We start from the raw sequence: 44,594 nt of genomic DNA, 5'->3' as shown, positions 1-44,594 counted from the left end.
CCGAAGGACCGCCGCCCGGCCGGGTCCGGCTCGTTTCCGCGCCCGTGCGGGCGCGCGGGAACGGCCTGCCCGTACCGAGGAGTTTCGCCTGAGGAGCAGTAGGCGAGGATGGTGGTCATGCAGTCAGCGAGGACCCGGCTGAGCGGGCTGAAGAAGCCGGCCCGCCGGGACGTTCTGTTCACCGCGTTCGTCGGCGTCGTCGTCGCGTGCCTGGCGCGGTTCGGCGCCGTCGAGGAATCCGCGCACCGGCCCGGCGCCTTCGGCTGGCTGCTGCTGTTCGTGATGGTGGCGGTGCTGGCCTGGCGCCGCCACTACCCGATGGGCGTCTTCCTGCTGTGCGTCCTGCCCGAGGCCCCGTACCACATCCTCGACAACGTCCACAGCGCGCCGACGCCCACGATGATGGTCGCCGTCTACTCCCTGGCCGTCGCCGGCCCCCGGGTGCGGACGCTGCTGGTCACCTGCGGTCTCGTCGTCCTCGCCGTCACCATGCTGACGCTGCGCAACGCCGACCAGGGCGCCGAACTGCTGCGCACCTCCGGCTGGGTCATGTCGGTGGCGCTGCTCGGCGAGGCGGTGCGGGTGCACCGCAACTACGTCGGCGCCATCGTCGAGCGCGCCGAACGGGCCGAGCGGACCCGGGAGGAGACCGCCGCCCGCCGGGTCGCCGAGGAACGGCTGCGCATCGCCCAGGACCTGCACGACCTGCTGGCTCACAGCATCACCCTCATCGGCGTGCAGACGTCGGTGGCCGCGCACCTGCTGGTCGCCGACCCGGGCCGGCTGGACCGCACGGCGCTGGCCGACGCCCTCGACGGCATCGCCGGCACCTGCCGCGACTCCCGCGCCGAACTGCGCACCACGCTGCAGGTGCTGCGCGGCGGCGACTGCGTGGACGGCACGGACGGCACCCGGCCGCCGCCGGGCCTGGCGGGTCTCGACGACCTGGCGGCGGCGGCGCGCTCCGGCGGCGCCGAGGTGCACCTGGACGTCGCCGACGCGGTCCGCGACGTGCCGCGGGGGGTGGGGGCGGCGGCGTACCGGATCGTGCAGCAGTCGCTGACCAACGCCGTGCAGCACGCCGGTTCCGCGGTGCACGTGCGGGTCGCCGTCACGTACGACGAGGCGGCGGGCGCGCTGCGCATCGCCGTCGTCGACGACGGGCCCGCCCACCCGGCGAAGGCCGCTGCCGCCGCCGTGGCCGCGGGCGGCAGCGCGCGCCCCGGCTACGGCATCGTCGGCATGCGCGAGCGGGCCCGCAGCGTCGGCGGCACCCTGGAGGCGGCCGGCCGCACGGACGCCGCGGGCTTCGCGGTCACCGCCGTGCTGCCGTGCGCCGAGGCGGGCCCCGAGGCCGTCGAGACCGTCGAAGCGGACCCCGCCGGCTCCGCCGCTCCCGCTGGCCCGGCCGGCCCGGCCGCCGACCGCACCGGGGCCCGTACCGCCTTCACCGACAGGAGCCGCACCGCATGACCGCGCAGCCCATCCGTGTCCTGCTCGCCGACGACCAGACCCTGGTGCGCAAGGCGTTCGCCATGCTCGTGGACTCCGCCGCCGACATGGAGGTCGTCGGCGAGGCGGGCAACGGCCGCGAGGCCGTGGCGCTGACGCGCAGCGAGCGCGTCGACCTGGTGGTGATGGACCTGCGGATGCCCGAACTCGACGGCATCGAGGCCACCCGGCTCATCGCCGCCGACGAGGACCTGGCGGGCGTACGGGTCCTGGTGCTCACCACCTACGACACCGACGAGCACATCATGTCCGCGCTGCGCGCCGGCGCCTCCGGCTTCCTCGTCAAGGACACCCAGCCGGCGGCGCTGCTGGAGGCCATCCGCACCGTCGCCGCCGGTGACGCGCTGCTCTCGCCCGGCCCCACGGCCCGCCTCATCGAGCGCCTGGTGCGGCTGCCGGAGGCGCCGCAGCCGGCCGCGACGCACAACGGCGGGGCGGCGCTGGGCGCGCTGTCGGAGCGCGAACGGCAGGTGCTGATGCTGGTGGCGCGCGGGCTGAACAACACCGAGATCGCCGAGTCGCTGGCGCTGTCGCCGCTGACGGCCAAGACCCATGTGAGCCGGATCATGGGCAAGGTGGGCGCGCGCGACCGGGCCCAGTTGGTGGTCATCGGCTACGAATCGGGGCTCATCACTCCCGGATCTTCCTCATCTTCCGGATGAACCTCCTGTATCGCACGTAGGATGTCCCTCCTTGTGCGTACGATACCGCCATGCCCCAGGAGCTGAAGCACCCCCGGCCGCGTTCGGACCGAAGGAAGCGCATGGGCGGCCAGATCCAGCGCGAGATCATGCAGCTCATCCTCGACCGGGGGCTGCGCCCCGGCGCGGTGCTGCCCACCGAGGCCGAGCTGATGGACGACCTGGGGGTGAGCCGCAACTCGGTGCGCGAGGCGCTCAAGGCGCTGCAGGCCCTCGACATCGTCGAGATCCGCCACGGCTACGGCACCTACGTCGGCGAGGCGTCGCTCACGCCCCTCGCCGACGGCCTCACGTTCCGCACCCTGGTACAGCTCGGCGGCGACGACGCGCACGCCCTCACCGAGATCCTCCAGGTCCGCGAAATACTCGAAGAGGGCCTGATCAGCCGGGTGGTGGAGAGCATCCCCGAGGCCGATCTCGACGCGCTGGACACCATCGTCGCGCGCATGGAGGCCCGCGCCGGGCAGGGCGAGGTCTTCCCCGAGGAGGACCGCGAGTTCCACGAGGTCCTCTACCACTCGACGGGAAACACCCTGGTCCCGCAGCTCCTCGGCGCGTTCTGGAACGTCTTCCACCGCGTCGCCGGCGCCCGCGGCTGGGCCGACGACCCCTCGCCGCTGGGCACCGCCCGCCGCCACAAGGAGATCGTCGCCGCGCTGCGCGCCCGCGACCGCGAGCACGTACGGGCCGCGATGACCACCCACTTCCGCGGCATCGAGGCGCGCGCCGGGAAGGCGATGCGCGGCGTCGGGTGAGCGGCGCAGGCATGAGCAGAAGGTGAACTGCGGGTAGCTGCGGACGGACCCTTGACCGTACGGGGGGCTGCCTTTACGTTACGGCGACAGACATCCCACGTCCTACGTAGGACATGGGGTATCCACCGCTGTCCGCGTCACCCCGACGTGCCCGACGTATCCCGACGAAAGCGAGACGCACCATGCAGCCACGCCTCGCACCAGCCGCAGGCCGCCCCCGCCGAAGAAACCCCCTGCGGGCCACCGCCCTGGCGGCGTGCGCCGCGGTCCTCGGCGCCGGCCTGACCGCACTCGCCCCCCACGCCGGCGCACAAAACACCCCGGCGGCACCGGAGTTCAGCCAGGAAGTCCTCTTCCAGGGCGGCACCGGCGGCTACTTCTGCTACCGCATCCCCGCCGTCGTCGAAGCCGCCGACGGCACCCTCCTGGCCTTCGCCGAAGGCCGCGTCGACAGCTGCGCCGACAAAGGCGACATCGACATCGTGCTGCGCCGCTCCACCGACGACGGCGCCACCTGGAGCGCCCCGCAGGTCGTCCTGTCCGGCGACGGCGACACCCGCGGCAACCCCGCCCCCGTCGTCGACCGCGAAACCGGCCGCATCTCCCTGCTCAGCACCCACAACCCCGGCGCAGACGACACCGTCCGCACCCCCTACCTCCAGCACTCCACCGACAACGGCCGCACCTGGAGCGCCGCCCGCAACATGGCCGCCGAACTCTCCAAGCCCGCATGGGACCGCTGGTACGCCACCGGACCCGGCCACGGCCTCCAGCTCACCACCGGCGAACACGCCGGCCGCCTCCTCGTCGGCGGCAACCACCAGGGCCTCGACGGCCGCCAGGGCGCCCACCTCCTCTACAGCGACGACGGCGGCCTGACCTGGCAGCTCGGCGCCGACGACACCCGCGGCACCCAGCCGCCCGACGTCAAACCCCAGGAACTCAGCCTCTTCGAACGCCGGGACGGCTCCGTCTACGCCGCCGCCCGCGACGAACGCGGCACCGACCCCGGCAACCGCGCCGCCGCCCTCAGCAGCGACGGCGGCACCACCTTCGACGCGCCCTTCGCCACCACCCCCGACCTGGTCAGCCCCGTCGTCCAGGGCTCGACCCTGCGCCACGGCGACCAAGTCCTCGCCTCCCTGCCCGCGCACCCCGCCGACCGCAAGGTCATGTCCGTACGCGCCTCCCGCGACGACGGCGCCACCTGGGAACCCTGGCAGCAGGGCCGCGTCATCCACTGGGGCCCCAGCGCCTACTCCGACATGGTCGAACTCGCCGCAGACCGCGTCGGCCTCCTCTACGAAGCCGGCACCGCCGGCCCGTACGAGACGATCCGCTGGGCCCGCTTCAACGACGCCTTCCTCGACCAGCCGGGCGACAGCCCGCCGCAGCCCCCCGCCCCCGCCCCCGGAGCGACCACCCCCGACGTCTCCGGCAGCGACAACACCGCCTACGTCCGCGGCAGCTCCCACCTGCGCCCCGGACAGTTCGGCCAGTCCCTCTACCTCGACAACGCCGCCCCCCACATCGACGCCCGCGTCGAAGTCCCCTGGAACGACTCCCTCGACGTCGGCGACGGCGACTTCACCTGGACCGGCTGGTTCAAGTACGGCCGCACCAACGGCGCCCACGCGATCATGTGGGCCTACGGCGTCGGCGGCAACGCCCCCTCCATCTGGCTGCGCGCCGAACCCGAACAGAACCGCATCATCGCCCGCATGCAGATGGAACAGGCCGCCGTCAGCGTCCAGACCACCGGCGCGTACAACGACAACGCCTTCCACTTCGTGACCCTGCAGCGCGCCGGCGGCAAACTCACCCTCAGCGTCGACGGCACCTCCTTCGCCGCCGACGCCCCGCCCGGCTCACCCACCGCCGGCAGCGAGTTCGGCATCGGCGGCATCGACATCGGCCAGCGCCTCGACGGCGCCAACCGCTTCCACGGCTACCTCGACGACATGCGCGTCTACGACCGCGCCCTCAACCGCGGCGAGCTGACCGCCATCCGCAACGACAACGCCACCCTCCCCAAGGGCCAGCGGCTCCGCCTCCCCCTCGACACCGTCGACCCGCAGTAGCACCCCGCGGCCAGGCCGGCCCCGGGCAGCCACCGCCCGGGGCCGGCCCCCGCCCCGCCCCGCGCCGGGCGCGAAACCCGCCGCGTAGGCAAGAATGGGCCCATGACCCTGTTCCGCGACGACGGCATCGTGCTGCGCACCCAGAAACTGGGCGAAGCGGACCGGATCATCTCCCTCCTCACCCGCGGCCACGGCCGCGTCCGCGCCGTCGCCCGCGGCGTCCGGCGCACCAAGTCGAAGTTCGGCGCCCGCCTCGAACCCTTCAGCCACGTCGACGTCCAGTTCTTCGCCCGTGGCAGCGACCTCGTCGGCCGCGGCCTGCCCATGTGCACCCAGACCGAGACCATCGCCCCCTACGGCGCCCCCCTAGCCGCCGACTACGCCCGCTACACCGCCGGCACCGCCATGCTGGAGACCGCGGAACGCTTCACCGACCAGGAAGGCGAACCCGCCACCCAGCAGTACCTGCTCCTCGTCGGCGCCCTGCGCACCCTCGCCGGCGGCGCCCACGCCCCCCAGCTCGTCCTCGACGCCTACCTGCTGCGCTCCCTCGCCGTCAACGGCTACGCCCCCAGCTTCGGCGACTGCGCCCGCTGCGGCCTCGACGGACCCCACCGGTTCTTCTCCGCCAACGCAGGGGGAGTGCTGTGCGGCGATTGCCGCGTGCCCGGTAGCGTCGTACCGTCACCCGAGGTACTCGCGCTGCTCGGCGCACTCCTGACCGGCGACTGGCACCACGCCGACCGCTGTGGGCCACATCACGTCAAAGAAGGCAGCGGCCTCGTCGCGGCCTATCTGCACTGGCACCTGGAGCGGGGCCTGCGCTCGCTGCGCCACGTCGAAAGGTAGCCGGGAGGACCGGCCCGCCATGAGACGGGCCCCGGGCGGGCAGAAGCCGGGCAGCAGACGAAAACGGACGGGAACGACACGGCTCCACGCCGAGGAACGGGAGAGCACGGCACATGGCACGACGAGGGATCCGCGGCACCTCCCTGACGCGGCACCGCCGCTCCTACCAGCCCCCCGAGCCGCACCCCTCCGGCGCCCGCGCGCCGAAGCTGCCCGGCGAGCTGGTCCCCGGGCACGTCGCGATCGTCATGGACGGCAACGGCCGCTGGGCCAAGGAACGCGGCCTGCCCCGCACCGAAGGCCACAAAGTCGGCGAAGCCGTCGTCCTCGACGTCGTCAAAGGCTGCATCGAACTCGGAGTGAAGAACCTCTCCGTCTACGCCTTCTCCACCGAGAACTGGAAACGCTCACCCGACGAGGTGCGCTTCCTCATGAACTTCAACCGCGACGTCATCCACCGCCGCCGCAGCGAACTCGACGCCATGGGCGTACGCATCCGCTGGGCCGGCCGCATGCCCAAACTGTGGAAGAGCGTCGTCCAGGAACTCCAGGTCGCCGAGGAACAGACCAGCGACAACGACGCCATGACCCTCTACATGTGCGTCAACTACGGCGGCCGCGCCGAGATCGCCGACGCCGCCGCCGGCATCGCCCGCGACGTCGCCGCCGGCCGCCTCGACCCCAAGAAGGTCAGCGAACGCACCTTCGCGAAATACCTCTACCACCCCGACATGCCGGACGTGGACCTGTTCATCCGGCCCTCCGGCGAGCGGCGCACCTCCAACTACCTCATCTGGCAGAGCGTCTACGCCGAAATGGTCTTCCAGGACATCCTGTGGCCCGACTTCGACCGCCGCGACCTGTGGCGCGCCTGCGTCGAATACGCCTCCCGCGACCGCCGCTTCGGCGGCGCCATCCCCAACGACCCCGACCACGAGGCACACACCCGCTGACCGCACCGCGGGCAGGCCCCGGCAGCCCGCCGGGCCGCCCGCACAAGCCCGCACAAGCCCGCACAAGCCCGCACAAGCAAAGCCCGCAGAAGAGGGGCCCCACACCTCCCCGGTGGTGCGCCCGCGCGGCGGGCCGCGGCGCGCACGGCGCGCCCGTCCCCGCACCGCCGCGGTCAGCCCCGCGTCTGCGCCGCGCACTCCGCGCACGTACCGAAGACCTCCACCGTGTGCGCCACGTCCACGAACCCGTGCTCCGAGGCGATCGACTCCGCCCAGCGCTCCACCGCCGGACCGTCGACCTCCACCGCCTTGCCGCACACCCGGCACACCAGATGGTGATGGTGCTCACCGGTGCTGCACCGGCGGTACACCGCCTCACCCTCCGTCGTCCGCAGCACGTCGACATCGCCCGCGTCCGCCAGCGACTGCAGCGTCCGGTACACCGTCGTCAGCCCCACCGACTCGCCGCGATGCCGCAGCATGTCGTGCAGCTCCTGGGCGCTGCGGAACTCGTCGACCTCCGCCAGCGCCGCGGCCACCGCCGCCCGCTGACGCGTCGACCGGCCGCGTACCGGGGGACCTGCGGTCGTCACCCTTGCCTCCTGCTGCTCGCTCGAAGCCCTGTCCGCCCCACGAGCCGCCATTGTGCCAGCAGCACCCCGGGAATCGGACACAGCCGCAACAGCCGTCCTCACCGCGCCCCACCGCCGACCCGCCCACCGGCCCCCTCGAAGACCGGCTCCCCGGCCCCGGCCGCCCCCTTGCCGCCCCCGCGCGACCGCAGCCGCGCCAGCGGCACCGCCAACGCCGTGACCAGCAAGAACAACCCCAGCGCAAACAGGACGATCGTCGCCCCCGGCGGCACGTCCACGTAATACGAGAACACCGTCCCCGACAGCGTCGTCACCACCCCCATCGCCACCGCCAGCGCCAGCGTCGCCGCGAACGCACGCGTCGCCTGCTGCGCCGCCGCCACCGGAATCACCATCAGCGCACTGACCAGCAGCAGCCCCACGACCCGCATCGCCACCGTCACCGTCACCGCCGCCGTCACCGCCAGCAGCAGGTTCAGCGACCGCACCGGCAGCCCCGTGACCTTCGCGAACTCCTCGTCCTGGCAGATCGCGAAGAACTGCCGCCGCAGCCCCAGCGTCACCAGCAGCACGAACACCGACAGCCACAGGATCGCCGTCACATCGGAGTCCGAGACCGTCGTCACCGAGCCGAACAGATACGTGGTCAGGTTCGCCGTCGACCCGTTCGGCGCCAGATTGATCAGCAGCACACCGCCGGCCATGCCCCCGTAGAAGAGCATCGCCAGCGCCAGATCACCGCGCGTGTGCCCGTACGAGCGGATCAGCTCCATCGCCACCGCGCCCGCCGCCGCCACCAGCACCGCCGTCCACACCGGGCTCGTGTTCAGCAGGAACCCCAGCGCCACACCCGTCAGCGCCACATGCCCGATGCCGTCACCCATGATCGCCTGCCGGCGCTGCACCAGATAGATGCCCACCGCCGGCGCCGCGATCCCCACCAGCAACGCCGCCAGCAGCGCCCGCTGCATGAACGGCGGCTGAAGAAACTCCAGCATCATGTCAGCAGCCCCGTCCGGTCCGCCGCGGCCGGCTCACCCGCACCGCCCGGATGCGGATGGCACGCCAGATCGTGCACCCGCGCCGCCGCGTCCGCCTCCCCGCGCCCGTACTCCCGCGCCACCACACCGTCACCGAGCACCACCGTACGGTCGATCAGCGGCTGCAGCGGCCCCAGCTCGTGCAGCACCAGCAACACCGACGCACCACCTTCCACCTGCCCGGCCAGCGCCTCCGCCAGAATCCGCTGGCTCGGCAGATCCACCCCGCCCAGCGGCTCGTCCATGATCAGCAACTCCGGCTCCGACGCCAGCGCCCGCGCGATCAGCACCCGCTGGTGCTGCCCGCCGGACAAACGATTCACCGACTCCCCGGCCCGGTCCGCAAGACCCACCACCCCAAGCGCCCGGTCCACCGCGGCCCGGTCCGCCCGCCCCAGCGGCCGCAGCCGCGACCGCGACAGCCGCCCCGACGACACCACCTCCCGCACCGACGCCGGCACCCCCGACGCCGCCGTCGAACGCTGCGGCACATACCCGATCCGCCGCCACTCACGAAACCGCCCCAGAGGCGTCCCGAACAACTCCAGCTCACCCGACGTCAGCGGCACCCGGCCCACCACGGCCCGCACCGTCGTCGACTTCCCCGAACCGTTCGCCCCCAGCAGCGCCACGACCTCACCGCGGCCCACCGTCAGATCCACACCGCCCAGGACCGCACGCCCGCCCAGCGACGCCCGCCCACCGCGCAGACTCACCACCGGCTCCACCACGCCCGCTCCCTCCGCCACGACCCCGCTCACTTCGCCCCCAGCGCCCGCTCAAGCGCCCCGAGGTTCGCCTCCATGATCTCGACGTAGTCGTCACCCTTCGACTTGTCCGTCACGCCCTCGATCGGGTCGAGCACATCCGTCTGCAGACCCAGGTCACCCGCGAGAGTGCGCGCCGTCTTGTCGCTGACCAGCGTCTCGAAGAACACCGTCGTCACCCCGTCGTCCTCCGCGATGTCCTGCAACTGCTGCATCCGCGCCGCGCTCGGCTCCGACTCCGGGCTCAGCCCCTTGATCGACTCCTGCACCAGGCCGTAGCGGTCGGCGAGATAGCCGAAGGCGGCGTGCGTCGTGATGAACGTGTCCGTACGCCGGTTCTCCAGCCCCGCGGCGAACTCCCCGTCCAGCTTCCGCAGCCGGTCCGCCAGCTCCGCCGCGTTCTTCTCGTACGCCTTCGCGTGGTCCGGGTCCGCCTCCGCCATCGCCTCGCCGACACCCTCGGCGACCTCCGCGTACCGCACCGGGTCCAGCCAGATATGCGGATCCGCGCCGTCCTCGCCGCCGTGGTCGTGCCCCTCGTGGCCCCCGTCGGCCTCGTCCTCCGCGTGGCCCTCGTCCTCCGCGTGCCCCCCGTCGCCGTCCTCCCCGCCGCCGTGCTTCTCCAGCGACGTGAACTCCGACGCCTCCACCACATGCTCCGCGCCCGACTGCGCGATGGCCTCGTCCACCGCCGGCTGCATGTCCTTCAGATAGACGATCAGCCCCGCGTCCGCCAGATCCCCCGTCTGCCGCGGGCTCAGCTCCAGATCGTGCGGCTCCGTCCCCGGCTTCGTCAGCGTCGAGACCTCCGCGTTCTCGCCGCCTATCTCCTCGGCCAGGAACTGCATCGGATAGAACGACGCGGTCACCCGCAGCCTGCCGTCCTCCGTCGTGGTGCCCGAAGCCCCGTCGCCGCAGGCGGACAGGACCAGCACGGCGGCCGCGGACAGCGCCGCGGCCGCGGCGGGGGTGAGACCGGATATGGACCGGCGGGAAGCTCTCATGACACTCATTTTCATCAAAGATGGAAACGATTGTCAAAAATATGTACGGGCGGTACCCTCCGGGCCACCCGGCGACCGCCCCGCGGCCACCCCCGGCCGACCCCGGGGGCGACCGGCCCGCCCCCGCAGCCCGCCCCCGATTTGAAACCAAGGGCACCGCCGCCGGTAACCTGGAGCACCGCTTCGTCGTCGTAATGAAGAGAGCACCGTGGCCGCCGACAAGATCGACACCATCGTCAGCCTGAGCAAGCGCCGTGGCTTCGTCTACCCGTGCAGCGAGATCTACGGCGGCCAGCGCGCCGCCTGGGACTACGGCCCCCTCGGCGTAGAGCTCAAGGAGAACATCAAGCGCCAGTGGTGGCGCTCCATGGTCACCTCCCGCGACGACGTCGTCGGCCTCGACTCCTCCGTCATCCTCGCCCGCGAGGTCTGGGAAGCATCCGGTCACGTCGCCACCTTCACCGACCCCCTCACCGAATGCACCTCCTGCCACAAGCGCTTCCGCGCCGACCACCTCGAAGAGGCCTACGAAGCCAAGCACGGCCACCCCCCCACCGGCGGCCTCGCCGACATCAACTGCCCCCACTGCGGCAACAAGGGCGGCTTCACCGAACCCAAGCAGTTCTCCGGCCTCCTCTCCACCCACCTCGGCCCCACCCAGGACGCCGGCTCCGAGACCTTCCTGCGCCCCGAAACCGCCCAGGGCATCTTCACCAACTTCATGCAGGTCCAGACCTCCTCCCGGAAGAAGCCCCCCTTCGGCATCGCCCAGACGGGGAAGTCCTTCCGCAACGAGATCACCCCCGGCAACTTCATCTTCCGCACCCGCGAGTTCGAGCAGATGGAGATGGAGTTCTTCGTCAAGCCCGGCGAAGACGAGACCTGGCACGAGTACTGGCTCCAGCAGCGCTGGAACTGGTACACCGCCCTCGGCATGCAGGAAGCCAACCTCCGCTGGTTCGAGCACCCCAAGGACAAGCTCTCCCACTACTCGAAGCGCACCGTCGACATCGAGTACCGCTTCAACTTCGCCGGCAGCCAGTGGGGCGAACTCGAAGGCATCGCCAACCGCACCGACTTCGACCTCAAGGCCCACTCCGCCGCCTCCGGCCAGGACCTCTCCTTCTTCGACCAGGAAGCCGGCGAACGCTGGACCCCCTTCGTCATCGAACCCGCCGCCGGCGTCGGCCGCACCATGCTCGCCTTCATGCTCGACGCCTACGTCGAAGACGAAGCCCCCAACGCCAAGGGCAAGATGGAAAAGCGCACCGTCATGCGCCTCGACCCCCGCCTCGCCCCCGTCAAGGCCGCCGTCCTGCCCCTCTCCCGCAACCCCGAACTCTCCCCCAAGGCCAAGGGCCTCGCCGCCGACCTCCGCGGCCTTTGGAACATCGAGTTCGACGACGCCGGCGCCATCGGCCGCCGCTACCGCCGCCAGGACGAAATCGGCACCCCCTACTGCATCACCGTCGACTTCGACACCCTCGACGACAACGCCGTCACCGTCCGCGAACGCGACACCATGAAGCAGGAGCGCGTCTCCCTCGACCAGGTCGGCACCTACCTCGGCGGCCGCCTCCTCGGCTGCTGACCCACCCGCCACACCACGACGGCGCCCCCCGGCCGGGGGGCGCCGTCGCCGTACGCGGACACCGGGACCGTACGGCAGCCGCATGCCCGGACCGTACGGACGCCGTGCGTGCAGACCGTACGGAAAACGCGCGGCAAGCTGCGGCACGCGCACCCCTTGCTGCACACTGAGCCCCACCGCCAGGCCAGAAGGAGCCACGCACAGCACGAACCAGCAGCAGGAGGCGCGCCATGCACGCGAGGGCCACCAGCCGGGTCACCGCCATCGACCCCGACGGCCGTGAACACACCGTCCACGTCACCGGCGCCGGCGCCCGGCGCACCCTGCGCTGCGAAAGCTGCGACTGGACCAGAGCCGCCCAGTTCCTGCCCTGGCTCAAAGCCGAAGAACACCTCGCGGAAGCCCACCAGGCCGCCGCCGGAACCGGACCCGCCGACACCGGCACGGCACCCGCCTCAGGGACGTAGCCCCCGCACCACCACATCCACCACCAACGCGAACTCCGCCGCCACCCCCGGCTCCTCCCAGTCCGGCGCGAACGCCGGATCATGGAACCGGCGCGTCGCATCGAACACCGCCCGCGCCACCCCCTCCACCGACCGCCGCGCCGCCTGCGCCACCGCCGCCTCCTCCGCATCCCCCGCCGCCGCGGCAGGCGGCACCGACAACACCCCCTGACGCACCCCGTCCTCCACGATCAGCGTCAACTGCCCCGTCAGCTCCGCGATATGCCGCGCCACCACCCCGGCCACCGTCGCCGCACCGGCCGCATCCCCCGCCACGCCCGCCGCCGCCCCGCCGGCCGCCGCGGCCGTACGGGCCGAAGAACCGCCGTCGCCGATCAGCGCCATGTACGCCGCGAACATCTCCGGATCGTCATGCGCCTTGTGCCGCTTCGCGTCGAACAACTCCGCCAGCCACCGCCGCAACCGCACATCCGCAGGACCCTCCGCCGCCGCCACCTTCTCCAGCGCCGCCGACGTCCGGTCCAGCCACCGCGCCGCCACCGCCGCATGCAGCGCCGCCTTGCTCGGAAAATGCCGGTACACCGAGCCGTGGCTGACACCCAGCGCCCGCGCCACGTCCACCACCGTGGCCTTCGCCGGGCCGTAGCGGCGCAGCACGTCCTCCGTGGCTTCGAGGATGTGCTCGGGGGTCAGGGTCTCGGTCGGCATCGGCGCTCTCCGGCTCTCGGGCTCCACCGACTGGCGTCGGCTCTGCTACCAGCTTCGCAGCCGCCGCCGACAAGGACACACCGGCCGCCCGCCCCCGGCCCGCCCGCGCGGACGGCCGCACCGCGGACGGGCGGACCGGGGCCCTTCGCCGTCCCCGGCTACGCGCCGGACTTCCCACCGGACGTCCCGCTCGCCCGCTCGCTGTCCAGCATCGCCATCTGCTCCGGCGCGTACCGCTCGCCCGCCGCCGCACCCGCCGGCACCGCCGCCTCGATCGCGGCCAGATCCGCCGCGTCCAGCACCACGTCCAGGGCGCCGAGGGACTCCGCGAGCCGGTCACGGCGCCGGGCGCCGACGAGCGGCACGATGTCCTCGCCGCGGCCGAGCACCCAGGCGACGGCGATCTGCGCGACCGTCACCCCCTTGCCGTCCGCGACCTGCCGCAGCGCGTCGACGAGCGCCAGGTTCCGGTCGACGTTCTCCGCCGCGAACCGCGGCGAGTGCGCCCGGAAGTCCTGCGCGCCCAGCTCCCGCACCCGCTCGCGGGTCATGTGCCCGCTGATCAGACCGCGGGAGAGCACGCCGTACGCGGTGACGGAGACACCCAGCTCGCGGCAGGCGGGCAGGATCTCGTCCTCGATGCCGCGGGAGATCAGCGAGTACTCGATCTGCAGATCGGCGACCGGCGCGGTGGCGGCGGCCCGCCGCAGGGTCTCCGCGCCGACCTCGGAGAGGCCGATGTGCCGCACGTGGCCGGCGTCGATCAGCTCCTGCACGGCGCCGACGGTCTCCTCGACGGGCACGTCGGGATCGAGGCGGGCCAGCCGGTAGACGTCGATGTGGTCGGTGCCGAGGCGCTGCAGCGAGTACGCGGCGAAGTTCTTCACGGCGGCGGGCCGGCCGTCATAGCCGAGGAAGCCGCCGGAGGGGTCGCGCAGGGCGCCGAACTTGACGCTGACGACGGCCTGGTCGCGGCTGCCGGGGCGGGCGGCGAGGGCGTCGCGGATCAGCAGCTCGTTGTGGCCCATGCCGTAGAAGTCGCCGGTGTCGAGGAGGTTCACGCCGGCGTCGAGGGCGGCGTGGACGGTGGCGATGGACTCCTTGCGGTCCACGGGCCCGTAGAGCGCGGACATGCCCATGCAGCCGAGGCCGAGGGCGGAGACACGGGGGCCGGTCGTGCCGAGGGGGCGAGTCGGGATCGAAGTCATGGTGACAAGTATGGAATGACAACTGACAGATGTCAAAATCTGTCAGCGCTACTTTCTCACGTAACCCGGAACACCGCCGTCCCCGCCGCCGTTGACCCCACAGTCCGAGACCAAGGAGTAGCCCATGCGTCGAGTTCGCCCCGCGTCGTTCGGCGCCGAGCCGGCGGGTGCCCGGCTGGCGCGGATTCTCAGTTCGCCGAACTACGACCCGGAGGCCGGCGCGTTCCGCAACCCCGTCCCCGCCGGTATCGGCCCGCAGCCCGGCGGCGGCTCCCGCGGCGAGATGGTCCGCGCCCTGCTCCGCCGCGACGGCCGCAAGCCCGCGGGCCCCGTGCCCGTACAGCGCCCCGACCTGTCCGCCCCGCCCGCCGACGGGCTGCGCCTGACCTGGCTCGGCCACGCCACCGTCCTCGCCGAGATCGACGGCCGCCGGGTCCTCTTCGACCCGGTCTTCGGCGAGCGCTGCTCGCCGTTCTCCTTCGCCGGCCCGCGCCGCTTCCACCGCGTACCGCTGCCGATCGGCGAACTCGGCCCGCTCGACGCGGTCGTCATCTCCCACGACCACTACGACCACCTCGACATGTCGACCGTCCGCGAACTCCGCAAGGCGGTCGCCCCCGACGTGCTCTTCGCCGTCCCCCTCGGCGTCGGCGCCCACCTGGAGCGCTGGGGCGTCCCGCAGGACCGCATCGCCGAGCTGGACTGGAACGAGTCCACCGAGGCCGCGGGCCTGACCCTCACCGCGACGCCCGCCCGCCACTTCTGCGGCCGGGGCATCCGCAACAAGCAGCGCACGCTGTGGGCGTCCTGGTCCGTGCGCGGCCCCGAGCACCGGGTGTTCCACAGCGGCGACACCGGCTACTTCCCCGGCTTCGCCGACATCGGCGCGGAACACGGCCCGTTCGACGCGGCGATGGTGCAGATCGGCGCGTACAGCGAGTACTGGCCGGACATCCACATGACTCCGGAGGAGGGCGTACGGGCCCATCTCGACCTGCGCGGCGGGGTCCTGCTGCCGATCCACTGGGGCACGTTCAACCTCGCCCCGCACCGCTGGGAGGAGCCCGCGGAGCGCACCGCCGCCGCCGCGGCGGCAGCGGACGTGCGCGCGGCGATCCCCCGCCCCGGCGAGCCCTTCGAGCCGTCGGCGCAGACGCTGCCGACGACGCCGTGGTGGCAGGAGATCGCCGCCCCCGAGCGCACCCCCCAACCGGGCGGCGGCCTTCAGGCCCCGGCGAAGCCGAGCCCGGCGACGGAGCAGTAGTTCGCGGCGGCGAGCCGAGGATCCGGGCCGGAAGGGCGAGCCGCCCATGCGTCTGCTCGGGCGTGAACCGCTGCCGCCGTGGGTGCAGTTCATGCGCAGCGGGGATGAGGTTACCCATCACATGCCCGTCGAGGTCTTGTGCGGTGGGGAGTTGCAGGAGCTCGGCGGGGTTGCCGCTGTCTGTGGTACAGGCCCCTTAGGGACGGAAGGTGCGGCGGTAGGTGTCGGGTGGGACGCCGACGCTGCGGTGGAAGTGGCGGCGCAGGGTGGTGGCGGTGCCCATGCCCGTGGCGGCGGCGATGGTGTCCACGGTCGCGTCGGTGGTCTCCAGCAGTTCCTGGGCGTGGCGAATGCGCTGAGCGTGGAGCCATTGGAGCGGCGTGGTGCCGGTGAGGTGCTTGAAGTGGCGGCCGAGGTGGCGCGAGCTCATGCGGGCCTGCCGGGCCAGGTGCTCCACAGTCAGCGGCTGGTCCAGCCGCTCCAGCGCCCAGGGCAAGAGCTCACCCAGGGGATGGCTGCCCGTGGCGGGGAGGGGCGTGGCGATGAACTGGGCCTGACCGCCGTCCCGGTGGGGTGGGACGACCAGGCGCCGGGCGATCTTGTTGGCGTTGGCCGAGCCGTGGTCGAGGCGGACCAAGTGGAGGCACAGGTCCATGGCGGCGGCCTTGCCCGCGGAGGTGAGGACGTCTCCGTTGTCGACGTAGAGGACGTCCGGATCGACGGCGGCTGACGGGTGACGCCGGGCCAGTTCCTGCGTGTGCGCCCAGTGCGTAGTGGCGCGTCTGCCGTCGAGCAGCCCTGCCGCGCCCAGGACGAAGGCCCCCGTGCACAGTGAGGCCACGCGGGCACCGGCCGCGTGGGCCGCACGCACCGCCTCGACCAGCTCGGCGGGCGGGTCGAGGTCGGTGTCGGCCCAGCCGGGGACGATCACCGTGTCCGCGTGGGCGAGGTGGTCGAGTCCGTGGTCGGGTTCCAGGCGGAAACGGCCGATGTGCACGGGACCGCTCCCGCAGAGAGAGAAGTCGTACCAGGGGTCCACGACATGGGTCAGGTCGGATCCGAAGATCTCTGCGGCCACGGACAGTTCGTAGTGGAGCATGCCGTCGGTGACGGCCAGCGCGAGAACAGGCACGTCCGAAATTGTACGCGACATGTCGTTTCCGACACTCGTGCGGGGTGTCGGCGGCGGCACAGGATGTGGAGGTCAGGCCGCGGCGGATCGACTCCGCAGCGGGCGTCCGGGGACACGGGAGCGGTTTCATGGGGTCAGGTCAGCTGGTTACGGTGTTCGGCGCCTACGGTCACACCGGGCGGTTCGTGGTCGCGGAGCTGGCCGCGCGTGGGTTCGTTCCGGTGCTGTCCGGGCGCAACGCGCAGACCTTGCAGGAGCTGGCCGATGAGAACGGGCTGGAGGCCCGGGAGGCGTCGGTCGACGATCCGGCCTCGCTGGACCGGGCCCTGGCGGGAACGGCCGCGGTCATCAACTGCGCCGGCCCCTTCGCCTCGACCGCCGGCCCGGTGATCGAAGCCGCGCTCCGCGCGAAGATCCCCTACCTGGACGTGGCCGCCGAGCTTGAGGCCAACCTCGACACCTTCGCCCACTATCGCGAGCGGGCCAGGGACGCGGAAGCGGTGATCGTTCCGGCCATGGCCTTCTTCGGCGGCCTCGGCGACCTGCTGGCCACCGCTGCGATGGGGGACTGGACCCAAGCAGACGAGGCACACATCGCCTACGCGCTCAGCGACTGGCACCCCACCGCGGGTACCCGACTCTCGGGTGCGGTCTCCCGCGAGCGGCGCGGCGGCCACCGCCTGCGCTACAGGGGCGGACAGTGGGAGCACCGCACCGACGCCGCGCCCACCCTGGAGTGGACCTTCCCGGAACCGATGGGCTCCCGACCGGTGATCGGGGAGTTCACGATGGCGGACGTCGTCACGGTCACCCAGCACCTCTCCATCCCCGATGTGACCACCTACATGACCGCCGAGGCGGCCCGAGACGTCGCCGCCCCGCATACGCCGGCCCCCACCGCCGCCGACGAGCGCGGGCGCTCGAACCAGACCTTCCTCGTCGACGTCGTCGTCCGCTCCGGCGGAGCCGAACGCCGGGCCACGGCCGGTGGCCAGGACATCTACGCCGTCACCGCGCCCCTCGTCACCGAGGCCCTCGCGCGCGTTCTGACCGGCCGCACCAAGGCCATCGGCGTCGTCTCCGCCGGTGAAGTCTTCGACGCCCCCGACTTCCTGCACGCGCTCGACCCGCACCTCACCATCGACCTCCACCCGCGGAAGCAGCACGCGTGAACCGAGCCATCCGCCCAGCCGTCGGCCGCGTGCCCTCAGCGAGCCGTGGCGACGTGGGTGTCCACGTCCGCCGCGTGAGTGGACGGATGCGCCGGATTCGGTGCCGAAGGGCGGGAGTCCCTGACGGGTTGGTGCACCAGGAGAAGTGGCGCCTTGCGCTCGGCCTGCTCGACACGCTCGGCGAGTGGCAGTTGAAGGCGCCGGTCGTGGTCGCCGATGCCGGCTGCGGCGTCAGCACCCCGTTCCGGCTCGGTCTCGAACAGCGGGGGCCTGTCCTGTGTCCTGGCTCTGACCGGGAAGGAAGTCGCTCACCCGGAGCAGGTCCGGCCCCACCGGCCCTCTTACGGCGGGCCCGGGCCGCCGACGCTGCCCCGGTACCGCACCCCACCGCAAGCCGTCCCGGTCCTCGCCGCGCAGGCCGGTGCCGGCCGGTTCACCGAGGTGACCTGGCGGCAGAGCAGCGAAGGCGCGATGACCTCACGGTTCGCGGTCCTGACCGTGCGGCCGGCCGGTAAATCAGCCCCTGGCCGCGGCCCGGGAAGCAGGCGGCGGCCGCAACCGGTGGGACGGTGTCCTACCCGCCCGGACCCTCCTGGTCGAACGGCCGGACGGACAGGACACTGCGACCGGCTGCTGGATAGACGACAGAACCCAAACGAAGCACTACTAGGCGCTGTCGGGTGCGATCACGCCCATGCACAAGCGGACGTTCAGCTCAGGTGACCCTTCCACGGTGAAGTAGTGGTCCCTCCTGTTGCGGGGGAATCGCTCGCAGTCCTCCGATGTGCTCGGGCCCTCGATACGGCCGATGACCGCCAGGCCGGAGGGCCGGCACTGCTCCACGGTCCACGCCGCGCCGCCGGGTCCGCTGCCGACGCAGTCGCCCCGGTCCGCGTTGTAGGCGGCGCCGTCGCTGTGGCGGTACACCAGACAGACCGTCACGTCGGGGTCGGGGACGGCATAGCGCCACTCGACCTGCTTGACGTACTGGCACACGCTCAGGTCGGTGGTGTCGTCGAAAGCGCGCACGACCTCGAACACGTCGCCCCCGCCGCACTCGGCCGACTCGAAGTCCGTGTTCTTCATGGTCCCGTTGTTGCGAAAGCAGTCGCCTCGGGACACGTCGACGAAGGCGTGATCGGGTCGACCCGAGTCACCGGACGGGCTGGCCCCGGGTGTGGCTCCGGCGCCGCCGGCGGAACCTCGGCCGGTCAGCGCGGTCGCGATCCATACGGCGCCGGATATCGCGACTGCCGCGAGGGTGAGGACGGCCAGCCGCGCATGCCATGAACGTGAGGGTGGTGCACCCGGCTCCGGTTCCGGTTCCGGACTGTTCGCCGCTCCCGTGGTGAAGATTGTGGTCGGGTCGAGGTCGTGTGGTCCGGGGAGGACGGTGGTGGGGTCGATGTCGGTGTAGCGGCTTACTTGGGCGTGCTGCTGCCGGGTGAGGGCGTGGACGGCTTCGGGCCAGACTTGCGGAACGGGGGGCGGTGTCCCGATGGTGCTCAGGAGGTGTGCCGCGTCGGGCCGTTCGGCGGGATCGCGGGCCAGGCAGGGTTCGATGACCTCGCGTATCGCGGAAGGGACCTGGTCCAGGTCCGCGGTGGCCATCATGACGTTGTAGCGAGTCTGTTCACTCGTGGCGCCCTGGAACGGATGACGGCCGGTGGCCGCCGTTGCGAGGAGGGTCCCCAGAGAGAACACGTCGCTCGCGGGCGTGAGGTCGGCCATGCCCATGGCCTGCTCGGGCGACATGAACCCCGGGTTCCCGATCACCACACCGGTACGAGTCACCGTCACGAGTTGCGTCTGATCCACCGAATCGGCCGCCGCAGCGGCCGATCTGGCGATACCGAAGTCGATCACCACGGGCCCGTCATCAGCCAGCAGAACATTGGCAGTCGACAGATCGCGGTGAATGAACCGAGCAGCATGGATGTCGCGAAGGGCCGCGGCCAATCCCGCCGCAAGATGCAGCACACTCTCTTCCGGCAACGCCGTCGCCGCATTCAGAGCGCGATGAAGAGTCGGCCCATGATGGAACTCGTAAGCCAACCACGGAATCCCGGCGTCCGCATCGGCGTCGACCACCCGCGCGGTGCGGGGACCATGGACTCTTTGCGCAGCCACGGCCTCACGCCGCAAACGCTGCCGGAAACTGTCGTCATAAGCGGCGAAAGCGTCACGAACCAGCTTGACCGCGACCAAACCACCCGCCGGATCGGACGCCAGCAGCACCCGGCCCATGCCCCCCTCGCCCAACACCGCACGAGTCCGATACGGCCCGACCACACGCGGATCAGACGACGCCAGGTCCCACACAAACAGCCTCCCGCAACGATCCTTGTCGACCCAGTGGAACGGGCTACTTCACGGGTCCGACGAGGTACGCCATCGTGTAGACCCCCGTGTCCTCCGTGGTCATTTCCCCCTTGCTGTCCATCGGGGCAACAGTGAGGGAAATGCTCCATTTCTTGCTCTCGTAATTGAAGATGCCTCGTTCACTCATGGCATCACCGAGGCTCTGTTTGAAACCGTTGGCCTCGAATTCCTTGAGCGTGGCGCTCACTGCTTCCTGGGGCACGCCGACGACCTGCGCGCTGTGGTACTCGGCCTGAGTGGGTTCCGAGGCGGCCTTGATCTCGTATCCGACAGGCAAGGGGATTTCCGGCGGCCACTCGTCGGGGACCTCGTCCTGCTTCTCGATGGCCTCCTCCGACGGTTTGCCGGCGGGGGCCGAGGAATTGGCTTTGCTGTCGTCCTTGGCCGGGGGGTCCTCCTGCTTATCGGAACAAGCGGTCAGCAGGGCCAAGGAGACGATGCCGGCTGCGAGCGCGGCTCTGGGGCGAAGCATGGGAGGTGGTCCTTCCGTTGTTGCGGGTGGGGGGGGGCAGACGCGGGGTCAGTTCCGGACTGCCTCCGCCTTCTCCAGGGACTCGGCCAGCACCGGCATTCCGCCGGGCCAGCGGATCGACAGCACCGTCGGTGAGGTGGCCGAGGCGAACTCGTCGGTGCCGGACAGTTGAGCGATCCGCCCCGCGGCGAAGGCCGGCAGGGCGTTCAGTTCCTCGCTGGCCAGATCCCGTTCGGCCCAGTCGGACGTCGTGGAGTACAGGACGACGACATCGGATTCGAGCCGGTCCAGGTCCTCGTAGTCCAGGGAGTACATCATGCCGTTGCCGTCGGAATCCAACTCGGCCACCGAGTCCGCCGGCCGCAGGCCCAGCCCTTCGAGCACCCGGACGACCGGGCTGGCGTCGGAGAAGACGTGGACCCTGCGCCGGGGCGGGTCGTTGACGACCGCCGCGAAGGACGACCCGGTGAGCCCGTGCCGCTCACCGAGTTCGGCGAGCCGGGCGTCGGACTCCGCGAGCAACTCCTTGCCCTCCGCGGGTACGCCCAGCGCTTGTGCGGTGGTGGCGATGACGCCCTCCCACGGTTCCACCGAGGCGCCCACGGGGCGGGCCACGACCGGAGCGATGTCCGTGAGTTGTTCGTACTGCTCCTCGGTCAGGCCCGAGTAGGGAGCGAGAATGAGATCCGGTACGGTCGCCGCGATCTGCTCCTCGGGCAACCCCCAGCTCGTCGAGCCGCCCTCGGTGAAGAGGATGGGGTCGTCGAGACCTTCGTCCTCGTAGGCTTGCGCGACCCAGGGCATCATCCCCCTGCCGGATGCGGACTCCTCCTCGACGATGCCGACCGGGTACTCCCCCAACGCGATCGCGACCTCGGCGGCGCCCCAGCCCCAGGCGGCCACCCGTTGCGGCTTGGACGGGACGACCGTCTCCCCGTAGTCGTGCTTGACCCTGACGGGAAAGACGTCCGCGGCGGCTTCGGCCGGTTTCTCCGGCGCGGCTTCACCGTCGCCACCGTTCGGCCAGAGGACGACGGCGGCGACGACCGCGACGACCACGGCGACGACTGCGGCGGCCGGCACGCGCAGGCCGGTGCGCCACCTTCCCCCAGGCGTCGCGGGCGCCTCGGCCGGGGGCGGGCCGCCGGGACCGGCACCCGGTTCTGCTTCTGTGGTGAAGATTGTGGTCGGGTCGAGGTCGTGTGGTCCGGGGAGGACGGTGGTGGGGTCGATGTCGGTGTAGCGGCTTACTTGGGCGTGCTGCTGCCGGGTGAGGGCGTGGACGGCTTCGGGCCAGACTTGCGGAACGGGGGGCGGTGTCCCGATGGTGCTCAGGAGGTGTGCCGCGTCGGGCCGTTCGGCGGGATCGCGGGCCAGGCAGGGTTCGATGACCTCGCGTATCGCGGAAGGGACCTGGTCCAGGTCCGCGGTGGCCATCATGACGTTGTAGCGAGTCTGTTCACTCGTGGCGCCCTGGAACGGATGACGGCCGGTGGCCGCCGTTGCGAGGAGGGTCCCCAGAGAGAACACGTCGCTCGCGGGCGTGAGGTCGGCCATGCCCATGGCCTGCTCGGGCGACATGAACCCCGGGTTCCCGATCACCACACCGGTACGAGTCACCGTCACGAGTTGCGTCTGATCCACCGAATCGGCCGCCGCAGCGGCCGATCTGGCGATACCGAAGTCGATCACCACGGGCCCGTCATCAGCCAGCAGAACATTGGCAGTCGACAGATCGCGGTGAATGAACCGAGCAGCATGGATGTCGCGAAGGGCCGCGGCCAATCCCGCCGCAAGATGCAGCACACTCTCTTCCGGCAACGCCGTCGCCGCATTCAGAGCGCGATGAAGAGTCGGCCCATGATGGAACTCGTAAGCCAACCACGGAATCCCGGCGTCCGCATCGGCGTCGACCACCCGCGCGGTGCGGGGACCATGGACTCTTTGCGCAGCCACGGCCTCACGCCGCAAACGCTGCCGGAAACTGTCGTCATAAGCGGCGAAAGCGTCACGAACCAGCTTGACCGCGACCAAACCACCCGCCGGATCGGACGCCAGCAGCACCCGGCCCATGCCCCCCTCGCCCAACACCGCACGAGTCCGATACGGCCCGACCACACGCGGATCAGACGACGCCAGGTCCCACACAAACAGCCTCTCTCAGATGAAAGTGGTGCGACGACTTCGTTTCCGAAGGTCGCGGTCGGTTTCCTGGAACCGGGAGCGAGCGTCAATGTAGTCGATGGCAACCGGGGCCCGTTGTGCTTCCGGCTAAAGCGTCAAGCTTAGGGCGTGGGATTGTTGGGGGCGTGGGTTGAGAGGTGGGCTGTGAGGGGGGTGTTCTGGCCCTCTTCGTGGGCCGCGGCGAAGGCTTCGCGGCCCACGGCCTTCGTGGCGCGGGCTGTGATGCGGTCGACGTCGCCGCGTTCCGCCGTCGGCAGCGGTGCGCCCGTCGCCGTGCGGAGGGCGGCGGCGGTGCCGAGGAGGCGGGCGGCGGGCAGGTGGTTGCCGGTGAGCGTCTCGACGCCGGCCAGCCCTTCCAGCGCCAGCGCCGCGGCCCGCGGGTCCTGTGAGGCGAGCGCCGCCGCCAGCCCCTCGCGCTGGAGGGCGCGCGCCTCCTCCGCGTCGCCGCGCTGCTCGGCGATGAAGCCCAGTTCCGCCGCGATCAGCGCCACGCCGCGCGGGGCGGCGGAGCAGTCGAGTCCGCGCCACCACAGCAGCCAGGGGCGCAGGTGCGCCTCGGCGGCCTCGGGCCGGCCGGCCCTGCGGGCGACCATGCCGAGGCCGATCTCGGCGAACTCCTCGCCGACCGGGTCGAAGTGCGCGACGGCCAGCGCCATGGCCTGCTCGTGCAGCCGCCGGGACTCGGTCAGGTCGCCGGTGAGCATCGTGATCCGCCCGAGCCCGGTGAGGCGGTACGACTGCTGGGCCCACAGGCCGAGTTCCGCCGCCCGGCGGGCGTCGTCGCGGTGGAGGCGCGCGGCGCGCGCGTAGTCGCCGGTGATCTCGGCGTGCTCGGCCATGGCCTCGCCGGCTTCGAGCCGGCCCCAGTCCTCGCCCAGGTCGTCGAAGATGCCGGCGGCGGTCGCGGAGTTCCGTGCGAGGGCGGCCAGTTCACCGCGGAAGAGCGCCACGGTCGCCTGCACGACGAGCGCGGCGGCCTCGCCCCAGCGGTCCCCGCGGGTACGGAACTCGGCCAGCACCCTGTCGGCGAGTGCTCCGGCGCGGGGGATGCTGCCGAAGTTGGCCTCGGCTTGGGCGAGGAACCACACCGCGCGCGTGTCGGCGTCGCTCCCGGGGAACTCCGGTTCGTCACTCGGCGAGTGGGGGGCGCCGTCCTCGTGCGTCTCGTTCTCCGGGGGCGTCTCGTACGTTCCGTCCGTACCGGCTCCGCCGGGCTCGCCCGGCCTGGCCGGGGTGCGGATCGCGGAGCCGAGCAGGGCGAAGCCGGCGTGCCAGGCGGCGGCTGTGACCCGCAGCACGGTGACGTCGGCGGCCTGGCCGTCCGGGGGGCGGGCCGCCGTGCCCGTTTCCAGGGCGCGCGTCAGCGCTCTCGTGCCTTCGCGGTGGCGGCCGCGCAGGAACCAGTACCACGCCAGGGAGTTCGCCAGGCGCAGCGCCAGGGCGGCGTCGCCCGTCGTGGTGGCGGTGTCCAGGGCGCGGCGCAGGTTGGCCGCCTCGGCGTCGAGGACGGTGAGCCAGCGGGTCTGGGCGCGGGTGGAGAGGTGGGGGGCGGCGCGCTCGGCGAGGCCGGCGTAGTGGGTGGCGTGGTCGCGTAGCGCGCGGGGGTGTTCGCCGGCGGCGGTCAGTTCTTCCAGGCCGTAGGCGGCGACCGATTCCAGCAGCCCGTAGCGAGGGCCTTCGGGGCCGGGAGCGGTGACGACGAGGGAGCGGTCGACGAGGCGGGCGAGGAGGTCGGCGACGTCGGCGGGGTCGAGGTCCGTACCGGCGCAGACGGCTTCGGCGGCGGGCAGGGTGGTGCCGGTGGCGAAGACGGACAGCCGGCGCAGGACGGCCTGTTCGTCGGGGGTGAGGAGTTCCCAGCTCCATGCGATCGTCGCGCGGAGGGTGCGCTGCCGTTCGGGCGCGTCCCGGCGGGTGCCGGCGGCGGCGAGGACGCGGAAGCGGTCGTCGAGGCGTTCGGCGAGGCGGTGGACGCCGAGGGCGCGGACGCGGGTGGCGGCGAGTTCGAGGGCGAGGGGGATGCCGTCGAGGCGGCGGCAGACGGCGGCGACGGCGGCGGCGTTGCCGGGTTCGAGCTGGAAGCCGGGGGCCGCGGCGGCGGCGCGGGCGAGGAAGAGCCGTACGGCGCTGGACTCGTGCAGGCACGCGGCGGAGGGGGCGGCGGCGCGTGCGAGGGGGGTGCCGGCCGCGGTGGTGCCGGCGGGCGGGGTGGCGAGGTGGGGCAGGTCGAGCGGCGGTACGGCGTAGAGGGTTTCGCCGGCGATGGCCAGTTGTTCCTGGCTGGTGGCGAGGATGCGCAGGCCGGGGGCGGCGCGCAGGAGGCGGGCGGCGAGCGGGGCGACGGACTCGACGAGGTGCTCGCAGTTGTCGAGGACGAGGAGGAGCCGTTTGGCGCGTACGGCGTCGGCGAGGACGTCGTGGGTGGGGCGGCCTTCGGTGTCGTGGACGCCGAGGGCCTGGGCGATGACGTCGGCGGGGTCGTCGTAGCAGCGGCGGCCGGCGAGTTCGGCGAGCCACACGCCGTCGGGGAAGTCGCCGGGAAGGCCGGCGGGGGCGTCGGTGAGGGCCTGGGCGGCGGCTTCGAGGGCGAGCCGGGTCTTGCCGACGCCGCCGGGGCCGGCGAGGGTGACGAGCCGTTCGGTGTGGAGGAGTTTGCGTACGTCGGTGAGTTCGCGGTCGCGGCCGATGAGTTCGGTGACGGGCGCGGGGAGGTTGGACGGCTGCGGGGCGGGCTCGGGGGGTGTGCCGGGGGCCGTGCTCGTCGCACCCGGGGCCGGAGCGGCTGCGCCCGCTGTGGCACCGGGGCCGGTCTTGCTCGTGCCGGTCGTGCCCGTGCCCGCCGGCCCAGCGCCCGCCGACCCCGCGCCCGCGGTCGCCGCGTCCGCCGCCGTGCCGCTGCCCGCCGTCCGTTGCCCCCGCCCGCGCGGCCCCGCCAGCAGCGCCGGGTCCTGCGCCAGGATCGCGCGTTGCAGCGACGCCACCTCCGGGCCGGGCTCCAGGCCCAGTTCGCGGGCCAGGTGCCGGCGCAGGTCGCCGTAGGAGGCGAGGGCGTCGCTCTGCCGTCCCGCCCGGTACAGCGCCGTCATGTGGGCGGCGCGCAGCCGTTCGCGCAGCGGATGGCGGCCGACGAGATCGGCGAGATCGGCGGCGAGCGGGCCGTGCTCGCCGAGGGTGAGCCGGGCGTGGGCCAGTTCCTCGACGGCGGTCAGCCGGGTCTCCTCCAGTCGCGCGGCTTCGGCGCGGGCGAAGTCCTGGTCGGCGACGTCCTCGTAGGCGCCGCCGCGCCACAGCGCCAGGGCTTCGCGCAGCCCCGCCGCCCGTGTCTGCGGGTCGTCGGTCGTACGGGCGCGGGCGAGGAGGGCCGCGAAGCGGCCGGCGTCGACGGATTCGGGGGCCACGGCGAGGCGGTAGCCGCGGTGTTCGCGGACGACCAGGTCGCGGGCGCCGGGCTCGGCGGCGGCAAGGGTGCGGCGCAACTGCCACACGCGGGTCTGGAGCGTCGCCGCCGGGTTCGCGGGGCGGCTGCCGGTCGGCCACAGGTCCTCGACGAGGCGGCCCGCGGAGACGGTGCGGCCCTCGTGCAGCAGCAGGTCGGCGAGGAGCGCGCGCACCTTCCGCTCGGCGACCTTGACCGGTTCGCCGGCGTCCGTCCACACCGCCAGCGGACCCAGGACCCCGTATCGCATGCCTCAACGGTACGCAGCCGCTCTGACATCCCGCGCGGTCGTGCACGGGCCGTCACCCGGTGTACGCGGCGGGCCGCTCCCGGGCGCCGTGCGCGGGCCGAGAGCGGATCTGGAGGGGACCGAGAGAGGCGGGCCGCACAGTCGGGTCTGTGGCACCGGGGGACGTGTCCGGCCGGTTCGGATCGGCGGCTCCGGATCGGCGGCTCCGTAGCGCATCGGCCGCCCCGCCGACCGCACCGGCCGCGCCCCCGGGACAGCCACCCGACCATCTCGAAGGGATTCCCGTGAACTCCGACCTCACCCCCGGCACCGACGCCCCCGGCGCCCCCGGCCCAGGCGGCGCGGGCGACACCGGCACCGGCGGGCGCGCCGGGCTGCGCGCGTGGGCCGGGCTCGCGGTGCTGGCCCTGCCCACCCTCCTCCTGGCCCTAGACGTCTCCGTGCTGCACCTGGCCGTCCCGCATCTGGCGGCGGATCTTGAGCCCAGCAACACACAAATGCTGTGGATCATCGACATCTACGGCTTCATGATCGCCGGTTTCCTGGTGACCATGGGCACCCTCGGCGACCGCGTCGGCCGCCGCCGGCTGCTGCTGATCGGCGCCGCCGCCTTCGGCGCCGCGTCCGTCGCCGCCGCGTACGCGCCGACCCCGGAGGCGCTGATCGCCGCCCGGCTGCTGCTGGGCGTGGCCGGTGCCACGCTGATGCCGTCGACGCTCTCGCTGATCAGCAATCTCTTCCGCGACCCGCGGCAGCGGGGCCTGGCGTTCGCGATCTGGGCGGCGATGTTCTCCCTGGGCGTGGCACTCGGGCCGGTGCTGGGCGGCGCGATGCTGGAGTACTTCTGGTGGGGTTCGGCGTTCCTGCTGGGCATCCCGGTGATGGTGCTGCTGCTGGTGGCGGGGCCGATGCTGCTGCCGGAGTCGCGGGATCCGGACGCGGGCCGGGTGGATGCGGCGAGCGTGGTGCTGTCGCTGGTGACGATGCTTCCGGTGACGTACGCGATCAAGGAGCTGGCGCACGGCCTGGCGGTGCTGCCGCTGCTGGCCGCGGTCGTGGGCGTGACGGCGGGGACGCTGTTCGTGCGCAGGCAGCGGCGGTTGGCGAACCCGCTGCTGGACCTGGGGCTGTTCGCCGACCGGTCCTTCCGCAGCGCACTGCTGATCATCCTGGTGGGGACGGTCGCGGTCAGCGGCACGTACCTGTTCGTGACGCAGTATCTGCAGATGGTGGAGGGCCAGTCGGCGCTGCGCGCGGGGCTGTGGCTGCTGCCGCCCGCGGGGGTGCTGATCGCGGCTTCGGTGACGGCGCCGGTGTTCGCGCGCCGGTTCGGGCCGGGGCCCGTGATGGGCGCGGGGCTGGTGGCGTCGGCGGTGGGGTACCTGCTGCTGACCCGGGTGGAGCCGGGCGGTGCGGGGGACATCGCGGTGATCGTCGTGGCGTACGCGCTGGTGAACTCGGGCATCGGCCCGGTGCTGGCGCTGGGCACCGAACTGGTGGTGGGTTCCGCCCCGCCGGAGAAGGCGGGGGCGGCGTCGGCGATCAGCGAGACGAGTTCGGAGCTGGGCGTGGCGCTGGGCGTCGCGGTGCTGGGGAGCGTGGGCACGGCGGTGTACCGGTCGGATGCGGGCGGCGGGGTGCCGGAGGGCACGCCGGAGGCGGCGGCGGAGACGGCGCGGGACACCCTGGCGGGTGCGGTGGCGGTGGCGGAGGAGTTGGCGGGGCGGCGGGGCGCGGAGTTGCTGGCTGCGGCGCGGGAGGCGTTCGCGGGCGGACTGGCGGCGGTGGGCGTGATCAGCGCGCTGCTGGCGCTGTCGGTGGCGGTGCTGGCGTTCACGGCGCTGCGAGGCGTGGAGGGTCCCGGGGGCGGGCCCGGTGGCGAAGACGGGTCCGGCGCCGAGGACCTGGCCGGCGCCCAGGTGGGGGCCGGAGCCGGGGACGGGGGCGCGGGGAAGTGAGCGAGGGGCGTACGGGCGGTGTACCCCGCCCCCGTATCGCCGCGGGCTCCGTGTCCCGGTTGACGCTCCCGACTCCCTTGTCACCCGGGCCCGTTAGGCTGCCTCCCGACGCTAGGACACAGTGCGCGCATCGGACACGGTGCGCGCACCGAAGGGCAGAGGGCACCTGTGGGGGAGAGCGAAGCGGGGGTCGGTCGGCGGCTTGCCGGGCGGTATCGCGTGGTGGGGCGGCTCGGGCGGGGCGGCATGGGCACGGTGTGGCGTGCCGTGGACGAAGTCCTGGGCCGCGAGGTCGCGGTGAAGGAGCTGCGGGCGTTCGGCGAGGGAACAGGGCCTGACGCGGGTGAGCTGCGGCTGAGGATGCAGCGGGAGGCGCGGGCCGCGGCCCGCGTCGACCACCCGGGCGTGATCGCCGTGCACGACGTCACGGAGCACGAGGGCCGGCCGCTGATCGTCATGGAGCTGGTCGACGGCCCGTCCCTGGACGACGTCATCCGGGAACGGGGCGTGCTGGACCCCGCGGAGGCCGCCGGTATCGGCGCGAAGGTCGTCGACGCGCTGGCCGCCGCCCACCGGGCGGGGGTCCTCCACCGCGACGTCAAGCCCGCGAACATCCTGCTGGCCCGCAGCGGCCGCGTCGTCCTCACGGACTTCGGCATCGCCGCGATGGACGACCCGGGCGACGACGGCACGACGCGGCTGACGGCCCCCGGCGAGATGGTCGGCTCCATCGACTACCTGTCGCCGGAGCGGGCCCGCGGCGACCTGCCGGGACCGCCGTCCGACGTGTGGTCCCTGGGCGCGACGCTGTACGCGGCGGTGGAGGGCATGTCGCCGTTCCGCCGCTCGTCCACGTGGTCGACGATCAGCGCGATCGTCGTGGACCCGCTGCCGGAGCCCCAGCGCGCGGGCGCGCTGACCGGTGCGCTGCGGGAGTTGATGGACAAGGACCCGGACCGCCGCGCGGACGCGCTGCGCGCGGGCCGGCTGCTGGCGGCGGTGGCGGCGGGGGAGCCGCCGCCGGACCCGGCGGAGACGATGCGGCTGGGCGGCCCGATCACCGCGAGCGGCGGCGGTGCGGGGGCGGGCGGGTTCGGGCCCGCGCCGGAGTCGCATACGCCGTCGATGCCGCCGGAGGCGCTGAACGCGGGCGCGGGCTTTGCGGCGGGATCCGCGGGCCGTCCCGGTGGTCCGGCCGGGGCGGCAGCCCCCGGAGCACCGGGGGCGGCAGGCCCGTACGGCCAGGGCGGGCAGCCACAGGGGCAGTTCACCCCGTACGGGCAGACCCCTCCCGGCTCGGCGGAGACCTCCCCCGGGCACCGACCGTCGCGGCGCCGCCGCCCCTTGGTGCTGGCCGGCGCGGCGGTCGCGGTGGCGGCCGTGGCGGCGGCCGCGTTCACGGTGCCGGGATGGGTGGGCTCCGACGACGACGCGAACACGGCGGGGGCGGACCGGAGTTCCAGCGCCCCGGCCGAAGACAGCAAGCAGCCGGGTGACATGAAGCCGTCCGAGGAGAAGGACAAGGCGAAGGAGTCCGCCTCCCCGTCCCCGAGCCCTTCCGTCGCGGGCACCTCCGAGCCGACCGAGACCCCCGGCAAGACCGCCGATCCCACCCCGAAGCCCACCCGCCCCGACGCGACCTCGGCGAAGCCGACGAACGGGCCGACGACCTCGGCCCCGCCCGCGGACCCGTGGGACTCCTGCACGTACTACTCGGGCACGGCCCTCACGCAGAAGGGCGATAGCGGCGAGCGCGTGGTGCAGGTGCAGTGCATCCTCCGCGCCCGCGGCTACGACCTCGGCTCGGCCGGGGTCGACGGCGCGTTCGGTCCGAGCACGGAGGCGGCGGTGAAGAAGTTCCAAGGCGCCGAGAGCCTGGCCGTGGACGGCCAGGTGGGCCCTGACACGTGGGGTGCGCTGCGGAGTTGAGTCCGAGCTAGAACTCGTCGTTCTTCACGGCGGTGAGGAAGGCGGTCCAACCTGCGGTGCTGAAGAGGAGTTTGGGACCGTCCGGGTCTTTGCTGTCGCGGACGGGGACGAGGTCGGGGATGCCCTCCCCGACCTCGACGCATTCCCCGCCTTCGCCGTTGCTATACGACGACTTGCGCCAGGTGATCATGATCTCCCGTAGTCTTCTGCCACCGATTCCAGCATCTCTAGGGACGCCATCGGTGACAGAGCAGCGGCCCTGATCAGATCGTAGGACGCTTGGTACTGGGCGACCAGCGCCGGATCGTCGATCAGGTTGCCCCTGTGGGCGCCTTCCTCGTAGACCATTGACGGGCCCTCGGCGAACGTCATGATCCTCGCCATGCCGCTCATGAAGCCCTGTGCCGCCGCCGTGAAGGGGAGCACCTGCACGACGACACGGCGAGTACGGACCAGTGCCGCGATGTGGTGGAGTTGGCGTGCTGTGATTTCGGGCCCTCCAAACGCTGTACGGAGGACCGGCTCGTGGAGGACTGTCCAGAGTTCCGGGACTTCCGGGTTCTTCAGCAAGCGTTGGCGTTCCAGTCGAGCCTGAACGTGCTTCTCGATCACGTCCTCAGGCATGAAGGGTGCCGTAGCCAGGCTCAGGGCCCGCGCATACTCCCGCGTCTGAAGCAGGCCGGGGACCAACAGCGGTGCGTGGTCGTACAGGTGCGTCGCCACTGTCTCCAGGTCCGCCGCGTCCGCGAAGTAGTCCGGATACGAACTCCTCCGCGCCAACTTGCACAGCCGTTGCAGGTGTTCCCCCGTCCCGAAGAGGTCGTCCAGCAGCTTCGAGATCTCCTCCTGCGGCAGCCGCACACAGCTCTCGAAGTGCGCGATGTACGCCGGTGAGCAGAACACCCGCTCGCTGAGCCGTTCTTGCGACAGTCCAACTTCGTCGCGCAATCGCCGCAACTCCGCTCCGTAGAACGCGCGTGGAGAGTCGTAGGGATCCAGTCGTCGTGTGTGAGTCATGTGACTGAAGGTAGTGGCTCATGTGCTGTACGAAGTCAATACATGCGCGGTTGTACGACCGCCGGTACCCTGCCGCCAGGCAGGCAAGACCTCAGGGGGATGAACATGGGCGATCTGTGCGTGGACTATGAGCGCCTTCAGGTGATCGAGCGTGATCTCGGCATCGTGAAGCGGGAGTTCGAGAGCTGCGAGGACCACCAGGACCGGCTGCGCGGGATATGGGGATCCGGCACCGTCGCGGATGCCATGGAGGATTTCACCACCAACTGGGACCGGCACCGCAAAGAGGTGCTGCAGTCCGTGAAGTCCGTCGGCGAGATGGCGAGCAGCGTCCATCAGTCGTTCTTGAAGACGGACAAGAAGCTTGAGCAGGAATGCAAGGGTGAGTGACGGCCATGGCCCGCCCCACCGACTGGCAGCCGCTCGCCGACTCCGATCCCGTACCGGGGAACGTCGAGGACATCCGGGATGAGGCTGCCCGGCTGAAGAAGATCGGCGAGACGATCGAGTCGCAGGTCGGCAAGCTGCGCGACATCGGCAAGGACGGTGCCCTGAAGGGCAAGTACGCCGACAAGCTGCGCAGTGCCGCCACCGATCTGGCCGGGAAGATGGAGAAGACCTCCGGGCGGTACAAGGAGGTTGCCGGGCATCTGTCCTCGTGGGCGGGTGACTTGGACGAGGCGCAGAAGGCCGCGGAGCGGGCGCTGACGAAGGCGAAGAGCGCCGCCGGGTCGATGGCGACGAACAAGCCGCCGGACCAGGCGTCCGCGCCGGACGCGCCGAAGCCCACCGATGCCGAGAAGGAAGCGGAGAAGCGGCGGGAGAAGGCGTACGGCGCGGCCGAGGGGGAGTTGGAAGAGGCGCGCCGGATGCTGGGGCGGGCGACGTCCGCGCGGGACAGTGACGCGGACAGGGCGGCCGGGCGGATCAAGAAGTCCATCGATGACGATGTCAAGGACAGTTGGTGGGACAACGTCAAGGACTTCGTCGACAAGTACGCGGACATCATCAAGATCGTCATCGATGTCATCAGCTGGATCGCGACCGCGGTGGCGATCATCTCGCTGTTCATCCCGGGATTGAACGTGGTGGCGTTCCTGCTGATCGCGGGGGCCCTGGTGGTCGGGGGCAGAGCCCTGCTCGCGGCGACGGGCAACGCGAGCTGGATGGAGGTGCTGGTCGACGCCGTCGGGCTGCTGACCATGGGCCTCGGCCGCGCCGGCATGGCCGCCCTGAAGGGCACCAACGCGCTGACGAAGACTGCTGCGACCGGGGCCCGTTCGCAGCAGGTCGCCCAGAACCTCGCCCGGTCGTCCTCGCAGCGGCAGGCGCTGGGCCGGGTGCTCAGCAGCCGTACGGCGAGTCCCGCGGCGAAGCGCGCGGCCCGTGCGCAGATCGACGCGCTGAAGGCGCAGGCGCGGCGGCAGGCGACGAGCGTGCCGCAGAACCTGCCGTCGGTGGGGCGGCTGGGCAAGATCCTGAACATGGGCGACGCCGAGGGCCTGGCTCTCATCCGCAACATCGGGCGGATCTCGGACCGCTTCCCGGGCCTGGTCAGCGGCGGTACGGCGGCGAGGGCGGGGGCCGCGTACTCGGCCTCTCTGGGCGCTGCCTGGGGCGGTACGATCGTCGACCTCGGCGACAAGGCGTTCGGCAGCAGCGACATGCTGCCCTTCAAGCCGTTCAACGACTCGTACAACGACTGGAAGGGCGACACCTGGAAGGCGCCGATCGGCTCGACGTGGTGAGGCAGCCGGTGGCGTAACGCCCGGAGGCCGGGCACCCGACGTGAAGAGGAGCCGATGGTCTTCCTGCCCCGCCGTACCACCCCGTCCGCGCGGGGCCGCGCCGACGGCCCACTGCTGGTGGCCGCGCGCGCCGCGGTGCTGGTGCCGCCGGCGGCCGGGGCGCTGTTCGTCGCGCTGGCCGCCGTCTTCGACGGCGCGGGCGATGTTCTGGCCTGGGTCGAGCGGGGGCTGCTGTGCGCGGCGGTCGCGGTACTGGTGCGGTCGGTGGTCACCGCGGCGGTACGGAACGTGGGCGACGGCGAGCTGGAGGTCACGGCCGTCTTCGGGTCGGTGCTCCTGATGATCGCCGCGTATGTCACGGGGCCGGTGGCGCTGGTCGCCGTGCCGGGGGTGGCGCTGGTGACGGGGGTGGTGTCCGCGGTGCGTACGGACCGGGCGGAGCGGCGGCGCCGGCGGGAGCGGCGGGAGCGGGACGCGCGGGTGCGGGCGCATCACGCGGAGAAGAAGCGGCGTAAACGGGAGAGCGGGGGAGCAGGCGGTGGCTGAGCAGGCGGGGCGGATCGACTACGTCAGGCGGCCGGGGCGGCCGGGGCGCCCGGAGCGCGTGGAACGGCCGGAGCAGCCGGAGCCGGCGGAGCGTACGGAGGAGCCTGAGCGTACGGAGGAGCCTGAGCGGGCGGAGCAGCCCGAGCGGCCGGAGCGCACGGACCGTACAGACAAGCCCGTAAAGGGCCGGGACGAGGGCGCCGCCGTCGGCTACACCCTCGTGCTGCCGCCCAACTGGTCCCGGATACCGCTGCGCGACGGAACGGACGAGGCGATCATGCGGATCGTCGAGGAAGCCGTCGCCGACCTGCCCGACGACATGCCGCGCGACCAGATACCCGCGGTGCGCCTGGAACTCGTACGGCGGCTGCGCAAGGCCGCCGCCGACGCGCGCAAGAACGGCGGTCTCGACCTCTACCTGCCCGTACAGCAGATGCACGGCGTGACGGTCGCGGCGTCGTTCGTCGTCTCCGAGATCACGCTGGCCGCGGGCGCCGAGCCGTCGCTGATCCTCGCCCGGCTGCTCGCCGACGCGGAGAAGTCGCAGCCCACGGCCGTCGACGGGTCCGTCGGCTACCGCAACGAGCGGGTGGCGCGCGGGTCCGGCGAGGAGGGCGGCGAGTACGCTTCGCGGCGCGTCGACTACGTGCTGGCGGTCCCCGAGGACGACACCCGGTGGGTGACGGTGGGGTTCAGCACGCTCGCGGACGGCGATCCGAAGGGGCAGTTCGCGGACGTGCTCGTCGAGCTGTTCGATGCCCTGATGACCACCTTCCGCTGGACGAGGAGCAGCCGGTGAGCTGGATCGAGGTCGACTACGACGACGCCAAGTGGCTGTGGGTGCCCCAGCAGTGGGAGGGCATGCCGTGGCCCGGGCCCGCGGAGTGGGCGGAGGCGTTCGCCGAGGTGTGGTGGACGCTCGCGGACGTCGAGCCGGGCGACGAGGAGGAGGTGGCGCGGCTGCGGGACGCTTTGCTGGACTTCGCCACCCGCGCCGGCACGGTCTTCCCCGGCCAGGACCTGTACCTGTACCTGCCGGACCCGCGGCAGGCGCCGGTGCCGCTGGCGGTGTGGGGGCTGGCGACGTCCGGGGACCGCAACGACCGGCTGCGGGAGCTGGTGCGGTCGATGGACGCCGAGGCGGTGGAGGCGCCGATCGTGGAGCTGTTCCGCCACCCGCACCTGGGCAACGGGCTGCGGGCCATGCGCTACTTCACCGACCCGGGCGACGGCACGCTGGGCTGCTCCCTGAACTACGCCTTCCGCTCCGAGCCGCACGGCGTGGACGTCCTGGTCCGCGCCCTCAGCTCCGACGTGGGGCGGCTCGCGGCGGCGGCGCAGGACATGGACGAGCTGGCGCTGGCGGTACGGGTCCGCCGCGACGAGGACCGCTGACGGGCCGCTGACCTGCTGCTTCACCGGCCGCTGCGGGAGCGCGGAGGCCGGGGCGTACGCGGTCCTGCCCGCGGTGGGGGACAATAGAGGGTCCGCCCCCCGTCCCCGTACGCAACGAGGTAGTCCGCCGCATGTCCGAGCTGCAGATCGGCCCGCACACCGTCTCCCCGCCCGTGGTGCTCGCGCCCATGGCGGGGATCACGAACGCGCCGTTCCGCACGCTGTGCCGGGAGTTCTCCGGCGGCCGGGGCCTCTTCGTCAGCGAGATGATCACGACGCGGGCGCTGGTGGAGCGGGACGCCAAGACGATGCGGCTCGTCCACTTCGACGGCACGGAAAGGCCGCGGTCGATCCAGCTCTACGGGGTGGACCCGGTGTACACCGGGCGGGCGGCCCGCATGATCGCCGACGAGGACCTCGCCGACCACATCGACCTCAACTTCGGCTGCCCCGTCCCCAAGGTGACCCGCAAGGGCGGCGGCTCGGCGCTGCCGTACAAGCGGAACCTGCTGCGGGCGATCCTCCGCGAGGCGGTGGCCGGCGCGGGGGACCTGCCGGTGACGATGAAGATGCGCAAGGGCATCGACGACGACCACCTGACGTACCTGGACGCGGGCCGGATCGCGGTCGAGGAGGGCGTGACGGCGATCGCGCTGCACGGCCGCACCGCCGCGCAGCACTACGGCGGCACCGCGGACTGGGACGCGATCGCGCGGCTGAAGGAGCACGTGCCGGAGATCCCGGTGCTGGGCAACGGGGACATCTGGTCGGCGGACGACGCGCTGCGGATGGTGCGCGAGACGGGCTGCGACGGGGTGGTGGTCGGGCGCGGCTGCCTGGGGCGGCCGTGGCTCTTCGGCGACCTGGTGGCGGCGTTCGACGGGTCTTCGGAGCCTGACGCGCGGCCGGCGCTGAAGGAGGTCGCGGGGGTGATGCTGCGGCACGCGGAGCTGCTGGGGCAGTGGCTCGGCGACGAGCGGCGGGGCGTCATCGACTTCCGCAAGCACGTGCCGTGGTACACGAAGGGCTTCTCGGTGGGCAAGGAGCTGCGGCACCGGATGGCCATGGCGGGCACGCTGGCGGAGCTGGACGACCTGCTGGGCACCCTGGACCTGGACCAGCCGTGGCCCGAGGGCGCGGAGGGCCCGCGGGGGCGCACGGCGGGGCGGAACAAGGTGGTGCTGCCGGAGGGCTGGCTGGCGGACCCGTACGACTGCACCCAGGTCGACGCGGCCGCCGAACTCGACACGTCGGGCGGCTGAGGCGGGGGCGTCCCCCGCCACGCCCCCTTCCGGGTCCGGGGCTCCGCCCCGGGGCGGCGGGCGGCCTGGCGGCGGTGTCGCGCGCGGGTCGTACGCGACAAGCGGGCCACCGCGCACGGAGAGCATGACGGGGCTGCGCCCCGCGGCCCCTGTGCCCCCCGGCCCGGAACCCACGCGCGCCTCCGGCGCGACGTGGCCGGCGCGCGGCGCCCGGTTCGTCACCCGGGGGTGCGAGGCGCCCCGGCCCCCGCTGCCCGACCCCCCGCGGGCTAGCCTCGGAGTGGTGGACACGACGCACCGGCCCGCCGCGCGGGTCATCTGCCTCGACGCCGCCCAGCGCATACTGCTGCTGCGCTGGCGCGACCCCTTCGACGGTGCCCTGATCTGGGAGCCGCCCGGCGGCGGCATCGAGCCGGACGAGACCCCGCTCGCCGCCGCGCGGCGCGAACTCGCCGAGGAGACCGGCCTCGACCCCGCCGCCGTCGAGGACCGCGGCGTGCCCGTCGCGCGCGACTTCCACTGGAAGGGCACGCACTTCGCGGGCACCGAGCACTTCTTCCTCGCCCGCTACCCCGACGACCGCCCCCCGCTGCGCCGCACCGGTCTCCTCCCCGACGAGCAGGTCACCCTCGCCGGCCACGCCTGGATCGCCTGGCCCGACATCCCCGCCCTCCCGGACCCCCTCGAACCCCCGCACCTGCGCACGGTCCTCGCCGACCTCGCCCCGGAGGGCCCCTGGAGAACCGCCGCGGACGGCTAGCGGCGTATCGCGACGCGCGCGGGGGTCCCGGACCCCTCCGCTACGGCGTGGAGCGGCCGGCGTCTCCGTAGGCGACCGCGGGCGCGGCGAGCGGGGCGATCTCCCTGGCGAAGAAGTCGTGGAAGTCGTCGCCGCGTTCGTACAGGGCGTCGAACCCGGCCGATGTCTCTTCGATCAGGGCGCGATCGGTGAAGCGATGGGACCCCATCGCGTTTCCGTCGTCGTCGTAGAGCACCTCGTACATGGAGACGTCCCCGAGAATCACCACTTCGGGAACGGGGCGGTGCTTTTCGATGTCCGCGATCTCGCGGGCATCCAGCACCCTGATGTTGTCACCTAATTCCACGCGTACGCGCAGCACGTGGAATTCCCACTGCACGTACGGGGTCACCGGGAATTCCACTACGCGCAGGCGGCGCTGCACGACTCCGAGCCGGGCTGCCTCTTGGAACTGCTGTGCGTAGGCGTCGCGCCTTTCGTCGGCGAGGGAGAGGGCACGGTCCCACTCACCTGCCGCGAAGGCTTCCCAACTGGCGAATCCGCGCTCTTTGAAGTGCTGTCCGCGTTCGAGCTTTCTCATATGGCGGATTCCACTGGCGAAGACCCGGTGGTAGTCCGCGTGGTACGTGGGTCGGTCCAGGCGCTCGGAGACGCCGTGGGGGAAGGAATCAAACACTCGGGATGTCCTGTTTCGCGGCGATCAGCATGTTCCTGGGGATGACGACGAGCCGTTCGTCCGCACCGACGGAGACGCCGGACGGCAGCTTCCTGCCGAGGGACTCCGTGAGGTCGCGGCCGATGACGACGATGTCGCCGTTGTCCAGTTCCCAGATGTCGGGGCAGTCGGGGCCGTCGGTCGTCGTGCCTAACTCCTGCGGCGATTTACCCAGGCGCCGCTTGAATGTCGTCGCCGGATCGGCTTCCCACGGCCTGGCCATGACTTCTCCCCTCGTTCCTGAAGATTCGGGGCGACGCTAGCACCGAAACACCAGGATCAGCCAGGTCAAAACCGGACACGCAGAAGTGGGGTCGCGGCTTCCTGTTGCTCTTTCCGGCCCCTGAACGCGATGATGACCGGTGGCGAACCGAGTCAACAGGCACATGCATTCGGCTTACAATCCTAAGACCGGACGTTCGAGGTAGGGGGAAACGTGGACCCGGAGGCGGCCTTACTCGCACAGAGCGCGGGAATCACGCTGGTCACGCTGATCACAACCGATGCCTGGCAGCGCACCCGAGAGGGAATCACGCAACTCTGGCGCCGAATGCAGCCGCACCGCGCGGAGGGCGTCGCCGCCGAACTGGAAGCCACCCGCGACGACGCCCTGGCAGCGAGAGAGACCGGGGACCGGGCGACGGTCGACGAACTCCACGCCGAGTGGCAGGGGCGGCTGCGGCGGCTGCTCGTCGCGCGGCCCGACGCCGCCGCGGAGTTGCGGGCGCTCCTCGACGAACTCGCACCGGGGGGTGCGGCCGGCTCCGTCGTCGTGCTCCGGGCGCGGGCATCCGGGCACGGGCATATCCAGCAGGCCGGGCGAGACCAGCACATCACCGAACGATGACGGGTGGGATGGACGGCCGCGCCGAAGACCGGGGACGGGTCTACCAGGCGTCCGGCGATCAGCACATCACCGAACACCACCACCACGGCGACGAGTCCGCCGTGCCCGGCGGTCCCGACTCCGTCCGCCGGCCGGCGGTCGGCCGGCCCCCCGTCGTCCTACGCGACCGCGCCGAGGTGCTGGCGCGGCTGCGGGAGAGCGTGGCGGCCGGGCGGGGCGGCGAGGCGTACGTGCTGTACGGCATGGGCGGGTGCGGGAAGACCGCCGTCGCGTACACGCTCTTCCAACTGGCCACCGGGGAATGCGGCCGAGTCGGCCTCTGGGTCAGCGCCTCCGACCGCTCAAGCCTGCGTGCCGGGATGCTCGCCGTCGCCGCCGACCGGGGCGCCGGGGACGGCGAACTGCTGGCAGCCCGCGGAGGTCTGCGCCCCGCCGCCGACCTCGTCTGGCAGCACCTCGACCGCTCCGCGGAGCCCTGGCTGCTCGTCCTGGACAACGCCGACGAACCCGAGATCCTCCGCGACGGAAGTTGGCTGCGCACCAGCCCCCGCGGCACGGTCGTGGTGACGACGCGCCGGTCGGCCGCCCGTTGGTGGCCGGGGGCCGAACTGCAGCACATCGGCGTGCTGCCACGCGAGGACGCCGCCCGGGTGCTGCAGGACCTCGCTCCGCACAGCGGCACCCAGCAGGAAGCCGACCGGATCGCCGAGCGGCTGGGGCGGCTGCCACTGGCTCTCACCTTGGCGGGCGGCTTCCTCTCCCAGCAAGTCCTCGACCCCTGGACGATGGAGACGTACGGGCGCCGGCTCGACGAAAGAGAGGGGGTCGAACTCATCGACCAGGGAGCGGATCCGCTGTCGCCGGAGGACCCCCGGCACCTCGTGGGCCTCACCTGGCAACTGACGCTCGACGCTTTCGAGGCCCGCGGGCTGCCGGAGGCGACCGCGCTGCTGCGGCTCCTGGCGCGGTTCTCGCCCGAGCCGCTGCCGCTGTCGCTCCTCGACCACCGCGAGATCGGCGGCATCCTGCCCCACGATCGCTGCGAAACGGCGCTGCGGGCGCTGCTCGACCAGTCGCTGACCGAACTCGTCGACGTCGGCGTTCGCTGCACGCAGAGCCACGGGGTGCTGCTCGACAGCGTCGCCGCCGCCACACCGGCGGACAAGGTGCCGCCGCTCGACACCACGGCGGTCCGACTGCTCGGCGCCGCCGTGCCAGCCGTGCCTGACGCGGGCCCGTACGAACCGCGTTACCGGCTGCTGGTGCCCCACGCACTCGCCCTGCTCCGACGCGCCGCCGATCCGCGCACGGCCGCCGACGCGCTCGCCGTGGCGACCCGGCTGTCCGTCGCCCTGCACCGCACCGGCGACTACCAGGCCGCCTGGGAGACCGCCCGGACCGCCGCGGACCTCGGCGAGCGCCGACTAGGCCGCCCGGAGCACCGCCTCGTCCTGGCGGCCCACTCCCGGGCCGGCCGGTCACTCTTCAGGCTGGGCAGGTACGCCGAGGCCGAGGGGCTGCTCCGCCGGATCCGTACCGCCCAGGAGACGTTGCTCGGAGCCGACGACCCCGACACCCTGGACAGCGGTCAGGGCCTGCAACTCGTCCTCGGCAACCTCGGCAGACGTGAGGAGGCCGGCGCACTGCTGCGCGCCACGGTCGCCGGCAGGCGCCGGGCCCTGGGCGCCGACCACCCGCTGACGCTGCGCTCCCGTACGAGTCTGCTGGCCCTGCTGCCTGCGGCGGACATCGCCGCGGAAGACGACGGGGCGCTGCTGTCCCTGCCCGAGGAGTGCACCCGCATCCTCGGCCCCGACCACACCGTGACCCTGGGCGCCCGGCACAACCGCGCCTGGACGCTGTACCGACTGGGCCGCTTCGACGCGGCCGAGCGGGAAACGCGGCTGGTCACCGAGGCGTACCTGCGGCGCTTCGGCCCCGACTACCCGATCACGCTCTCCGCCCGGCAGTTGCTCTCCCGCACCCATGTCGCCCGGGGCCGCGTGGCCGCGGGGATCGAGATCATGACGGACGTCCTGGCCAGGCGGGAACGCAGCCTGGGAGCCGACCACCCCTTCACCGTCGCCAGCCGGGAACTGCTCGGGGACTTCACGTCGCGGCGGGGGCGGAGCGACCCTCCGTCGTCGTGAGGGCGGTGAGGAAGGCCAGAGGAGGGCTGCCAGGACTGGGGGGAGCAGGGGTCGCCGTTCCGCTCAACACGGACAACCCGACTTTCAGTGCCACCGGCGTCGAGGCCGGACACCGGCGTGCGGCGAGCGAAGCCGGGTTGTCGGAGGCGGAGTTGCAGCTCATCGCCCGCGACTTCGCGGCGGCCGTTCACCGAGGCCGGCCGGCGGGTGGCCGCGGGGCCTCGGTCGACGACGCACCCGGACCGGCGATCCCGATGCCACCGGGGAAAGGACCTAGCGGCGTACGCGGTGGTGGAGGTAGACGACGCCGCTGTCGAAGGTGCGGGTCTCCACCAGTTCGAGGTCCACCTGGCGCTCGATCCGCGCGAAGAAGGGGGTGCCGCCGCCGAGCAGCACCGGGTTCACCCTGATCCGGTACTCGTCGATCAGCCCGAGTTCCGCCGCCTGGGCGGCGAGCGTCGCGCCGCCGATCGCGATGTCCCCCTCACCCGGCTCCTCCCGCAGCCGCGCGATCTCCTCGGCCAGCCCTCCGGAGGCCAGCCGCGCCGCGCCCTCGACCTCCGTCAGCGTGTGGGAGAACACCACCTTGGGCAGCGGGTTCCACCACGTGGTCCACTCCCGCTCCGCCTCGCTGAGCGAGGGGTCCTTCGCGGCGGTCTCCCAGTACAGCATCGTCTCGTAGAGCCGCCGCCCCATGAGATGAACGCCGACGTCCTGGATCTCCTCGATGGAGAAGCGGAAGACCTCCTCACTGGGCGCCCCCCAGTCGATGCCACCGTCGGGCCCGGTGACAAAGCCGTCGAGTGAAACGGCCATCGAGTACGTCACACTGCGCATCGCAAGTCTCCTCGGTAAGGGGTTCGACAGTAAGACCGGCGAACCCCCGGGAACTCATCGCCACACGCGAGACGACCGCGGCACGGCGCGAAGCCCCTTGACGAGATCCGGGTGCGGTGTTCGGGGACCGGTCCCCACGCGGGTCTGACAGCGTGGCCCGGATTCTGGAGCCCGACCGGTCACCCTTCAACCACAGTGAGGCCTAGTGAGACGAATACATCGTGCGCTTCTGGTGGGGCTGTTAGCCCTCGGAGTCTCGGCTACGTACCACCCGGTCGCGTCGGCCGAGGCGGGTCCTCGATTGGAGGTCGCCGGAGTCCTGGCCAGTACCGACGACGGGAACGTGGCCGCCAACACCCTCGACAACGATCTGAGCACCCGCTGGTCCGCCGAGGGCGACGGGGTGTGGATCCGCTACGACCTCGGCTCGGCGCAGACCATCGGTTCGGCGTCGATCGCCTGGCACCAGGGCAACACCCGGAAGAACACCTTCGACGTCGAGGTCTCCGACGACGGATCGTCGTGGACGCCGGTCCTGTCGCGAAAGACCAGCAGCGGCAGCACGCTCCAGCCGCAGAACTACGACTTCGCCGACACCTCCGCGCGGTATCTGCGCATCGTCGGCCACGGCAACACCTCCAACGACTGGACCAGCATCACCGAGACGGCGCTCTTCGGGGCCGACGGCGGCAGCGGGTCCTGTGACTACCCGGCCGACGTGCTGGACCTGACGAACTGGTACATCGGGCTGCCCGTCGGCGAGGAGGAATCGCCGACCAACGTCGAACAGCCGGAACTCGCCACGTACGCGAACGACCCCTGGTTCACCGCGACTCCGGAGTGCGACGCCGTCCAGTTCCGCGCCGCCGTCAACGGGGTCACCACCAGCGGCTCCGACTACCCCCGCTCCGAGCTGCGCGAGATGACGGACTCGGGGCAGACCAAGGCGAGCTGGTCGTCGACCTCCGGCACGCACACGATGGTGATCGACCAGGCCATCACTGATCTCCCCGCGGACAAGCCGCATGTCGTCGCCGGACAGATCCACGACGCCGACGACGACGTCTCGGTCTTCCGCCTGGAAGGCAGCAAGCTCTACGTCACCTCTCCCGAGGACAGCAATCACAAGCTGGTGACGGACGACTACGAGCTGGGCGACAGGTTCGAGGCGAAGTTCGTGGTCGGCGAGGGCGAGATCAAGGCCTACTACAACGGCGTGCTGCAGACCACGCTCTCGGAGGACTTCACCGGCGGCTACTTCAAGGCGGGCGCGTACACGCAGGCCAACTGCGAACGCTCGTCGCCGTGCAGCGACGACAACTACGGCCAGGTGGAGGTCTACGGGCTGAGCGTCACGCACGACGACGACCAGGGAGCCGGGGACCCGACACAGGCGGCCGAGCGGTACGGCTGGGGCGAACCGCTGCCGATATCCGACGAGTTCGACTACACCGGCCCGGTGGACCCCGCGAAGTGGGACGTACCGTCGGGCAACGTCGGCGGCACGGAGCAGTGCTGGGAAGGGCACGCCGGAAACGGCCGCCGGTGCGGGAAGAACAGCACCGTCGCGGACGGAATCATGACCATGCGCGGCGAGGCGAACGGCGACACGGGATGGATCAGGCAGAACCGTGACACCCAGTACGCCCGCTGGGAAATCCGCTCACGCTCGCGGAACACCGGCTCCTCCGGCGGGCTCTACCATCCCCTGCACCTGATCTGGCCCACCGCCGGCGACCGGCTCAAGAACGGGGAGTACGACTGGGTCGAGTACTCGAACCCCGACGCGCAGTGCCTCTCGGCATTCCTGCACTACCCGGACAGCCCGTCGGACGAGAAGGAGTACCGCGAACTCTGCCCCGTGGACATGACGCAGTGGCACAACTTCGCGTTCGAGTGGACTCCGGAGGCGCTGGTCGGCTACGTCGACGGCGTCGAATGGTTCCGGCTGGCGGACGGTGCGAACTCCGAGCGGGGGGACATCCAGACGATGCCCCTGGGGAATCTCGTCATCCAGCTCGACAACTTCACCGGCGACAGCGGTCTGCGCCCGGCGGTGTACGAGGTCGACTGGGTCCGCACGTATCCGGTCGTGCCGGACGGGGGATCTCCGGGTGCTCCGGTCACCGTCGCGGGAGTCTCGGCCAGTACCGATGACGGCAACGTGCCCGCCAACACCCTCGACAACGATCTGGGCACCCGCTGGTCCGCCCAGGGCGACGGGGTGTGGATCCGCTACGACCTCGGCTCGGCGAAGACCGTCGGCTCGACGTCGATCGCCTGGCACCAGGGCAACACCAGGAAGAACACCTTCGACGTGGCGGTGTCCGACGACGGATCGTCCTGGAGACCGGTCCTGACACGGGAAACGAGCAGCGGGACCACGCTCCAGCCGCAGAACTACGACTTCGCCGACACCACCGCCCGGTATCTGCGCATCGTCGGCCACGGCAACACCGCCAACGACTGGACCAGCATCGCCGAGACGACGATCCACGGGGCCGACGGCGGCGGGGGCGGGGACCCGGACCCCGGCCGTACCGTCCGGGTCGCCGACTCGGACCAGTTGCGGGACGCGATGGGGGACGCGCGCGCCGGGGACCGCATCGTCCTCGCCGACGGCCAGTACACGATCGGCAAGATGAGCGGCAAGAACGGGACCGCCGACGAGCCCATCACCGTCGTCGCGGAAAACCGCGGTCAGGCCGTGGTCGACGACGGGCAGTTGGAGGTGGCCGACTCCTCCTACGTCACCTTCGAGGGTCTGAAGTGGACGAACAGTGACACGTTGAAGATCACCGGCTCGAACAACGTGCGTCTGACCCGCAACCACTTCCGGCTGACCGAGGAGTCCTCGCTGAAGTGGGTGATCATCCAGGGTGCGAACAGCCACCACAACCGGATCGATC

At 72.1% G+C, this 44,594-nt stretch carries 39 protein-coding genes (1 of these 39 running past the window's edge); 23 read left to right on the top strand and 16 right to left on the bottom strand.

Annotated features, from left to right (window positions below):
* Positions 1 to 108: 108 nt before the first annotated feature.
* The 6 genes from ABGA99_RS22115 to ABGA99_RS22090 all read left to right on the top strand — a co-directional run bounded on the left by ABGA99_RS22115 (position 109) and on the right by ABGA99_RS22090 (position 6,851).
* Positions 109 to 1,473, top strand: a complete 1,365-nt coding sequence (locus tag ABGA99_RS22115) for a histidine kinase (RefSeq protein ID WP_347577938.1) — start codon at positions 109 to 111, stop codon at positions 1,471 to 1,473.
* Positions 1,470 to 2,174 (top strand): response regulator transcription factor, encoded by a 705-nt coding sequence (locus ABGA99_RS22110; protein ID WP_347577937.1) that lies wholly within the window; start codon positions 1,470 to 1,472, stop codon positions 2,172 to 2,174. Before ABGA99_RS22115 ends, ABGA99_RS22110 begins: the two co-directional genes overlap by 4 nt.
* A 101-nt stretch (positions 2,175 to 2,275) precedes the next feature.
* A complete protein-coding gene (locus ABGA99_RS22105) occupies positions 2,276 to 2,968 on the top strand; it encodes a FadR/GntR family transcriptional regulator (RefSeq protein WP_347577997.1) in 693 nt (230 codons plus the stop codon).
* Positions 2,969 to 3,150: 182 nt separating this feature from the next.
* On the top strand, positions 3,151 to 5,049 hold the full coding sequence (locus ABGA99_RS22100; protein WP_347583272.1) for a sialidase family protein: 1,899 nt from the start codon (positions 3,151 to 3,153) through the stop codon (positions 5,047 to 5,049).
* Between the two features lie 102 nt (positions 5,050 to 5,151).
* Positions 5,152 to 5,898 (top strand): DNA repair protein RecO, encoded by a 747-nt coding sequence (recO, locus tag ABGA99_RS22095; protein WP_347577935.1) that lies wholly within the window; start codon positions 5,152 to 5,154, stop codon positions 5,896 to 5,898.
* A gap of 113 nt (positions 5,899 to 6,011) precedes the next feature.
* The gene (locus ABGA99_RS22090) at positions 6,012 to 6,851 is read left to right on the top strand and encodes an isoprenyl transferase (RefSeq protein WP_347583271.1); all 840 of its coding nucleotides are present in this window, start codon (positions 6,012 to 6,014) and stop codon (positions 6,849 to 6,851) included.
* A 173-nt stretch (positions 6,852 to 7,024) separates the two neighbouring features.
* Here ABGA99_RS22090 and ABGA99_RS22085 read toward each other — a convergent pair whose 3' ends face one another.
* The 4 genes from ABGA99_RS22085 to ABGA99_RS22070 all read right to left on the bottom strand — a co-directional run bounded on the left by ABGA99_RS22085 (position 7,025) and on the right by ABGA99_RS22070 (position 10,264).
* Positions 7,025 to 7,444, bottom strand: coding sequence for a Fur family transcriptional regulator (locus tag ABGA99_RS22085; RefSeq protein WP_347577933.1), 420 nt, complete (start codon positions 7,442 to 7,444; stop codon positions 7,025 to 7,027).
* Positions 7,445 to 7,542: 98 nt separating this feature from the next.
* Positions 7,543 to 8,442 (bottom strand): metal ABC transporter permease, encoded by a 900-nt coding sequence (locus tag ABGA99_RS22080; RefSeq protein ID WP_347577996.1) that lies wholly within the window; start codon positions 8,440 to 8,442, stop codon positions 7,543 to 7,545.
* Positions 8,442 to 9,215, bottom strand: a complete 774-nt coding sequence (locus tag ABGA99_RS22075; RefSeq protein ID WP_347577995.1) for an ATP-binding cassette domain-containing protein — start codon at positions 9,213 to 9,215, stop codon at positions 8,442 to 8,444. Before ABGA99_RS22075 ends, ABGA99_RS22080 begins: the two co-directional genes overlap by 1 nt.
* A gap of 26 nt (positions 9,216 to 9,241) precedes the next feature.
* On the bottom strand, positions 9,242 to 10,264 hold the full coding sequence (locus ABGA99_RS22070) for a metal ABC transporter substrate-binding protein (protein WP_347577932.1): 1,023 nt from the start codon (positions 10,262 to 10,264) through the stop codon (positions 9,242 to 9,244).
* A gap of 199 nt (positions 10,265 to 10,463) precedes the next feature.
* Between ABGA99_RS22070 and ABGA99_RS22065 the strand changes: the two genes are divergently transcribed.
* Together ABGA99_RS22065 and ABGA99_RS22060 are read left to right on the top strand one after the other, a co-directional pair.
* Entirely contained in the window at positions 10,464 to 11,846 is a 1,383-nt protein-coding gene (locus ABGA99_RS22065) for a glycine--tRNA ligase (RefSeq protein WP_347577931.1), read from the top strand.
* A 230-nt stretch (positions 11,847 to 12,076) separates the two neighbouring features.
* Positions 12,077 to 12,313: a hypothetical protein gene (locus ABGA99_RS22060; protein WP_347583270.1), complete on the top strand. Its 237-nt coding sequence runs from the start codon at positions 12,077 to 12,079 to the stop codon at positions 12,311 to 12,313.
* Here the strand turns inward: ABGA99_RS22060 and ABGA99_RS22055 are convergent.
* Together ABGA99_RS22055 and ABGA99_RS22050 are read right to left on the bottom strand one after the other, a co-directional pair.
* Positions 12,302 to 13,021 (bottom strand): TetR family transcriptional regulator, encoded by a 720-nt coding sequence (locus tag ABGA99_RS22055; protein WP_347577929.1) that lies wholly within the window; start codon positions 13,019 to 13,021, stop codon positions 12,302 to 12,304. The two genes, ABGA99_RS22060 and ABGA99_RS22055, sit on opposite strands and share 12 nt — an antisense overlap.
* A gap of 158 nt (positions 13,022 to 13,179) precedes the next feature.
* Positions 13,180 to 14,229, bottom strand: coding sequence for an aldo/keto reductase (locus ABGA99_RS22050; RefSeq protein ID WP_347577928.1), 1,050 nt, complete (start codon positions 14,227 to 14,229; stop codon positions 13,180 to 13,182).
* 124 nt (positions 14,230 to 14,353) lie between these two features.
* Here ABGA99_RS22050 and ABGA99_RS22045 point away from each other — a divergent pair, with 124 nt between their 5' ends.
* Positions 14,354 to 15,493, top strand: a complete 1,140-nt coding sequence (locus ABGA99_RS22045) for an MBL fold metallo-hydrolase (RefSeq protein WP_347583269.1) — start codon at positions 14,354 to 14,356, stop codon at positions 15,491 to 15,493.
* A gap of 196 nt (positions 15,494 to 15,689) precedes the next feature.
* Here ABGA99_RS22045 and ABGA99_RS22040 read toward each other — a convergent pair whose 3' ends face one another.
* Positions 15,690 to 16,625: a helix-turn-helix domain-containing protein gene (locus tag ABGA99_RS22040; protein ID WP_347583268.1), complete on the bottom strand. Its 936-nt coding sequence runs from the start codon at positions 16,623 to 16,625 to the stop codon at positions 15,690 to 15,692.
* A gap of 128 nt (positions 16,626 to 16,753) precedes the next feature.
* Here ABGA99_RS22040 and ABGA99_RS22035 point away from each other — a divergent pair, with 128 nt between their 5' ends.
* On the top strand, positions 16,754 to 17,797 hold the full coding sequence (locus tag ABGA99_RS22035) for a saccharopine dehydrogenase NADP-binding domain-containing protein (protein WP_347583267.1): 1,044 nt from the start codon (positions 16,754 to 16,756) through the stop codon (positions 17,795 to 17,797).
* A gap of 216 nt (positions 17,798 to 18,013) precedes the next feature.
* Entirely contained in the window at positions 18,014 to 18,520 is a 507-nt protein-coding gene (locus ABGA99_RS22030; RefSeq protein WP_347577924.1) for a transposase, read from the top strand.
* Here ABGA99_RS22030 and ABGA99_RS22025 read toward each other — a convergent pair.
* The 4 genes from ABGA99_RS22025 to ABGA99_RS22010 all read right to left on the bottom strand — a co-directional run bounded on the left by ABGA99_RS22025 (position 18,464) and on the right by ABGA99_RS22010 (position 26,521).
* Complete coding sequence (locus tag ABGA99_RS22025) at positions 18,464 to 20,089, bottom strand: serine/threonine-protein kinase (RefSeq protein WP_347583274.1); 1,626 nt, start codon at positions 20,087 to 20,089, stop codon at positions 18,464 to 18,466. The two genes, ABGA99_RS22030 and ABGA99_RS22025, sit on opposite strands and share 57 nt — an antisense overlap.
* A 73-nt stretch (positions 20,090 to 20,162) precedes the next feature.
* Positions 20,163 to 20,651: a hypothetical protein gene (locus ABGA99_RS22020; protein WP_347577923.1), complete on the bottom strand. Its 489-nt coding sequence runs from the start codon at positions 20,649 to 20,651 to the stop codon at positions 20,163 to 20,165.
* A gap of 48 nt (positions 20,652 to 20,699) precedes the next feature.
* A complete protein-coding gene (locus ABGA99_RS22015) occupies positions 20,700 to 22,769 on the bottom strand; it encodes a serine/threonine-protein kinase (protein WP_347583273.1) in 2,070 nt (689 codons plus the stop codon).
* 167 nt (positions 22,770 to 22,936) lie between these two features.
* The gene (locus ABGA99_RS22010) at positions 22,937 to 26,521 is read right to left on the bottom strand and encodes a BTAD domain-containing putative transcriptional regulator (protein ID WP_347583266.1); all 3,585 of its coding nucleotides are present in this window, start codon (positions 26,519 to 26,521) and stop codon (positions 22,937 to 22,939) included.
* 284 nt (positions 26,522 to 26,805) lie between these two features.
* Between ABGA99_RS22010 and ABGA99_RS22005 the strand changes: the two genes are divergently transcribed.
* Together ABGA99_RS22005 and ABGA99_RS22000 are read left to right on the top strand one after the other, a co-directional pair.
* Entirely contained in the window at positions 26,806 to 28,479 is a 1,674-nt protein-coding gene (locus ABGA99_RS22005) for an MFS transporter (RefSeq protein ID WP_347583265.1), read from the top strand.
* 222 nt (positions 28,480 to 28,701) lie between these two features.
* Entirely contained in the window at positions 28,702 to 30,408 is a 1,707-nt protein-coding gene (locus ABGA99_RS22000; RefSeq protein ID WP_347583264.1) for a serine/threonine-protein kinase, read from the top strand.
* A 7-nt stretch (positions 30,409 to 30,415) separates the two neighbouring features.
* Here ABGA99_RS22000 and ABGA99_RS21995 read toward each other — a convergent pair whose 3' ends face one another.
* Complete coding sequence (locus ABGA99_RS21995; RefSeq protein WP_347583263.1) at positions 30,416 to 30,598, bottom strand: DUF397 domain-containing protein; 183 nt, start codon at positions 30,596 to 30,598, stop codon at positions 30,416 to 30,418.
* Positions 30,595 to 31,425, bottom strand: coding sequence for a helix-turn-helix transcriptional regulator (locus ABGA99_RS21990; protein WP_347583262.1), 831 nt, complete (start codon positions 31,423 to 31,425; stop codon positions 30,595 to 30,597). Before ABGA99_RS21990 ends, ABGA99_RS21995 begins: the two co-directional genes overlap by 4 nt.
* Before the next feature lie 141 nt (positions 31,426 to 31,566).
* Between ABGA99_RS21990 and ABGA99_RS21985 the strand changes: the two genes are divergently transcribed.
* The 7 genes from ABGA99_RS21985 to ABGA99_RS21955 all read left to right on the top strand — a co-directional run bounded on the left by ABGA99_RS21985 (position 31,567) and on the right by ABGA99_RS21955 (position 37,136).
* The gene (locus ABGA99_RS21985) at positions 31,567 to 31,815 is read left to right on the top strand and encodes a hypothetical protein (RefSeq protein WP_347583261.1); all 249 of its coding nucleotides are present in this window, start codon (positions 31,567 to 31,569) and stop codon (positions 31,813 to 31,815) included.
* Positions 31,816 to 31,820: 5 nt separating this feature from the next.
* Positions 31,821 to 33,173, top strand: a complete 1,353-nt coding sequence (locus tag ABGA99_RS21980; RefSeq protein WP_347577915.1) for a putative T7SS-secreted protein — start codon at positions 31,821 to 31,823, stop codon at positions 33,171 to 33,173.
* A 54-nt stretch (positions 33,174 to 33,227) separates the two neighbouring features.
* Positions 33,228 to 33,719, top strand: a complete 492-nt coding sequence (locus ABGA99_RS21975) for a hypothetical protein (RefSeq protein ID WP_347577914.1) — start codon at positions 33,228 to 33,230, stop codon at positions 33,717 to 33,719.
* Positions 33,712 to 34,518 carry a hypothetical protein gene (locus ABGA99_RS21970; RefSeq protein ID WP_347583260.1) on the top strand — a complete coding sequence of 269 codons (807 nt, stop codon included), beginning with the start codon at positions 33,712 to 33,714 and terminating at the stop codon, positions 34,516 to 34,518. Before ABGA99_RS21975 ends, ABGA99_RS21970 begins: the two co-directional genes overlap by 8 nt.
* A complete protein-coding gene (locus ABGA99_RS21965) occupies positions 34,515 to 35,114 on the top strand; it encodes a hypothetical protein (RefSeq protein WP_347577912.1) in 600 nt (199 codons plus the stop codon). The genes ABGA99_RS21970 and ABGA99_RS21965 overlap by 4 nt, the downstream gene beginning before the upstream one ends.
* A 131-nt stretch (positions 35,115 to 35,245) precedes the next feature.
* Positions 35,246 to 36,376 carry a tRNA dihydrouridine synthase DusB gene (gene dusB, locus ABGA99_RS21960; protein WP_347583259.1) on the top strand — a complete coding sequence of 377 codons (1,131 nt, stop codon included), beginning with the start codon at positions 35,246 to 35,248 and terminating at the stop codon, positions 36,374 to 36,376.
* 283 nt (positions 36,377 to 36,659) lie between these two features.
* Positions 36,660 to 37,136, top strand: a complete 477-nt coding sequence (locus ABGA99_RS21955) for an NUDIX domain-containing protein (protein WP_347577910.1) — start codon at positions 36,660 to 36,662, stop codon at positions 37,134 to 37,136.
* 40 nt (positions 37,137 to 37,176) lie between these two features.
* Here the strand turns inward: ABGA99_RS21955 and ABGA99_RS21950 are convergent, their stop codons facing one another.
* Together ABGA99_RS21950 and ABGA99_RS21945 are read right to left on the bottom strand one after the other, a co-directional pair.
* On the bottom strand, positions 37,177 to 37,812 hold the full coding sequence (locus tag ABGA99_RS21950; protein WP_347577909.1) for a DUF6879 family protein: 636 nt from the start codon (positions 37,810 to 37,812) through the stop codon (positions 37,177 to 37,179).
* Positions 37,805 to 38,074, bottom strand: a complete 270-nt coding sequence (locus ABGA99_RS21945) for a hypothetical protein (RefSeq protein ID WP_347577908.1) — start codon at positions 38,072 to 38,074, stop codon at positions 37,805 to 37,807. The genes ABGA99_RS21950 and ABGA99_RS21945 overlap by 8 nt, the downstream gene beginning before the upstream one ends.
* A 327-nt stretch (positions 38,075 to 38,401) precedes the next feature.
* Here ABGA99_RS21945 and ABGA99_RS21940 point away from each other — a divergent pair, with 327 nt between their 5' ends.
* Positions 38,402 to 38,698 carry a hypothetical protein gene (locus tag ABGA99_RS21940; RefSeq protein WP_347577907.1) on the top strand — a complete coding sequence of 99 codons (297 nt, stop codon included), beginning with the start codon at positions 38,402 to 38,404 and terminating at the stop codon, positions 38,696 to 38,698.
* A complete protein-coding gene (locus ABGA99_RS21935) occupies positions 38,695 to 40,848 on the top strand; it encodes a tetratricopeptide repeat protein (protein WP_347577906.1) in 2,154 nt (717 codons plus the stop codon). The genes ABGA99_RS21940 and ABGA99_RS21935 overlap by 4 nt, the downstream gene beginning before the upstream one ends.
* A 273-nt stretch (positions 40,849 to 41,121) precedes the next feature.
* Here the strand turns inward: ABGA99_RS21935 and ABGA99_RS21930 are convergent, their stop codons facing one another.
* Entirely contained in the window at positions 41,122 to 41,685 is a 564-nt protein-coding gene (locus ABGA99_RS21930; protein ID WP_347577905.1) for a dihydrofolate reductase family protein, read from the bottom strand.
* A 301-nt stretch (positions 41,686 to 41,986) separates the two neighbouring features.
* Between ABGA99_RS21930 and ABGA99_RS21925 the strand changes: the two genes are divergently transcribed.
* Positions 41,987 to 44,594, top strand: partial view of a chondroitinase-B domain-containing protein gene (locus ABGA99_RS21925; protein WP_347577904.1) — the 5' portion only. 968 nt of this gene lie beyond the right edge of the window; 2,608 of the gene's 3,576 nt are visible here — the first part of the coding sequence; it begins with the start codon at positions 41,987 to 41,989; its stop codon lies off the right edge, out of view.

This window comes from Streptomyces sp. B5E4 (genome assembly GCF_039871555.1).
Taxonomy (GTDB): domain Bacteria; phylum Actinomycetota; class Actinomycetes; order Streptomycetales; family Streptomycetaceae; genus Streptomyces.
This window is presented reverse-complemented; position numbering and strand designations above follow the sequence as displayed.

Excerpts from the sequence above, each read along its gene's own strand:
- ABGA99_RS22035 (WP_347583267.1), top strand. The coding sequence starts at position 16,754 with ATGGGGTCAGGTCAGCTGGTTACGGTGTTCGGCGCCTACGGTCACACC.
- ABGA99_RS22030 (WP_347577924.1), top strand. The coding sequence starts at position 18,014 with ATGCCGGCTGCGGCGTCAGCACCCCGTTCCGGCTCGGTCTCGAACAGC.
- ABGA99_RS21930 (WP_347577905.1), bottom strand. The coding sequence starts at position 41,685 with ATGCGCAGTGTGACGTACTCGATGGCCGTTTCACTCGACGGCTTTGTC.
- ABGA99_RS22115 (WP_347577938.1), top strand. The coding sequence starts at position 109 with ATGGTGGTCATGCAGTCAGCGAGGACCCGGCTGAGCGGGCTGAAGAAG.
- ABGA99_RS21995 (WP_347583263.1), bottom strand. The coding sequence starts at position 30,598 with ATGATCACCTGGCGCAAGTCGTCGTATAGCAACGGCGAAGGCGGGGAA.
- ABGA99_RS22100 (WP_347583272.1), top strand. The coding sequence starts at position 3,151 with ATGCAGCCACGCCTCGCACCAGCCGCAGGCCGCCCCCGCCGAAGAAAC.
- ABGA99_RS21975 (WP_347577914.1), top strand. The coding sequence starts at position 33,228 with ATGGTCTTCCTGCCCCGCCGTACCACCCCGTCCGCGCGGGGCCGCGCC.
- dusB (WP_347583259.1), top strand. The coding sequence starts at position 35,246 with ATGTCCGAGCTGCAGATCGGCCCGCACACCGTCTCCCCGCCCGTGGTG.
- recO (WP_347577935.1), top strand. The coding sequence starts at position 5,152 with ATGACCCTGTTCCGCGACGACGGCATCGTGCTGCGCACCCAGAAACTG.
- ABGA99_RS21980 (WP_347577915.1), top strand. The coding sequence starts at position 31,821 with ATGGCCCGCCCCACCGACTGGCAGCCGCTCGCCGACTCCGATCCCGTA.
- ABGA99_RS22020 (WP_347577923.1), bottom strand. The coding sequence starts at position 20,651 with ATGCTTCGCCCCAGAGCCGCGCTCGCAGCCGGCATCGTCTCCTTGGCC.
- ABGA99_RS21990 (WP_347583262.1), bottom strand. The coding sequence starts at position 31,425 with ATGACTCACACACGACGACTGGATCCCTACGACTCTCCACGCGCGTTC.
- ABGA99_RS22070 (WP_347577932.1), bottom strand. The coding sequence starts at position 10,264 with ATGAGTGTCATGAGAGCTTCCCGCCGGTCCATATCCGGTCTCACCCCC.
- ABGA99_RS22055 (WP_347577929.1), bottom strand. The coding sequence starts at position 13,021 with ATGCCGACCGAGACCCTGACCCCCGAGCACATCCTCGAAGCCACGGAG.
- ABGA99_RS21940 (WP_347577907.1), top strand. The coding sequence starts at position 38,402 with ATGCAGCCGCACCGCGCGGAGGGCGTCGCCGCCGAACTGGAAGCCACC.
- ABGA99_RS22010 (WP_347583266.1), bottom strand. The coding sequence starts at position 26,521 with ATGCGATACGGGGTCCTGGGTCCGCTGGCGGTGTGGACGGACGCCGGC.
- ABGA99_RS21945 (WP_347577908.1), bottom strand. The coding sequence starts at position 38,074 with ATGGCCAGGCCGTGGGAAGCCGATCCGGCGACGACATTCAAGCGGCGC.
- ABGA99_RS22105 (WP_347577997.1), top strand. The coding sequence starts at position 2,276 with ATGGGCGGCCAGATCCAGCGCGAGATCATGCAGCTCATCCTCGACCGG.
- ABGA99_RS22060 (WP_347583270.1), top strand. The coding sequence starts at position 12,077 with ATGCACGCGAGGGCCACCAGCCGGGTCACCGCCATCGACCCCGACGGC.
- ABGA99_RS22090 (WP_347583271.1), top strand. The coding sequence starts at position 6,012 with ATGGCACGACGAGGGATCCGCGGCACCTCCCTGACGCGGCACCGCCGC.
- ABGA99_RS21935 (WP_347577906.1), top strand. The coding sequence starts at position 38,695 with ATGACGGGTGGGATGGACGGCCGCGCCGAAGACCGGGGACGGGTCTAC.
- ABGA99_RS22110 (WP_347577937.1), top strand. The coding sequence starts at position 1,470 with ATGACCGCGCAGCCCATCCGTGTCCTGCTCGCCGACGACCAGACCCTG.
- ABGA99_RS22050 (WP_347577928.1), bottom strand. The coding sequence starts at position 14,229 with ATGACTTCGATCCCGACTCGCCCCCTCGGCACGACCGGCCCCCGTGTC.
- ABGA99_RS22045 (WP_347583269.1), top strand. The coding sequence starts at position 14,354 with ATGCGTCGAGTTCGCCCCGCGTCGTTCGGCGCCGAGCCGGCGGGTGCC.
- ABGA99_RS22080 (WP_347577996.1), bottom strand. The coding sequence starts at position 8,442 with ATGCTGGAGTTTCTTCAGCCGCCGTTCATGCAGCGGGCGCTGCTGGCG.